The 42,058-nt window shown below is 63.2% G+C and carries 33 protein-coding genes and 1 tRNA gene (1 of these 34 only partly in view); 19 read left to right on the forward strand and 15 right to left on the reverse strand.

Annotated features, from left to right (window positions below):
• The 3 genes from PG897_RS16400 to rph all read right to left on the reverse strand — a co-directional run.
• Positions 1-18: the start of a heavy metal translocating P-type ATPase gene (locus PG897_RS16400; protein WP_201881149.1), read on the reverse strand. 2,415 nt of this gene lie to the left of the window's left edge; the window shows 18 of its 2,433 coding nt (coding positions 1-18); the start codon lies at positions 16-18; the stop codon falls past the left edge of the window.
• Between the two features lie 176 nt (positions 19-194).
• Complete coding sequence (gene pyrE, locus PG897_RS16405; RefSeq protein ID WP_010635696.1) at positions 195-848, reverse strand: orotate phosphoribosyltransferase; 654 nt, start codon at positions 846-848, stop codon at positions 195-197.
• A 75-nt stretch (positions 849-923) separates the two neighbouring features.
• Positions 924-1,640 (reverse strand): ribonuclease PH, encoded by a 717-nt coding sequence (gene rph, locus PG897_RS16410; protein ID WP_010635695.1) that lies wholly within the window; start codon positions 1,638-1,640, stop codon positions 924-926.
• Positions 1,641-1,786: 146 nt separating this feature from the next.
• On the opposite strand from rph, the gene PG897_RS16415 reads away from it, so the two are divergent.
• A complete protein-coding gene (locus PG897_RS16415; RefSeq protein WP_005306876.1) occupies positions 1,787-2,650 on the forward strand; it encodes a YicC/YloC family endoribonuclease in 864 nt (287 codons plus the stop codon).
• 50 nt (positions 2,651-2,700) lie between these two features.
• Here PG897_RS16415 and PG897_RS16420 read toward each other — a convergent pair whose 3' ends face one another.
• Together PG897_RS16420 and PG897_RS16425 are read right to left on the reverse strand one after the other, a co-directional pair.
• Positions 2,701-3,900, reverse strand: a complete 1,200-nt coding sequence (locus tag PG897_RS16420; RefSeq protein ID WP_017779468.1) for a histidine decarboxylase — start codon at positions 3,898-3,900, stop codon at positions 2,701-2,703.
• A gap of 66 nt (positions 3,901-3,966) precedes the next feature.
• The gene (locus tag PG897_RS16425; RefSeq protein ID WP_226014205.1) at positions 3,967-4,206 is read right to left on the reverse strand and encodes a phosphopantetheine-binding protein; all 240 of its coding nucleotides are present in this window, start codon (positions 4,204-4,206) and stop codon (positions 3,967-3,969) included.
• 290 nt (positions 4,207-4,496) lie between these two features.
• Here PG897_RS16425 and PG897_RS16430 point away from each other — a divergent pair, with 290 nt between their 5' ends.
• Both PG897_RS16430 and basC read left to right on the forward strand, forming a co-directional pair.
• Complete coding sequence (locus PG897_RS16430; protein ID WP_270829200.1) at positions 4,497-8,786, forward strand: amino acid adenylation domain-containing protein; 4,290 nt, start codon at positions 4,497-4,499, stop codon at positions 8,784-8,786.
• Positions 8,787-8,852: 66 nt separating this feature from the next.
• Entirely contained in the window at positions 8,853-10,157 is a 1,305-nt protein-coding gene (gene basC / locus PG897_RS16435; protein WP_322111693.1) for a putative histamine N-monooxygenase, read from the forward strand.
• 36 nt (positions 10,158-10,193) lie between these two features.
• On the opposite strand, the gene PG897_RS16440 is transcribed toward basC, so the two are convergent.
• On the reverse strand, positions 10,194-12,344 hold the full coding sequence (locus PG897_RS16440; RefSeq protein ID WP_201885285.1) for a condensation domain-containing protein: 2,151 nt from the start codon (positions 12,342-12,344) through the stop codon (positions 10,194-10,196).
• Positions 12,345-12,548: 204 nt separating this feature from the next.
• Here PG897_RS16440 and PG897_RS16445 point away from each other — a divergent pair, with 204 nt between their 5' ends.
• From PG897_RS16445 to PG897_RS16485, 9 genes are all read left to right on the forward strand, one after another.
• Positions 12,549-13,061 carry a sigma-70 family RNA polymerase sigma factor gene (locus PG897_RS16445; RefSeq protein ID WP_139398598.1) on the forward strand — a complete coding sequence of 171 codons (513 nt, stop codon included), beginning with the start codon at positions 12,549-12,551 and terminating at the stop codon, positions 13,059-13,061.
• Positions 13,062-13,175: 114 nt separating this feature from the next.
• Positions 13,176-14,981, forward strand: coding sequence for an ABC transporter ATP-binding protein (locus PG897_RS16450; RefSeq protein WP_139753405.1), 1,806 nt, complete (start codon positions 13,176-13,178; stop codon positions 14,979-14,981).
• Positions 14,975-16,714, forward strand: a complete 1,740-nt coding sequence (locus PG897_RS16455; protein ID WP_139753406.1) for an ABC transporter ATP-binding protein — start codon at positions 14,975-14,977, stop codon at positions 16,712-16,714. Before PG897_RS16450 ends, PG897_RS16455 begins: the two co-directional genes overlap by 7 nt.
• Positions 16,711-17,649: an ABC transporter permease gene (locus PG897_RS16460; protein ID WP_201885286.1), complete on the forward strand. Its 939-nt coding sequence runs from the start codon at positions 16,711-16,713 to the stop codon at positions 17,647-17,649. The genes PG897_RS16455 and PG897_RS16460 overlap by 4 nt, the downstream gene beginning before the upstream one ends.
• A gap of 11 nt (positions 17,650-17,660) precedes the next feature.
• The gene (locus tag PG897_RS16465) at positions 17,661-18,596 is read left to right on the forward strand and encodes an iron chelate uptake ABC transporter family permease subunit (RefSeq protein ID WP_139753407.1); all 936 of its coding nucleotides are present in this window, start codon (positions 17,661-17,663) and stop codon (positions 18,594-18,596) included.
• Positions 18,593-19,375 carry an iron ABC transporter ATP-binding protein gene (locus PG897_RS16470; RefSeq protein ID WP_005306907.1) on the forward strand — a complete coding sequence of 261 codons (783 nt, stop codon included), beginning with the start codon at positions 18,593-18,595 and terminating at the stop codon, positions 19,373-19,375. The genes PG897_RS16465 and PG897_RS16470 overlap by 4 nt, the downstream gene beginning before the upstream one ends.
• On the forward strand, positions 19,372-20,328 hold the full coding sequence (locus PG897_RS16475; RefSeq protein WP_043170520.1) for a siderophore ABC transporter substrate-binding protein: 957 nt from the start codon (positions 19,372-19,374) through the stop codon (positions 20,326-20,328). Before PG897_RS16470 ends, PG897_RS16475 begins: the two co-directional genes overlap by 4 nt.
• 129 nt (positions 20,329-20,457) lie before the next feature.
• Positions 20,458-22,638, forward strand: coding sequence for a TonB-dependent receptor (locus PG897_RS16480; RefSeq protein ID WP_270829201.1), 2,181 nt, complete (start codon positions 20,458-20,460; stop codon positions 22,636-22,638).
• A gap of 169 nt (positions 22,639-22,807) precedes the next feature.
• Entirely contained in the window at positions 22,808-23,875 is a 1,068-nt protein-coding gene (locus PG897_RS16485) for a glycosyltransferase family 9 protein (protein WP_043170518.1), read from the forward strand.
• Here the strand turns inward: PG897_RS16485 and PG897_RS16490 are convergent.
• From PG897_RS16490 to rfaD, 6 genes are all read right to left on the reverse strand, one after another.
• Entirely contained in the window at positions 23,811-24,923 is a 1,113-nt protein-coding gene (locus tag PG897_RS16490) for a glycosyltransferase family 9 protein (RefSeq protein ID WP_005306919.1), read from the reverse strand. The genes PG897_RS16485 and PG897_RS16490 overlap by 65 nt on opposite strands.
• A 55-nt stretch (positions 24,924-24,978) precedes the next feature.
• The gene (locus PG897_RS16495) at positions 24,979-26,007 is read right to left on the reverse strand and encodes a glycosyltransferase family 9 protein (RefSeq protein ID WP_043170517.1); all 1,029 of its coding nucleotides are present in this window, start codon (positions 26,005-26,007) and stop codon (positions 24,979-24,981) included.
• 74 nt (positions 26,008-26,081) lie between these two features.
• Entirely contained in the window at positions 26,082-26,747 is a 666-nt protein-coding gene (locus tag PG897_RS16500) for a glycosyltransferase family 25 protein (protein ID WP_005306929.1), read from the reverse strand.
• Entirely contained in the window at positions 26,744-27,958 is a 1,215-nt protein-coding gene (locus PG897_RS16505; protein ID WP_155292449.1) for an O-antigen ligase family protein, read from the reverse strand. The genes PG897_RS16500 and PG897_RS16505 overlap by 4 nt, the downstream gene beginning before the upstream one ends.
• Positions 27,959-29,722 (reverse strand): polysaccharide deacetylase family protein, encoded by a 1,764-nt coding sequence (locus tag PG897_RS16510; RefSeq protein ID WP_043170516.1) that lies wholly within the window; start codon positions 29,720-29,722, stop codon positions 27,959-27,961.
• 50 nt (positions 29,723-29,772) lie between these two features.
• Complete coding sequence (gene rfaD, locus PG897_RS16515; RefSeq protein WP_005306938.1) at positions 29,773-30,729, reverse strand: ADP-glyceromanno-heptose 6-epimerase; 957 nt, start codon at positions 30,727-30,729, stop codon at positions 29,773-29,775.
• 154 nt (positions 30,730-30,883) lie between these two features.
• Between rfaD and PG897_RS16520 the strand changes: the two genes are divergently transcribed.
• From PG897_RS16520 to PG897_RS16540, 5 genes are all read left to right on the forward strand, one after another.
• Complete coding sequence (locus PG897_RS16520) at positions 30,884-31,528, forward strand: TetR/AcrR family transcriptional regulator (protein WP_270829202.1); 645 nt, start codon at positions 30,884-30,886, stop codon at positions 31,526-31,528.
• A 115-nt stretch (positions 31,529-31,643) separates the two neighbouring features.
• On the forward strand, positions 31,644-32,834 hold the full coding sequence (locus PG897_RS16525) for a glycine C-acetyltransferase (protein WP_043170514.1): 1,191 nt from the start codon (positions 31,644-31,646) through the stop codon (positions 32,832-32,834).
• Positions 32,835-32,890: 56 nt separating this feature from the next.
• Positions 32,891-33,919: an L-threonine 3-dehydrogenase gene (tdh, locus tag PG897_RS16530; protein WP_005306946.1), complete on the forward strand. Its 1,029-nt coding sequence runs from the start codon at positions 32,891-32,893 to the stop codon at positions 33,917-33,919.
• Positions 33,920-34,119: 200 nt separating this feature from the next.
• On the forward strand, positions 34,120-34,575 hold the full coding sequence (locus PG897_RS16535) for a c-type cytochrome (RefSeq protein WP_017786998.1): 456 nt from the start codon (positions 34,120-34,122) through the stop codon (positions 34,573-34,575).
• A gap of 85 nt (positions 34,576-34,660) precedes the next feature.
• The gene (locus tag PG897_RS16540) at positions 34,661-36,934 is read left to right on the forward strand and encodes a putative bifunctional diguanylate cyclase/phosphodiesterase (RefSeq protein ID WP_026141315.1); all 2,274 of its coding nucleotides are present in this window, start codon (positions 34,661-34,663) and stop codon (positions 36,932-36,934) included.
• Between the two features lie 10 nt (positions 36,935-36,944).
• Here PG897_RS16540 and rep read toward each other — a convergent pair whose 3' ends face one another.
• Positions 36,945-38,957, reverse strand: a complete 2,013-nt coding sequence (rep, locus tag PG897_RS16545; protein WP_017779449.1) for a DNA helicase Rep — start codon at positions 38,955-38,957, stop codon at positions 36,945-36,947.
• A 165-nt stretch (positions 38,958-39,122) separates the two neighbouring features.
• Here rep and PG897_RS16550 point away from each other — a divergent pair, with 165 nt between their 5' ends.
• Both PG897_RS16550 and PG897_RS16555 read left to right on the forward strand, forming a co-directional pair.
• Positions 39,123-40,343 carry an aminotransferase class V-fold PLP-dependent enzyme gene (locus PG897_RS16550; protein WP_043170512.1) on the forward strand — a complete coding sequence of 407 codons (1,221 nt, stop codon included), beginning with the start codon at positions 39,123-39,125 and terminating at the stop codon, positions 40,341-40,343.
• 13 nt (positions 40,344-40,356) lie between these two features.
• Complete coding sequence (locus tag PG897_RS16555; protein WP_042049994.1) at positions 40,357-40,791, forward strand: SufE family protein; 435 nt, start codon at positions 40,357-40,359, stop codon at positions 40,789-40,791.
• A 21-nt stretch (positions 40,792-40,812) separates the two neighbouring features.
• On the opposite strand, the gene tcdA is transcribed toward PG897_RS16555, so the two are convergent.
• Both tcdA and PG897_RS16565 read right to left on the reverse strand, forming a co-directional pair.
• Positions 40,813-41,649: a tRNA cyclic N6-threonylcarbamoyladenosine(37) synthase TcdA gene (tcdA, locus tag PG897_RS16560; protein WP_043170509.1), complete on the reverse strand. Its 837-nt coding sequence runs from the start codon at positions 41,647-41,649 to the stop codon at positions 40,813-40,815.
• A 168-nt stretch (positions 41,650-41,817) separates the two neighbouring features.
• Positions 41,818-41,894: transfer RNA gene (locus tag PG897_RS16565), tRNA-Asp, on the reverse strand.
• Positions 41,895-42,058: the final 164 nt, after the last annotated feature.

Below are 42,058 nucleotides of genomic sequence, written 5' to 3' on the forward strand. Positions count from 1 at the left end.
TTGAATATGAGTGGTCATCTTGTTCCTCCCCGGAACCCGTCGGCCAGAACGAGCGCCGACCAGCAAACCCTAACCTTTACTGCAAGGGTAAGCTCAAGCCACCTGACTCACTTTTTGCAGATGAAAAAACGGCGCCCGTTTGCTGCCAGAGAGCAAATGGGCGCCGCATTCAACTATTACGCGGTGTGACCGGCTCAGATGCCGTACTGGGCGCGGTACGCCTTCATGGCAGCCAGTTGCGTAGCCAGCTCAGGCTGCTCGGCCTGCTTCTCTTCCAGATAAGCGATCAGGTCGCTCATCTGGATGATGGCGATGATGTGGGCGCCGTAGTCACGCTCTACCTCCTGAATGGCGGAGAGCTCGCCCTTGCCCTTCTCCTGACGGTCCAGCGCGATCAGCACGCCAGCCAGGGAGGCGCCGTTGGCCTGGATCAGATCCATGGATTCGCGGATGGCGGTGCCGGCGGTGATGACGTCGTCCACCAGCATGATGCGCCCCTTGAGCGGGCTGCCCACCAGATTGCCGCCTTCACCGTGATCCTTGGCCTCCTTGCGGTTGAAGCACCAGGGCACGTCCACGTCGTGCTGCTCCACCAGTTGCACCGCGGTGGCGGAGGCGATGGGGATCCCCTTGTAGGCCGGGCCAAACAGCACATCAAACTCGATGCCGGCATCCATCAGGGCGGCGGCATAGAAGCGGCCGAGACGGGCCAGATCGCGGCCGCTGTTGAACAGACCGGCGTTGAAGAAGTAGGGGCTTTTACGACCGGATTTCAGGGTAAATTCACCGAATTTGAGGACCTGTTTCTCCAGGGCGAACTCGATAAATTGACGCTGGTAGGCTTTCATTCTGGCTCCTTGCTTGGCTTGTCGTTGTCTTGTGTGAAGGTATAAAAAAACGCGGACAATGCCGCGTTTTTAAAATCAGGAGAGCGACTGCTTCTGCAGCGCAATGATGTCGGCGATGCCGCCCTTGGCGAGCGCCAGCATCTCCAGCAGCTCTTCGTGGGTGAAGGGTTCGGCCTCCGCGGTGCCCTGCACCTCGATGATGCGACCATCTTCGGTCATCACCACGTTCATGTCGGTCTCGGCGGCGGAGTCTTCGATGTACTCCAGATCGCAGATGGCTTCCCCTTCGAACATGCCGACGGAGACGGCGGCGATCATCTGCTTGAGCGGGCTCTGCTTGATCATGCCCTTCTCGACCATCCAGTTCAGCGCATCCACCAGCGCCACACAGGCACCAGTGATGGCGGCGGTACGGGTGCCACCGTCGGCCTGCAGCACGTCGCAGTCAACTGTGATGGAGTGCTCGCCCAGGGCGGTCAGGTCTACCGCGGCGCGCAGGGAGCGGGCGATCAGGCGAGAGATCTCCAGGGTGCGGCCGCTCTGCTTGCCGGAGGCCGCTTCGCGGTTCATCCGGGAGTGGGTGGAGCGCGGCAGCATGCCGTACTCGGCGGTCACCCAGCCCTGATTCTTCCCTTTCAGGAAGCGCGGCACGCTGGTGTCGACGCTGGCGGTGCAAAGCACGCGGGTGTTGCCGAATTCCACCAGCACGGACCCTTCAGCATGCTTGGTGAAGTGGCGGGTAATGGTGACCGGACGAAGCTGCGCGGCAGTGCGATCGCTGGGACGTGACATGGGACGGACCTCTGGGCTGGCTGAATTGGCGCAGGAGTATAAGTGATCCCAGCCCAAATATCAGCCGCTAAAACCACGCTGTCGGCTGACGGAGCAGGCCTGGCTGAGTATACTGGCCCCACACTTCATCAAGCCCGGAACAATCAATGATTCACAGCATGACCGCCTACGCCCGCAAGGAACTCAAGGGCGACTGGGGCACAGCCGTTTGGGAAATTCGTTCGGTCAACCAGCGCTATCTGGAGACCTACATTCGCCTGCCGGAACAACTGCGCAGCCTGGAGCCGGTTCTGCGTGAGCGCTTCCGCGCCAAGCTGCAGCGCGGCAAGGTGGAGTGCAACCTGCGCTTCGAGGCCGCCCAAGCTGCCGCCAGCCAGCTGCACATCAATGAAGAGCTGGCCAAGCTCATCATCGACAGCGCCAACTGGGTAATGAAAGAGGCGGGCCAGGGTCAGCTTAATCCGGTCGACGTGCTGCGCTGGCCGGGCGTGATGGCTGCCGCCGAGCAGGACATGGATGCGGTTGCCACCGAGCTGCTCGGCGGGTTTGACCAGACCATGGAAGATTTCCTCGCCTCCCGCGCCAGCGAAGGGGCCAACCTCAAGGCGCTGATCGAACAGCGTCTGGCCGGCATTCAGGTAGAAGTGAAGAAGGTGCGCGTGCACCTGCCGCAGATCATCGAGTGGCAGCGCCAGAAGCTCACCGACCGTCTGGCCGAAGCCAAGGTGGAGCTGGATCCGGCCCGTATCGAGCAGGAGATCGTACTGCTGGCCCAGAAGATCGACGTGGCGGAAGAGCTGGATCGGCTGGAGATGCACATCAGCGAGACCAACAAGATCATGAAGAAGGGTGGCGCCTGCGGCCGTCGTCTCGACTTCATGATGCAGGAGTTCAACCGCGAGTCGAACACCCTCGGCTCCAAGTCCATCAACGCCGAGGTGACCCAGTCCGCCGTCGAGCTGAAGGTGCTCATCGAGCAGATGCGCGAGCAGATCCAGAACATCGAATAATACCGGTTCGATAGCGTGAAAAAGCCATTGGAGACAATGGCTTTTTCTTTTTATGCGGAGCAGGCGAGCACAGGGAGCGCGCAGGCGGTGGGCTCGGCCGCCGGGCCGAGATCCCGCACTATGTCGCGGATCACCGCATCCAGCTGATGAAGGCTGTGATGATGAGGCAGAATGATGAGGTGGGAGTGCTCGCCCGAGGTCGCCAGGCAATGGGTCTTCCAGGTGCGTTCCGAGGGGCGCGGGAAGACCACGGTAATGGAGTGCGGATGCCGCCAGGCGGGCACCCCCTGCTGATTCAGCCGCTCTACCAGCTGCTGGGCCATGGCCAGGCAGCGCCCGGTCCGCTCACGCCATTGGGCCAGCGTCCGTCCCTTGATGGCGGCCCACATCAACAGGGGAGTGAAGCCGTTGCGCGATCCGCTGATGGTCTGATCGCTGGCCGAGATGTAGTCCACCTCCACGGCGATGCGATCCACAAAACGCCGCCTGGCCAACACGATACCGCACGGGATCGGCGACCCCATCATCTTGTGGCCCGAGACACTGATGGAATCGATGCCGTCGGCAAATGAAAAGGCCGGCACATCGTCCAGAAATGGCAGGATCATGCCGCTCAGGGCCGCATCCGCATGCAGGTAGTAATCCTGACGGGGAATGCCGATGGCCGACAGCCGCCGTTGAATGGCGCCGATGTCGTCGATCGCCCCCTTCATGGTGGTACCGATATTGGCAAATATGATGGGATGACGCTCGCCATCATCCACTATCTGCTCTGCCAACTTATCGCAGTCTATTTCCCCGGTGGGCAGTGTGGGAATTTCTTTGGCCTTGATCCGCAGCAACCTGATTATTTTGGCAACCGAATAGTGTGTCTCTTGTGAATAATAGAGGGTGCCTTCAGGAAACAACTCTCTGGCAAGATAACAACCAAACATGTTGCCTTCGGTGCCGCCATTGGTCACATAACCCCAGCTCTGCTCTGGCGGGATTGAAAATAGCGATGAGAAATAGTTCATGACCTCTCGCTCAAATTCGAAGGTATTTAGCAAATAATTTCCAGGCGCGCCCCAGTCGCCACAGTTATTGATAGAAAACTGTAAAAACTTGTGCAGCTTGGAATAATCAAAGTCGGCAGCCTCCGGATAACCGACATTGAAATATTGATGGGTAAGGCAGAACTGCCAAAACTGCTCGAGCCTGTGCTGATCTTCTGCTGACAGCGTCATGATGGTGTCCGTGGCGAGCGCCATGACCTGGCGCCACCCTTGCTGAATGATAAGAGCAATGCGTGAAATTGATTGAATATATACAGCCAGTCAGGCCGCCGGGGAGCCGCTCAGGAGCGCCCACCAGGCTGACAAGGTGGGCCTGCGCGCCAGCTCGTCAAAGCCGACATCGACCCCTTGTGCCTTCAGCTCTGCGGTAAAGCGCATGATGCTGAGGGAGTCCAGCCCATACAGCACCAGACTCTCCTCCGGATCCAGCTCCCCCTCCTCCACCAAGCTCTGTACTCGTTCATTCAACCACTCACGGGTCATGAATGTTGGTCTGCTCATGTTATTTCCTCATTGTCTGTCATGGTTATTTCTAGTCGTGATTGTTTAATCAACGCCCCCACCAAATTGCTGAAAACTGGATCGATTACTGTCAAAAAAGAGGTGCCGTCATACCGGTCTTAAATACCGTCCAGGGTCATCTCTGGCCACGACTGATGCCAATTTAATTAAGCGACTTATCGATATAACCATATGGGTTGACGGATTAAATTAACCTTGAAATGAAAATCATTCTCACCTTTAAATATATAAACAACGAAACACGACAAGTTGTCAACGCCATGAATGAGATGAAAGAACTGACCGCGATGCAGGCGGCTTGCTGGATGGGACGCAGCGCGCATGCCCATCTGGGGGGCGTCAGTGCCCACCTCTACGCCGAGTTTGACGGCCCGGCCCTCGATCTGGCGCGCCTGCACGGTGCGCTGGAGCGTCTCTATCAGGCGCACCCCATGCTGCGCCTGACCGTCACCCGGGACGGCGCTCAAACGCTGGGGGATCCTGCCCCGGCCGTGCTGGAGATAGATGATTTCCGCTCCCTGAGCGGCCAGCCACTGGCCGATGCTCTGGCCCGCAAGCGGCAGGAGTGGGCCCACCAGCAACTCGATCTGAGCCGGGGTCAGGCGGCCCGCTTGTCCGTCACCCGGCTGGCAGAGCAGCGCCAGCGGCTGCACATCGACACCGACATGATGGCCGTCGATCCCTCCAGCGTGCGGATCCTGCTCGCCGATTTGGCCCGGTGGTACGAAGAGCCGGAGTGGACGCCACCGCCATCCCCCTCGTTTTTTGCCTGGCACGAGGCGGTGCAGACGCGCCTGCGTGAGCGTCGGGAACAGGATCGGCAGTGGTGGCGACAGCAACTGCCCGCGTTGGCGCCGGCGCCCACCCTGCCGCCCGCTCCGCAGCAGACTCCCCCCGCCAGCGAGCGTCTCAGCGCCACCCTGGATGCCGCCACCTGCCAGGCCCTCACCGCCCTGGCACGGCAGCGGCGCCTGACCCTCTCCAGCCTGATGCTGGGCCTCTTCGCCCACGCCCTGGGCAAGGCCACCGGCGACAGGCGTTTTCGCCTCAACGTCCCCTTCTTCTGGCGCGAGCCCGTGCTCGGCAACGAGCAGCGGATCGTCGGCGAGTTCGCCAACCTCACCCTGGTGGACGTGGACCTTGATCAGGCCGGCACGCTGGATGCGCTGTGCCGGCAACTGGCGGCCCAATGGCACCAGCGCCTCGGCCACGGCGCCTATTCCGGCGTGGCGGTGATGCGCGACCTCTCCCGCCACCACGGCTCGGCCCAGCTGGCCCCCATCGTCTTCACCGCCGCCCTGGATCTGGAAGGGGGCTCGCTGTTTGACGAACGGGTGCACAGGGTCTTCGGCGCCATGAACTGGGTCATCTCCCAGGGCCCCCAGGTAGCGCTGGATGCCCAGCTGGTGCGCCTGCGCGGCGAACTGCTCATCAACTGGGACGTCCGCCTCGATGCCCTGCCGCGCCCCTGGATCACCGCCCTCTTCGACGATCTGGTGGCACAGTTGCGCCAGCTGGCGCGGGATCCCGCCCTGCTCGACGCCCAGCTGCACCGCCGCCGCGAGGCCCCCCTGACGCCGCTGCAGCAGGCCTACCTGCTCGGGCGCACCACCCAGTTTCCGCTCGGGGGCGTGGCCATGCAGGAGTACCGGGAGTACCGCGGCAAGATGGAGCCGGCGCTGCTGCGCGCCCGCCTGCGGGAGATGGTGCAGCGCCACGATGCGCTGCGTACCCGCATCGATGCCGACCGCCTGGTACAGGTCGTCGATGACGAGGCGCGCCTCAATCTGCACGAACAGGACCTGCGTCAGCTGACCGAAGAGGAGGTGGCACCCAGGCTCGCTCGCCACCGGGAGGCATACAGCCATGCCCTGTTCGACCTGACGCAGTCCCCCTGGGATCTGACCCTGCTGCACCTGCCGGGAGACGAGCTGGTCGCCTTCGTGCGCATCGATGCCCTGATCCTGGATGGACACGCCATCGCCACCCTGATGCGCGAGCTGTTCGAAGGGATTGTGGCCCCCGCGCTGCCCTCCCCGCCCGCTCACGAGCCCACGGCGGCGCAGCGGGAGCAAGCCGGGGACTACTGGCGACGCAAGCTGGCCAGGCTGGAGGGGCCACCGCGCCTGCCCTGGACCCAGCCGCTCAAAGGTCTGCGCAGTGCCCGCTACGCACGCCAGCGACAACGCATACCTGCCGGGCAGGCGGCCGCGCTCTACAAGCTGGGTGCCCGCCAACACCTGTTCAAGAACACCACCCTGATGGCCGTCATCCTGGAGGTGCTCTCCCGCTGGCGCGACGAGGGGGATCTCTGCGTGGCCGTGCCGGTGGCCCCGCCACCCGGCGGGCCGCTGACCAACCGATCCAGCTTTATCGCTCTCACCTGGCAGCCCGCGGAGGGCACCCTGCTGGAGCGGGCCCACATCCTGCAGCAGGACGTCATGGAGGGGCTGGATCGGCTCGCCTTCTCCGGGGTCGATATCGCCCGCCAGCTGGTGGAGACCCATGGCGGCGGGCCCGCCCTGTCCGTGGTCATCACCAACGGACTGGCCTGGCCGGTGGCCGCGCCAGAGAGCCCCATGCAGTGGCAAGGGGGGCTGACCCAGACACCCCAGGTCGCCATGGACATCCGCATCAGCCAGCAGGCCGACGGTACCCTGGTGCTCGACATCGACTACGCCAGCGAGGCTCTGGAGGCCGCGCTGGTAAGCGATCTGCTCGCGGCCATGGCGCGTGCCGTGGCCCGGCTGGCGGAGGGAAAGGCATTTCACCTCCCGGATCTGGTCACCCCCACCCATGCCCGTCACAACAGCCTGCCGGACGCCGCCTGCCACACCGACTTCCTGCAGCGCATCGCCGATCGCCTGTTCCATCCGCAGCACGAGGCTGTGGCCCTGAGCCAGGGGGAACGACGGTTCAGCTACCGGGAGCTTGGTCACGGCGTGGGGCGCGTGATGCATGCCCTGAGCGAGGCCGGCATCGAGGCCGGGCAGGTCGTCGCCATCTGCCTGCCGCGCAGTCCCGAGCACACCATGGTGACCCTGGCCTGCGCCCTCAGCGGCATCATCTGGGTGCCCGTCGATGCTGCCTCGCCAGCTGAACGCCGCCGCTATCTGCTGGACAACTGCTGCCCCGACCTGGTGGTGGCAGAGCCAGGCGCAGAGACGGGCCACCCCACGCTGACCCCGGCCACCCTGCTGGCCGGCTCCGACGCCCCCCTCGGCACGCCCTGGGCGGGGCGCAGTGCCCACACCACGCCGGCCTACTACCTCTACACCTCAGGCACCACGGGGCGCCCCAAGTGCGTGGTGCTGAGCAACCAGGCCACCGCCAACGTGATCGGCAGCACCCTGCAGCGCTGGAACATCACAGAGCAGGACAGGTTTCTCTCCGTCACCCCGCTGCACCACGACATGTCGGTCTTCGACGTGTTTGGCTGCCTGACCGCCGGCGCCACCCTGGTGCTGCCGGAGCCCGGCGCCGACAAGGACGCGGTGCACTGGGGCCGGCTCATCGCGCGCCACGGCATCACCCTCTGGTGTTCGGTGCCGGCCATGCTGGAGATGCTGCTCGCCTGCCACCCGGTCGACACGCTGCAGAGTCTGCGGCTCGTCGCCCTGGGGGGGGATTACATCAAGCCGGGCATCATAGAGCGCCTGCGCAGCGGCCTGCCCGCCGCCCGTCTCTTCTCCCTCGGCGGGCCGACTGAAACCACCATCTGGAGCATCTGGCACGAGATAAGCGCCGACGATAGGCAGCGAATCCCCTATGGCACACCACTGCCGGGCAATGCCTACTGGCTGCTGGACGAGCGCGGTGAACACTGCCCGCTCGGGGTGGCGGGCCGCATCCATACCAGCGGCGTCAACCTGGCCCTCGGCTACCTAGAACAGGGGCAGCTCGTCCAGACCGACTTCGTCACCCTCACCGATGACAGGGGCCAGCCGGTGCGTGCGTTTCGCACCGGCGACCGGGGCCGCTACCGCCGCGACGGCACCCTGCTGTTCGACAGCCGGGTCAACGGTTACATCAAGGTGCGCGGGGTGCGTGTCTCGCTGCCCGACGTCGAGAGTGCCCTCATCACCCATCCGGCCCTCGCCCAGGTGCTGGTGGTGGAGTACGGCAACGAGCAACAAGGAGAGCTGGGGATCGGGCTGCTCTACGTCTGCGCCACCGGCCACCGGCTGGACCCGGCCGCCCTGCGCGAGTTTGCCCGGGCGCAGTTGCCGGCCTCCCATGTGCCGACCCGCGCCCTGGCCGTCGCGCAGCTGCCCCTCACCGCCAACGGCAAGCCGGACAAGCCCGCCGCACGCCACCTGCTGGCGCAACCCGCCCCCCGTCACGGGGTACTCGACATCTATCTGGAGGTGCTGGGCGCGGCACCGGGCAGTGCCGACAGCCGGCAACCCTTTACCGCACTGGGGTTGCGGCCCCAGCACCTGAAGACCATTTCGGCCCGGCTGCGCGAACGCTTCGCCGTGGAGCTGTCACCGGGCCAGCTGCTGGCCTGCCGCACGGCAGCCGACGTCGAGGGGCTGCTGGCCAGCGTGCACACCTGACCCTGCGCCCCGGCATGGCCGGGGCGCATCACCTTTCCTTTGGGAGTGTTTATGGAGACCACACACGTGGATATCGCCGGGGTCGGCATCGGCCCCTTCAACCTGGGGCTGGCGGCCCTGCTGGACCGGCATCCCGAGCTGAGCGGGGTGTTTCTGGACCGCAAACCGGCCTTCAGCTGGCACCAGGGGCTCCTGCTGCCGGGCACCACGCTGCAGGTGCCCTTCCTGGCCGACCTGGTCACCCTGGCCGACCCGACCCATCCGCTGAGCTACCTCAACTACCTGCACCGGCACGACCGGCTCTACCCCTTCTACTACTACGACCACTTCCAGATCCCGCGCCGCGAGTATGACCACTACTGCCGCTGGGCCGCCGAGCAGCTCCCCGGCTGCCGCTTTGGCGAAGAGGTGGTGGCGGTGCATTACGATGCGGGCAAGGAGCGTTTCTGCCTCGAGAGCCGCGACGCCGACGGCCAGCCCCACCACTACCAGAGCCGTGATCTAGCCATCGGCATCGGCACCCGCCCGGCCCTGCCAGCCTGGGCGCAGGGGATCGATCATCCCAATCTGCTGCACTCCGCCGACTTCCTGCACGCCAGGGAGCGCCTGGCCGCCTGCCGCCGGGTGACCGTGGTCGGCTCGGGGCAGAGTGCGGCTGAGTGCGTGCTGGCCCTGTTCCAGACGCTCACGCCGGAGCGGGTGGCCGCCGGGGCGGCCATCCAGTGGATCACCCGGGCCCCCGGCTTCCACCCCATGGAGTACTCCAAGCTGGGGCAGGAGTGCTTCACCCCCGGCTACATGGACTATTTCCAGCGCATCCCGCGGGAGAAACGGCGCGCCATCGTGGCCGGGCAGGGGATGCTCTACAAGGGGATCAGCTTCGCGACCATAGGCGCCCTGTTCGACCTGCTCTACGAGCGATCCATCGGCGGCCAGACACCCGGGCTGACCCTCTTCTCCAGCTGCAATCTGGAGGCGGCCGAAGTCCTGAGCGACGGCGCCCTGCGTCTGACCTGCCACCACACCCAGCTCGATCAGCGTTGTACCCTCGAGGCCGATGCCGTGGTGGCCGCCACCGGCTATGCCCACGCCTGGCCCGCCTGGTTCGAACAATTGAAGGGCGAGGTGCTGGCCGTTGATGAACAGGGGGACTGCATAGTGCAGGAGGACTTCACTGCCCGCCGCGCCGATCGGGGCACTGGCCGGGTCTTCATCCACAACGCCGACATCTTCCAGCAGGGGGTAGGCTCGCCGGATCTGGGGCTCGGGCCCAACCGCAATGCCTGCATCCTCAATCAGCTGCTGGGGCGCGCCCACTACCACCTGCCAGCCCGCACCACCTTCCAGCACTACGGTCTGCCGACCGACTGAGTCAAACAGTGAGCCCCCTTGCGGGGGCTCACGCCATCACACCTGTGGGGCCAGGGCCGCGAGCGGGCTGGCAGTCCCCTCCCGCACCAGCTGTTCGAGCAACCGGTCAAGCAGGGCACAGAGAGTCTGTATCTGGGCCGGGCTGTAGCGTCCGTCCCGGTAGGTAATGACCAGCCGCAGCCGCCGCTCATCGTCCAGCACATCCTCCATGATCTCGAACTGCAGGCCGAACATGGTTTCGGTCTTGTCCGCATCGATCTGGCGGTAGCGCAGCCCCTCGCCCGCCGGGGTCGGCAGACGGCCGTTGAGGGCGTTGCTGGCGTGGATCTGGATGTAGACGTCGAACAGCAAGCCGTCGGCCGGCGTCATGCCCAATCCCTGCTGGATCTGTTCGAGCGGCACGTCCGCGTAGCACAGTGAGTCGTTGATGGTGCGGGTCACCTGACGCAGCAGATCGCCAAACCGGGTGGTCGCGGCAAACGACACCCGATGCGCCACCATGGTGGTGAAATAGCCCACCGAGTCGAAGAAGGCGGGATCGGTGCGCCCCGAGGTCGAGGTACCGATCAGGATCTCCTCGGCCTGACCCAGCTGGTGCAAGGAGAGGGCGATGGCCGTGTACATCAGGGTAAAGAGGGAGGCATCGTGGGCGCGGGCCAGCTCATAGAGCCGGGCCAGCGTGCCCCCGGCCGGCTGCCACTCGTGCCAGCGGGCGGCCCAGGTTTCCCCCGGCAGGGGCATCACCGGCAAGGGAGGACGGCGGGAAGCCGGCACGGCGCCGTGCAGCAGACGGGTCCAGTAGGCCAGGTGCGTCTCGTTGATCCCATCCGCCGCCTGCCGGCGGGCAAAATCGTGAAACGCCGGCGCCGGTGCATCCCAGCGGGGGGCAATTCCGGCGGCGCGAGCCAGGTAAGCCTGGGCCAGCTCCCCCATCATCAGGTTGATGGACCACTCGTCCACCACCATGTGGTGTACCAGCAAGGAGAGCTGCTGGCGCCCCGTGGCCGGATCGCGCAGGAAACGGATCCGCAGTGGCAGCTCCCGGGTCAGGTCGAAGCGATGGGCCGCGGCGTCGGCCAGGGTCATCCCCTGCGACTCGGCACTGCCCCAGAACCAGCGATAGCCAGCCAGCTGATCGGCCGGGAGAATACGTTGCCGCACCTCGCCATCCTGCGTCATGAACAGGGTCCGCAAACTGGCGTGGCGCTCGATAATATCGGCAAAGGCCTGGGCAAACAGGGACTCGTCCACCTCGTCAATAAAGTCGAGGGCAAAGGGAAGATTAAAAATGGTGCCAAAGTCGTGGGCTTCATAAGCCCGCCACAGAGAGGCCTGCGCCAGGGCGAGCGGAGCCGGTGCCCTGTTATTTGCCGGGACTGCTTCCGGCAATGAAGCCTGCTCTGATATCACGGCCTTGCGTGCCAGGGCAGCCGCCGTCGGCGATTCGAAAAAGTCGTTGAAGCGGCACTCGATACCGTGCTCGCTCAGTAATTTCCCAATAATTCTGGTCGCCAGCAGGGAGTGGCCACCATTATCAAAAAAGTCATCATCCGGCCCCATATCGGGCGATGACAAGGCACGGCGAAATTCCTCAAGAATAATCCGTGAAATATTCTTGCCGACATAATGAACAGGGACACAAGAGGCTGGTTCGGCAAGGTGTGCCGGGGATGATAGCAGCAGCGGTACTTGCCCGGCCTGACCGCTAGCCAACCGATCGTAGTGCTGCTTCAACGCCGCCATCAGGGTCTGTGGCGAACCCTGTTCCGCAAGCACAGGATGCAGCACCAGCGCCAGTATCACACTACTTTCTGCGTTGATAATCAATGCCTTGAAAGGCGGCTGGCGGGTACTGTCCCAGGGGGCCTGCTGCACTCGCCGTACCAGCTCATCCACCTCGTCAGCCGCCAGACGATGAAATTCCAGACAGGGATACCAGCCATTTATCTGATATTTAAATAGATCTCCATCGGCACTGAAAAAATAACGGGTATTGAGTTCCGGCTGCTCCTTTATTAATAACTCAACACTCAATATCAACAGCGAAATATCAATATCGTCAGGGAGCGGCCAACACATCGCCTGTTTAATTATCTGCTCGGGCTGCTGTTGTTGTAACAACCAGCAGCTCTCTTCATGGGCACTGACAGGCAGCTCAAGCAGCCCCTCATTATGGAATTGCAGCAAAAGCCATCTCCTTCTCTGTGGAAATATAACCCTGTGAATTACGTCTGTTTTATTTGAAATAACCACGGACGCATGCCCCTCCCCCCTAATTGGCGGGAAAGGCATTGCGATATATCGATGAACACGATACCGTGCAAATGATTACCATAATGATTTTCATTCTCAAATAAAAATAACACGAGGTTCAGGAGAGAAATCGTGGAAATGGGCACAGGCTCCTTCCAGGCGCAGTTGCATCGTCTGTATCAGGAACATCACGGATGGCTCTGCTCGCTGCTGAGACGCAGGTTGGGCAACAGCTGCGACGCCGCGGATCTGGCGCACGACATCTACCTTCAGCTGCTGCGCAAGGGACACATCCCCACGGCAGCCGAGTGCCGTCGCCATCTGATGCAGATCGCCAAGGGCAAGGTGATCGATCTCTACCGCCGGCGTGCGCTGGAGGCACGCTACCTCGAACAGCAGAGCTACCAGCCCGACGCTCAGGCCCCCTCGGAAGAGCTGCGCGCCATGCAGCGTGAGGCGCTGGGAGCCGTCGCATCAGCCCTGCAACGCCAGTCCCCCAAGATCCGCCAGGCCCTGCTGCTCTCCCGCCTCGGCGGCCTCGGTTATCAGGACATCGCCAGCCAGCTGCAGGTGTCTGTTTCATCGGTCGAGAAGTATATCGCCCAGGGCGTGCAAAGCTGCCATCGCAGCCAGCCCGGCGGCGGCATCTGACCCGGATGGGGGAAATAAAAAGATTCATTTGAGGTTTTTTGTCCCCCGTACGGAAAACCACAGAGATCCGATCGCTCGTCGCGACCACCATCACTTCACCGTGGAGAAATAGCCATGAAGGCAGACGATGTGCAGTGCCCCGAGGCCAATGCTGGCGGGCCCATCAGCCGCGTGCTGGCCCCCATTCGCGGCCACCTGATCGCCGCCGCCCTGCTGGCGGCCATCGGCGCCATGCTGACCCTGGTCCCGCTGGCCGGGATCGCCCACCTGGCGGGCCTGATGCTGGCCGAGGCCGCCGTGCCAGGCGACGCAATCACCGCAGTGCTCGGGATCAGCCTGGCCTGCCTGTTTGGCGGCATGATCCTGCTCAGCGCCGGCGATCTGGTGGCCCACCTGGCCGACAACCGCATCACCGGCCAGTTGCGCCTGGCCCTGACCCGGCGCCTGGCCCGGGTGCCCCTCGGCTGGTTCACCGCCCGCGCCTCGGGGGAGGTCAAACAGGCGATGCAGGACGACATCGGCACCCTGCACAGCCTGACGGCCCACTTCTACACCACCCTGGGCCGCTGTAGCGGCGCTGTGCTCATCTCCCTGCTCTACCTCTTCGCCATGGACTGGCGGATGGCCCTCATCGCCCTCTCCCCCTTCCCGCTCTTCTTCCTGTTCTCCGCCCGCGCCCACCGCGCCAGCGCCGCCAACATGCAGCAGTTCGGCGCCGGCATGGCCCGCATCAACAACGCCGTGGTGGAGTTCGTGAGCGGCATCCCCGTGGTCAAGGCCTTCGGCGTGCAGGGCCGGCTGCACACCAGCTACCGCAACGCCATCGATGACTTTGCCCGCGCCTTCACCGACTTCACCCGTCCGCTGGTCGCGGCCATGGCCAACGCCAACGCCATCATGGCCCCCGCCTCGGTCTTGGGGGTGGTGCTGGCCGGCGCCGTGGTGATGGTGCGAGCGGGTGCCATGACACCGGCCGAGGTGCTGCCCTTTGTGCTGGTCGCACCGGGGCTGTGCGCCCCCCTGATGCTGCTGAGCTACCTCAAGCACGATCTCGGCAGCGCCACCGCGGCCGCCGAACGGCTCCACGCTCTGCTCGCCACCCCGGTATTGACGGAGCCCGCCGCCGGCACCGGTTTGCAGCCGGTTGACAACACCCTGCGCCTCGAGCAGGTGAGCTACCGCTACGACGACCAGACCCCGGTGCTCAGCGAGCTGACCGTCACCCTGACCCCGGGCACGGTCACCGCCATCGTCGGCGCCTCCGGGGCCGGCAAATCGACTCTGGCCAGGCTGCTGCTGCGCTTCTTCGACCCGAGCGAGGGGCGCATCACCCTGGGCGGGGTGGACCTGCGCGATCTCGAGAGCCGCGAGCTCTATCGCCACATCGGCTTCGTGCTGCAAGAGGTGCGCCTGGTGCACGCCAGCCTGCACGACAACATCGCCCTCGGCCGCCCCGGCGCCAGCCGCCAGGAGGTCGAGGCCGCCGCGCGCCGCGCCAACATCCACGACCGCATCCTGGCCCTGCCGCGGGGCTACGACGCCGTGGTCGGTGAGGACGCCAACCTCTCCGGCGGCGAGCTGCAACGGGTCAGCATCGCCCGCGCCCTGCTGCTCGACCCGCCGGTGCTGGTGCTCGACGAGGCCACCGCCGCCGCCGACGCCGACAACGAGGTGAAGCTGCAACAGGCGCTCTCCACCTTCGCCCACGGCCGCACCCTGGTCGTCATCGCCCATCGGCTCGACACCGTGATGCTCGCCGACCGGATCCTGGTGCTCGACAACGGCGTCCTGTGCGAACAGGGGCGCCACCACGAACTGCTGGCCCGCCGCGGCCGCTATGCCCGCCTGTGGGAACAGGGGGGATACGACACCCCCACCCAGACCCACACCCCTCATCAGGAGGCCGTCCCCACATGCTGAACACCTTCCTGCGCCTGCTCGGCGACGATGCCGTCCTGCTGCGCCGCTACGGCCTGCTGGCCCTGCTCTACGGCCTGCTCTGCGGCCTGACCCTGGTCTGCCTCATCCCGGTGCTCACACACCTGCTGCGCGCCGAGACCGACGCCGCCACCGGCTGGCTGCTGGTGCAGCTGATAGGCGTGCTGCTCTGCTGGAACCTGCGCCGCCGGGTGGAAAAGGCTGGCATCGCCTTGGGGATAGCGGTGCTGCGCACCGGCCGCCACGCCCTGGGCGAGCACGTGGGCAGCCTGCCGATCGGCTGGTTCACCCCGGCCAACACCGCCCGCCTCAACCACCTGGCCTCGCAAGGTATGATGGAGCTGGCCCAGCTGCCAGCCCACGTCTTCACCCCCCTGCTCGGCGGGGTGATCACCCCGCTGGTGGTGCTGGTGGCCCTGTTTGCCCTCGATGTGCAGCTCGGCCTCATCGCCCTGGTCGCCCTGCCGCTGCTGGTGGCGGTCTTCCTGCTCACCACCCGCCTCAACCAGCACGCCGACCAGACCTTCCACCAGCATGCCGCCGATACCAGCCAGCGCATGGTGGAGTTTGCCCAGGCCCAGTCGGTGCTGCGCGCCTTCAACGGCGAGCAGGGGGGGACCCGCTTCCTCGAGCAGGCCATCGCCCAGCAGCAAGCCTCCGGCAGGCAGCTGATCCGGCTCACTGCCCTGGCCTCCGGGCTCAACGTCTGGGCAGTGCAGGCCTGCTTTGCCACCCTGTTGCTGGTGGCCGCCCAGCACCTGGGCGGTGCCGACAGGGAGAGCCTGATCGCCGCCCTGGTGACCCTGGTGCTCATCAACCGCTTCATCGATCCCCTGCTCGACGTGGCCGGCTACAGCGACGTGCTGCGCGGCGCCCGTGCCCAGCTGGCGGCCCTGCAGACCATGTTCGACTACCCGGCCCAGCCGCAGCCGGCCACTCCTGCCACCCCGCTGGATGGCTCAGTGGAACTGCGCGGGGTGCACTTTGGCTATGACCCGGCCCACCCGCAGGTGCTCAAGGGGGTGGATCTGGCGGTGGCGCCCGGCAGCATGACGGCGCTGGTCGGCGCCTCGGGCTCGGGCAAGAGCACTGTACTGCGGCTCATCGCCCGCTTCTTCGACGTAGGCGAAGGGGCCGTGCTGGTGGGAGGGGTGGACGTGCGCGCCATGAGCGGTGAGACCCTGGCCAGTCACATCAGCCAGATCTTCCAGGATGCCTATCTGTTCCAGGGCACCATTGCCGACAACATCCGCATCGGCAAGCCCGAGGCCAGCGACGCCGAGCTGCTGCATGCCGCCCATCAGGCCGGGGTGAGCGAGATCGTCGAGCGCCTGCCGCTCGGGCTCGACACCCAGGTCGGCGAGGGTGGCGCGCGCCTCTCGGGGGGCGAGCGCCAGCGGATCGCCATCGCCCGCGCCCTGCTCAAGGACGCCCCCATCCTGCTGGTGGACGAGGCCACCGCCGCGCTGGATGCGGAGAACCAGGCCGCCATCACAGAGACGCTGGCCCGGCTGCGGGGCAAACGCACCCTGATCGTCATCGCCCACCAGCTCTCGACCGTGGCCATGGCCGATCAGATAGTGGTGCTCGACGATGGCATGGTGTGCGAGCAGGGCCCCCATGCCGTGCTCAGTCGCCAGCCGGGGCGCTACGCCCACTTCCTGGCACAGCGCGCCAGCGCCAAGGGGTGGCGCCTGACCGGAGAGGACGCGTGAGGGCGCTCCAGCTGCCGGCAACCCTGCTGGTGCTGGCCGCGTGCTCCCTGCTGATCGGGGCGCGCCCCCTCCCGCTGGCGGAGCTCTTCGCCGGGGATGGCCTGCTCACCCTCACCGCCAGTCGCCTGCCGCGGCTGGCGGCGGTGCTGTTGACCGGCGCCGGGCTGGCGGTGGCCGGCGTCATCCTGCAGCAGATAGTGCAGAACCGCTTTGTCGAGCCCGCCACCTCCGGTGGGCTCGACGCCGCCAAGCTCGGTATCCTGATCGCCCTGACCCAGCTACCCGCCGCCGGCACCACCGGCCGCATGCTGGTGGCGCTCGCTTTCTGCTTTGCCGCCAGCCTGCTGTTCATCGTCATCGTGCGCCGCATCCGCTTCAAGAATACCGTGCTGATACCGGTGATCGGCCTCATGTATGGCAGCGTGCTGAGCGCCCTCGCCGAGTTCTACGCCTACCAGCACAACATACTGCAGAGCATCCAGGGCTGGATGCTGGGGGATTTTTCCAAGGTGGTCGAGGGCAACTACGAGATCATCTACCTCATCCTGCCCATCACCCTGCTGACCTATCTCTACGCCCACCGCTTCACCGTGCTCGGCATGGGGGAGGAGGCCGCCGCCAGCCTGGGGCTCGGGTACTCGGCCACCGCCACCCTCGGCCTGCTGCTGGTGGCGGTCACCGTGGCCGCCACCGTCATCACGGTCGGCGCCATCCCCTTCGTCGGGCTGGTGATCCCCAATCTGGTGGTGCTGCGCCACGGCCAGCACCTGAGAAAGACCCTGCCGCTGGTGGCCCTCTACGGTGCCCTGCTGCTGCTGGCGTGCGACCTGCTGAGCCGGCTGCTGATCCACCCCTTCGAGGTGCCCATCGGGCTCACCGCCGGCAGCCTCGGCGGCGTGCTGTTCCTGCTGCTGATCCTCTGGCAGCGCCGATGAGAGAGACTCTTATGCGTTACGGGATCTGGGGGCTGCTGGCCCTGCTCGCCACGACCTTTGTGCTGTTCGGGTCGGATCTCGACACCGGCTACATCATCCCCCAGCGGCTGCTGCGCCTGGCCGCCATCACAGTCGCCGGCGTCTGCATCGCGGTCTCGGCCATCAGCTTCCAGACCCTGGCGGGCAACCGCATCCTGACCCCCGCCATCATGGGGTACGAGGCGGTCTATCTGTTGCTGCAAGCCCTGCTGGTGCTGCTGCTCGGCAGCCAGAGCCTGCTGCTGCTCGGGCGCGAGGAGAACGGCGTGCTGTCGCTGCTGCTGATGCTGGGGTACTCCGCCATCATCCACCGCTGGCTGTTCCGGCCCGGGCAGACCGACCTGTTCCAGCTGCTGCTGACGGGGCTGGTGCTGACCATGGTGTTTAGCACCCTGACCCAGTTTGTCCAGCTCAAGACCAGTCCGGGGGAGTTCGCCATCCTGCAGGGGTTCGGCTATGCCTCGTTCAACCGGGCCCAGCCGCTGGAGCTGCTGATGGGGGGCGGCCTGGTCGCCCTGGTCTGTCTCGTCATCGCCCGCCGCCAGGCCGAGCTCGACGTGCTGGCGCTCGGGCGCGAGCAGGCCAGCTCGCTCGGGGTAGATTACCGGCGGGCGGTACGCCAGCACCTGGCACTCATCGCCGTGCTGGTGGCCGTCTCCACCAGCCTGGTCGGCCCCACCGCCTTCATGGGGGTGTTCGTGGCCAACATCAGCTATGCCCTGGCGCGCACCTTCCGCCATCGGGTCACCCTGCCGCTCGGCTGCGCCATCGCCATTGCGCTCTTCATCCTGGCCCAGTTCCTGGTGGAGCAGATCTTCAACTACCGCACCACGGTCAGCATCCTCATCAACCTGGTGTGCGGCACCTACTTCCTCGCCCTGATGGTCAAAACCAGAGGATCGCCATGATCTCCCTCGAACAGGTTCACCAGCGCTACGGCGATCGCGCCGTCCTGCGCGACATCACAGTCGACTTCCCGGCCGGTCGGGTCACCTCGCTGATCGGCCCCAACGGCGCCGGCAAGAGCACCCTGCTGATGGCCATGGCCCGCCTGCTGCCCATCAGCCAGGGACGGATACGCTTGGGGGGCACCGACCTGCACCGCTTCACCGCCCGTGACTACGCCAAGCGGGTCGCCACCCTGCGCCAGTCGCCGGACGTGGGGCTGCGACTGACGGTCGACGAACTGGTCGCCTTCGGCCGCTTCCCCTACAGCCAGGGCAACCTGACCCGGGAAGACCGCATCGCGGTCGACGAGGCCATCGACTTTCTCTCCCTCGCCCCCTTGCGCCGGGCCTACCTCGACGAGCTGAGCGGCGGGCAGCGGCAGCTGGCCTACCTCGCCATGACCGTCGCCCAGCAGACTGACTGCCTGCTGCTCGACGAGCCCCTCAACAACCTCGACATGAAGCACGCGGTACAGCTGATGCAGGCGATCCGCCGCCTCAGCGACGAGCAGGGGCGCACCCTGATCCTGGTGGTGCACGACATCAACTTCGCCGCCAACTATTCCGACCACATCGTCGCCATGAAGGGGGGCGCGCTTGCGGGCAGCGGCCCGGTCGCCGAGATGGTCACCCCGGCCAACCTGGAGGCGCTCTACGACCTGCGTTTCGACATACTGCCGAGCCAGCGCGGCCTGCTGTGCAACTACTTCAACCCAACCCCGTCCGGAGAATTGTTATGAGGATCAATACGCTCACCGCCGTGCTGCTGGCCGCCATCGCAGGGCTCACCGGCTGCGACGCCCCCAGGGAGCAGGCCGCCACCGGGGCCGACGGCACCGTGGTCACCGTGACCCACCAGCTCGGCACCACCCGGGTCGTCACCCCGCCCAAGCGGGTGGTGGCCTTTGACATGAGCGAACTCGATACCCTGGATCAGCTGCAGGCTCCAGTGGCCGGTATCGCCAAGGATTACGTGGCGCACTTCCTACAGCGTTACCGGGACGACCCGGCCGTGATGGACGTGGGCACCACCATCCAGCCCAACCTGGAGCGGCTGCACAAGCTCAAGCCGGATCTCATCCTCATCTCCCCCCTGCAGGCCCAAAGCTACGAGGCGCTGAGCCAGATAGCCCCGACCCTGCACTACGACATCGACATGACCAACCGCGACGGCCACATCCTGGAGGCCGCCAAGGCCCACCTGCTCACCCTCGGCACCCTGCTTGGCCAGGAGGCGCTGGCCAAAGAGAAGGTGCAGCAGATGGACGCCAAGATCGCCGAGGTGCAGGCGCTGACGCGGGATCGTCCGGAAAGAGCGCTGATCGTGCTGCACAACAACGGCGCCTTCACCGCCTTTGGCACCCAATCCCGCTACGGCTTCCTGTTCGACACCCTGGGGGTCAAGCCGGCCGGATTGGAGCGGGACACCGGCATGCACGGCCAACCCATCTCCAACGAGTTCATCCAGCAGGCTGACCCGGACATCCTGTTCGTCATCGACCGCACCGCCGTGATGGAGCGACGCACAGCCATCGACGCCAGCACCCTGGACAACCCGCTGCTGCGCCAGACCAAGGCGTGGCGCAACGGCAAGGTACGCTTCGTCGACCCCGAAACCTGGTACCTCTGCACTGCCAGCTTCACCTGCCTGAACCGCATCGCCGACGAGGTGATGGCCGCCTATCGCAGCTGATCCCCCGTGCCTGGCCAACGCCGGGCACCAACACGCAAATGAGAGTTATTTTTATTTGAGGGTTTGAGAGTGTCATCCGGAAAGCATAAGGAGACAAAAACGCACTCCTCACCCTGAAAGGAATCCTGCATGCAGACATTGCACTCATCCTCCCTTGCCGTGCCGCGCCACGGACTCTCCCGCCTGACGCTGGCCATCCTGGCCGGCCTGCAACTGGGTAGCGCCTGGGCCGCCCCGGCTCCCCGTGAAGAAGCCGCCCCCCGTCCCGACGAAGTCGTGGTGGTGGAGGGTCGCAAGGCCTACGCCGGCGGCCAGGTCGCCGCCGACAACCGGGTCGGCCTGCTCGGCAACAAGCCCTTCCTGGAGACGCCGTTCAACACGGTGAGCTACACCGAGGAGTACATCGAGGATCGCCAAGCCCAGGACATAGGCGCCGTGGCCGGTGCCACCAACCCCTCGGTCTATGTGCCGAGCAAGCGCAGCCTGTTCGAGACCTTCTACATCCGCGGCTTCAACACCAACGCCAACGACATCACCTTCAACGGCCTCATCGGCATGGCACCAAACATGCGCAGCTCCACCGAGATGGCCTCGCGGGTCGACGTCCTCAAGGGGCCCTCGGTACTGCTCAACGGCATGCCGCCGGATGGCAGCGTGGGCGGCAACATCAACATAGTGCCCAAGCGCGCCGGCAAGACCCCCCTGGCCAAGGTCACCGCCAGCTATGAATCGGACGGCCTCGGCGGCGTGCACCTGGACCTGGGTCGCCGTTTCGGCGACGAGCAGCAGTGGGGGGTACGCTTCAACGGCGTCTATCGGGACGGGGACACCGCGGTCAACGACCAGCAGCACAAGATGGAGCTCACCTCGGTCGGGCTGGACTGGCGCGGCGAACGGGCCCGCGCCTCGGCCGATCTCTACCGGCAGCACGAGCGGGTGGACGGGGTGAACTACTTCGGCATCTTCTCGGTCGCCAGCCAGGTGACCCAGCTGCCCGAGCCCAAGCGTGGTGACTACTCCCTGGCGCCAGCCTGGGCCTACACCATCAACGACACCAAGGCCGCCGTGCTGCGTGCCGAGTATGATCTGACCGACAACCTCACCGCCTTCATCGCCTGGGGCCAGCGTGACGGCGGCTACAGCGCCCTCATCACCCGCAACACCCTGCTCAACGACGCCGGCGACATCAATACCATGGCGGCCCGCTCCGAGCGGGACGGCACCCAACGCTCCGGCGAGGCGGGCCTGCGCGGCACCTTCGGCACCGGCCCGGTCGATCACGCCTGGTCGCTGGCCGCCACCCGCTACACCTCGGAGCAGACCTTCCGGGACAAGATTTTCTTCAACCACGCCATGACCAACTACGACCGGCTGGACTTCGGGCCCGCGCCGGATCTCGCCGGGTACGGTGCCGTCACCTCGCGCAGCGAGGCGACCCTGGCGAGCGTGGCGCTGGTCGATACCCTCTCCTTCCTCGATGGCGACCTGCAGTGGACCCTGGGGGCCCGCCGCCAGACGGTCGAGAGCAGCAACTTCAACGGCAGCGGCGACCAGACCGCCCGCTACGAGGAGAGCAGGGTCTCGCCCGCCACCACCCTGCTGGTCAAGCTGCGCGACGATTTCGCCGTCTACACCAACTACATCGAGGGGTTGAGCCAGGGGGGCGCGGCGCCGAACACCGCCAGCAATGCCGGCGAGATCATGAAGCCCTATCAGACCAAGCAGTATGAGGTCGGTGCCAAGCTGGATCTGGGCCACTTCGCCCATACCCTGAGCCTGTTCCAGATCGCCAAGCCGAGCGCCTACACAGACCCCAGCTCCAACGTCTACGGGGTCTACGGGGAACAGCGAAACCGCGGCATCGAGTGGGATCTGTTCGGTGAACTCACCCCCGAGTTGCGCCTGCTGGGCGGGGCCTCCTACACCCAGGCTGAGCTGACCAAGGCGCTCAACGAGAGCAACGTCGGCCACCAGGCCACCGGGGTGCCCAAGTGGATGGCCAAACTCGGCGCCGAGTACGATCTGGCCGCCGTGCCGGGGCTGACCCTGACCGGCAACACCCAGTTCATCGGCGAGCGGTTCGTCACCGATGACAACCGCCTCTCGCTGCCCTCCTACACCACCTTCGACCTGGGGGCCCGCTACACCATGCGGATCGCCGATCACGCCCTGATCGTGCGGGCCGCGGTGCAGAACCTCACCGGCCGCGACTACTGGATCGGCTCCTGGTCCGGCGGCGACGGCAGCGGCCTCTCCGGCGGCCTGGGGGCGCCACGCACCTTCCAGCTCTCCACCTCGCTCACCTTCTAAGCAGCAGAAAAGCCATTGTCAAAATGGCTTTTCTTTTATGTGCCTCGGATGCCGGCCCGGTCGGCTTGCGCCAGATCGGATTTTCACGCCGCACCGACAGCATCTGACTCACTTGTGCGGTATGCTGTCACGCTCACGATCAACCATGACCTCTGTTGAGGCCTGCCTTATGAAATACCTAGTAGTTCAAACCAAGCAGATAGGGGATGTACTGATCTCCACCGCGCTGTGCAACAACCTCAAGCAGAATGACCCAAGCGGCGAGGTTCACTATCTGGTCATGGATTATTGCGCGGGTATGGCGCAGGGCAATCCCAATATCGATCGGCTCATCATCATCGAGAAGGCCAGGCGCAACCAGTGGCGCTACATGAAGGATCTGCTGCTGGCCATTCGCCGCGAACGCTACGATGTGGTGGTCAACAGCCAGGGCCAGATGATCGGCCTGCTCAGCTGCCTCTTCTCCGGTGCCCGCCTGCGCATCGGGTTTGACTCATTCCCCTGGCGGCTCGGCCACAACCGCATCGTCCGTTTTCGCAAGGACACCGAGTTTCAGGGCAACAGCACCCTGGTCGACGACCGCTTCTCGCTGCTCAAGCCGCTCAAGCTGGCCCGCGAGGATCGCAACTACTACCTCTGGCTGAGTGAAGAAGAGAAACAACAAGGAAGGGATGCCCTGCTGGCCGCCGGCGTCGACCTGAACCGCCCGCTGATCGCCATGGGCGTCAACTCGCTAGGACACTACAAGCGCTGGCCCATCGACTGTTTCGCCAAGGTCGCCCAGTGGCTGATCGAGCAGCACCATGCCCAGATCCTGATCTACTGCGGGCCGGGGGAGGAGGAGTACAACCGCGGCCTGAAACCGCTGCTGCCCGCCGCCCTGCAAGCCAGCGTCTTCGATCACATCAAGACCCGCTCGGTACGAGAATTGGTGGGGCTGTTCGCCCACTGCCGGCTGTTTGTCGGCAATGACACCGGCCCCCGCCACATGGCGCAGGCCATCGACCTGCCCCTGCTGACCATAGTGGCCCCGGGCGGCGACAAGATCATCGCCAACCCGGTCAACCACCCTCGTTATCAGGCCATCGATGTGTTCGATGCCAAGGGGCCCGGCTTCCAGCTGCCGCAGAACGCGGAGAAGGACTTCATCGACGAAGCCCTGCTGCGTGCCATCACTCCCGAGCTGGTGATTGAACGGCTGACAGCGCTGCCTGATTGGCAAGCAGCCACGCCCTGAAAGTACGCTCGAATTCGGCCAGATCGAGGGAGTTGATATCCTGCTCCCTGGTATTGGTCGAGAACAGCACTGTGGCTGACGGGGAGTTGGGGTGCCACTCGAGGAAGTTCTCGTTGCCGCCACCTATGTCCGGGTTGTAGAGGCCAAGAATGGGCTTGTGCAGCCCGGCGGCGATGTGCACCGTCGCCGTGTCCACCGAGATCAACCCCTGACACTGGCGCAGCTGGGCAAACAGCCCGGCCAGCGAGGGCGCATCCGGTGACAGCAGCAGACGCTCCGGTTGACTCAGGCCGGCCCGGATCCCGGCCACCTCCTCTTCCATGCCCGGCGGATAGAGCAGACAGATGGCGCAAGAACCGGCCGCCAGCATCTGCTCAATCATCTGGCTGATAAGCTCGGGCCGCAAACGGCGAGAGCTGCCACTGCCGTACGGGTTGAAACAGAGGACCGGCTCTGCCGGCCACCAGCTGGCCAGCGCATCGGGCGGGCTCATGCTCGGGACTATGTATTGCTGGTCCGGATTGGTCACGCCGAGCCGTTGCAACAGCAGGGCAAACTTGTCGGAGAAGTGCATGCCGCTGGAGGCCTTGCCCAGCTTGAGGTTGACCGCCTGCAGGGCATCGTCCATGCCGGCGACCCAATCCGCCCTCACCTGGCTGATGAAGAAGATATCCTTCATTTTCAGCATCTTGCCAAAATGCACCAGGCACTCCACCTCCCCCAGCGAATGGGCCAGCCGCTTGAGCTGGCCATAGCCCGGCCGCTTGGGCACCTCTATCACCTTGTCCATGCCGAAATGATCGCGAAACAGGGGCGCCATGGCCGCGGTCGTGACGATCCACACCTCCCGTTCCGGGCTGGCGCGCTTGATCTCACGGGCCACCCAGGACGAGACGATGGCATCACCCAGTTTGGCATCCCAGCGCAGCAACACTATCTTCCCCTTGCGCTCGTGCAGCGGAGCCGGCCGCTTGCGATCGAACAGCAGCTGCCCCAGCTTGCGGCGAAGAATGTCACGCTGGAGTTGCAGATCGTTGATTAATGACATGAATCCACCAGAAGGGCCGTTGAATTGGGAGAACGATGATACCAGCCTGACGCGGCTAGAGCGCCATCAGGGCATCGACCTGACGACTGATCTCGGCCGGCGACAGGGCCGCCAGCTGGTCCGTGGTCGAGCGCAGGATGATGTTGCGACCCGCCAGCGGGATGAAGGCATCGCGCCAGCGCTCGTTGTTCATCAACACCAGGGTGGGCACCCCGAAGGAAGAGGAGATATGGATGATGGAGGTATCGGTGGAGATGACCCCTCGCGCATCCTTGATAATCTTGGCGGCATCGAGAATGGTGTCGGGAAACAGCGCTCTCATGTCTTGCCGTGAACAGACCACGGGCTGCCTGGAGAAGACCAGGTAGGAGATCCCCTCATAGGCAGGCAACTGCGCCAGAATCCCGTCGATCTGCGCCTCCGTCATCGAGTTGCCGACCTGGCTGCCCGTCAGGTTGACCAGCAGATAACGGCCATACACACGGGTATCCAGCTGCTCGTTGCAGGGGGACGGTATGCAGACCGGCACCCCGGTCTGCTCACCGGTCACGCTGAGCATGCGATAGACGAAGTGATCCCGGCTGGGACGTGACGACACTATGGTGGCCTTCTTGTCGAACAGCGGCAGCAACTTCTGCTGCCCTTCGCTCTTGAAGCGCAGGGGCAACGACTGCAAGCGCCCGTTGGCCAGCAACAGCAACTTGGCCATGGCGATATCGTCAGGCTCGTCAAACAGATTGATCACCAGATCATATCGCCGCTGCCTGAGTTCACGCAGCTTGCACCACATGCTCGCCGGCAACAGGGTGTCGTTGAGGGTGATCACGTGGCATTCGTCGATCCCGGCGACCGATGCCGCCAGCAGCTGGTTGCGCCGGCTGCACACCAGCTCGAGCCGCGCGGCGGGGTACATCTCCCTGAGCCGAGCGATGGCGGGCAGGGTAAGAATGAAGTCGCCGATGGCGTCATAACCGACCACCAGCACTCTCTCCACCTGCGCTCCGGCAGGGCATGGGGCGGCGTCAGGCTCTCTGCCAATCAGCCATCTGGCAATGGAATGAGTAAGCAACTTTTTGAGGTTCATGGGTTATCCAGCATGTGTGGCCGCTGCTTTGGCAAGGCCCGCAGGGTGCCGACCCGCCGTCGGCACGCTCCGCCCTATTTCAGATAGTGGCCGTAGGCCCTGTCATCTATGGTGGTGGTGAACAGATCCACATCCAGACAGCTGGGTTCCACCCCGGATGCGGTCAGGCCATTGAGCTGCAACCGGCCGGTCAGATAGTCGGAAGGCATCCGCAGCGGATAGGCGCACTGCAACAGCTTCTTGGCCCCGGTCAGGCTCAGCACATACCCTGCGGTAGAGAGCACACCTCGTTTGGAGGTGCGGCTGGGGGTCAGGTATCTGGCGAGTCGATAACCACCCGGCAGGGATGACAGGAACGGCCAGCGTTTGGCTTTACCATGGTGCAGGAAGACGATTTCCGATTTGCAGGAGTGCACTATGGCCTCGATGATGGCCTTGCTGTGCATGTGCAGGTAGATGTCATCCTCCAGCACCACGCAGCGCTCAATGCCCTCGGCGACGATGCGCTCATAAAGCCGGATATGGCTCATGGCACAACCTATCTCGCCAAAACTCAGCGCATGGCCGCACACCTCCTTGGCCAGTTCAAAATCCACCTTGGCCAGTTCGGCACTGCTCAACGCCTTCCCGTCGGTTGCGTCTACAAATTCGAAATCTATGCCCAAATGCGCCATCTGCTGGACAACCATCGCCCGTCGCTCAACGCTGCGAGCCAAACTGATGACAAAAACTGGAATCATGACGTACGGGTATCCTTTTTCAACTCATGGGCAAACCAGATGAAAACCAGGCTGAGCGTGTACAGATAGAGCACCCCTTGATGCTCAAACGGCACATCACTCAATGAATTAACTGAAAACGCCAGCGGCACCAGCACTCCGGCGGAAATCTTGCTGATGTTGGTCGCGGCAAGGTAGAGAGGCCAACCCAGAAAAACCAGCAGCGCGACAAAGCCGATGCCGCCCCGGATCACCAGGTTCTGCATGTACTGGTTATGGGAATGAGCCAGCGCCGGATGAAAGATCAGCTCGGAAATCTGATGGTTGTTGACCTGCGTCTGCTTCAGCGCATCAAAACCATCGGTACCCACCCCGACAACCGGCGAATCCAGAAAGCCCAGCCAGGCGCTCTGCCAGGCAATCACCCGCAGGCCCCAGGAGGAATCAAAAGAGCCGTTTTCTGCCGATTTAAGATCCGACACGGCTTCGGCAACCCGCACCTGTACCAGCTGGTTGGTCTGATAGATGGCGCCTGTCGTGGCCATGCAGAGCACGGCGACGGCAATGTATTTCCACGGTTTGAAGTAGGCCTTGTAGCAGATGACGTAGGCGAGAATGATCCCGAAGGCGAGCCAGACCCCCCGACTCTGGGAGAGATACAGTGCAAACAGGGCAGCGAGCAGGCCAACCAGAGCCCCCCCTCTCAGCCAGGCGGCCAGTTGCCCCTGCTGAAAGACAAACCAGTTGAGAATCGCCAGGGCAAGTGCCGCCTGCGAGAAGAGAATGGCATTGGTGAACCCTTCCACCCTGACGATACCGTGATGGTACTGCCAGAAGCTGAGGATCCCGAGCCCGACGCCACCCAGCACGATGGCCAGGTACCCCAGCATCAGCAGCACGGGTTTGCGCGGCATCATCAGCGCGAAGACAGCGACATAAAACAGCCCCCGCATCACCCCGTACTGATCGCCATGGATCAACCGGTTCACGAAGATCATGACGGCGTACACCAGCAGGCCCCAGAGAATCCGGCGATCCCTGAGACCAACATCCCGCTGCTTGCCGACAAAGCAGTTCAACAGACCGAAGATCCCGGTCACCGCCAGCAGGTTGGACTGCATGCTCTGGCCGGCTGGCACCAGAAACAGGCCGCAAAAGGCAAAGATGATGGTCAGTCCGAACAGGGCTGTCGTCACCTTATCGAGCAAAACGAGGCTTCTGCTGAGCATCAATCACGATTTCCTGAAGACATAGTTACCCCGGATCTTGCGCCACAAGCCAAACACATCGGTACGCGGGAAGATGGCGATGCGGCGGATCCGGAAGGGGTCCTGGTGCATGGCTCTGGGCCCGCTGTTGGTGGCCACGGCAAAACGGTAGCCCGCCGCCATCGCCTGCGCCTTGGCGCTCTCATCCATATCCCCATAAGGGTAGGCGAACGACAGCAAAGGGTGGCCAAGCAGAGTCTCGAGTTGCCGCTTGTTCTCTTGTATTTCATGGGCTTGCTGCTCGGGTGCAAGCTTGCTCAACCTGGGGTGGGTCAGGGTATGGCCGCCGATCTCCACATGGCCGGAGGCCACCAGCGCCTTGAGCTGCTCGCCATTCATCAGGTCCACCCGGGTGTCCGGGTTGCTCGTCTGCTCCACGTCCCAGCGGTTATACCCTTCCCCCGTGACCACGTATACCACGGCTTTGTAACCATATTTTTCCAGCAGCGGCAGCATGCGGGTCAGGTTGTCCTGATAGCCGTCGTCAGCCGTGATCATCAGGTATCTCTTGCCGTATTGCAGACGATGGATGAACCCCTTGTCCGCCAGGTCACGAAAGGTAAGGGTCTCATAACCCAGCCACTTCATCAGTCGCAGGTGTTTTTCGAACATGGCGATCGGCATCCAGGTACCGTGCACCCCCTTCTCGCTCTCGTGCTCGATGAAGCGGTGGTACATGATGACCGGCATCTCGCGGCGCAGAGTCTCGACCACCGCATCCTGATAGATGACTTCGAGACTGGATACTACCCCCGCCAAGCCATACTCGACCTGAATGCGCAGACGGATCACGTCGGAGACGCTGCCGCTGGCCAGGGCCGGGGCAATCTGCGTCTTCAGCGCGGCAAAATCGATAGCCAGATCCCTTGGGCCTATGTCGCCGAAGTTGCTGGCCAGCGCCTCATCCAGATTCTGTCCGGTCACCAGGCCGATGGCCTTGGCCTCGCCGATGGCAAACGCCGGACGACCGCACAGCAGGGCCTCCATCGCTACCCGACCGGCACCGATCACCAGATCGCATTGCGCCATCAGGGCAGGGACATCCTCCACGTAACCGACGAAATCGACCCGGTCACGAAAACGCACAAAGCGCTCGGGCACCTGGCTGCCGCTCACCACCTTCACCTGGCAGGCATCCAGATCCAGCACTTCATCCAGCAACCGGTAGCAGAGCTCCCCCTTGGGGCCGCTCAGCCGACCTATGATGGCGATCACCGGCTTGGCGTTGTCCGGAGCAGGCACAGGCTGGAACTTGTCGGTCTCGATGCCGTTGCGCAGCACCTGTACGATGGCCGGATCCACCCCCAGATTGTCGATGATCTGGCTGGCTATATCTTCGCACACCGCCACCGCCCGAAAACCGAGGGCATGAAAGGCCTTGCGCGAGGCATGCACCGGCTGGCGCCCGTGTACCGTGGTGATCATGGGGGTGCCGGTCAGCTTGCAGGCCACATAGCTGCTCCAGCCGGAGGCGCGCGAGTGGGCGTGCACCAACTGGATATGATACTTCTTGATGAGGTAGACGAGGTAAAACACGTGCCAGAAGCGGCGCAGTATGCTGCGCTTGTTGAATCGCAGCTTGAATACCTGGCCCAGCGTGGGCTTGGTCAGGGTGTCCGATACGTAGAACACCTGGTGGCCACGCCGGGTCAATTCGTTACCGACCGTGGTGGCATAGACCTCAGCTCCCGTCACTTCGAGCTGGGAGAGTGCCATCAATATATTCATGGGAGGGTATCCGAACGACGGGTGGCCAGCAGCCACCCGTCAGAGGGGGATCAAGCCCGGTTCAACCAGGCCATGTAGTCGGCCACGCCTTCGGCCACTGTCTTGAACTCGGCGTCATAGCCGACACCGCGCAGCTTGGTCATGTCCGCCTGGGTGAAGCTCTGATAGCGGCCCTTGAGGTGATCCGGGAAGGGAATATACTCGACGGCGCCCTTCTGGTGATGCTTGATCACCGCCTCGGCCACGTTCTGGAACGGCTCGGCACGACCAGTACCGCAGTTGAAGATGCCGGAGTGCTGCGGATTCTGCCAGAACCAGAGGTTCACCTTGCAGACGTCATCCACATAGATGAAGTCGCGCATCTGACCGCCGTTGGGGAAACCGTCGCAGCCTTCGAACAGCTTGGGATTCTCGCCCTTCTTCACCTGAGTGTTGAGGTGGAAGGCAACCGAGGCCATGGAGCCCTTGTGCTGCTCGCGCGGGCCATAGACGTTGAAGTACTTGAGGCCGACTACCTGAGAGTTGATCTCCGGCATCCAGCGGCGCACATACTGGTCGAACAGCTGCTTGGAGTAACCGTAGACGTTGAGCGGCTGCTCGAACTTGGGATCTTCGATGAAGTTGTCGTTGCGCCCGCCGTAGGTCGCGGCGGAAGAGGCGTAGATGAACGGAATTTCCCGTTCGATGCAGTAGTGGAACAGATCCTTGGAGTACTCGTAGTTGACCTCCATGATGAACTTGCCGTTCCACTCGGTGGTAGCGGAGCAGGCACCTTCGTGGAAGATCACCTCGATGCCGTCCCACTCTTCAAACTCGTCACCGGAGACGATCCGCGCCTGGAACTCATCCTTATCCATGTAATCGGCAATGGTCAGATCGACCAGATTGACGAACTTGGTGCCGTCGGTCAGATCATCGATGACCACGATGTCGGTCCGTCCTTGAGCGTTCAGCTGCTTGACCAGATTGCTGCCGATAAAGCCAGCACCGCCAGTTACTACGATCATGGAGTTTGCCTCGCGTACGTTGATGGTCACATGTGACTGCCTGTTAAAGCTGTGTATAGTGAGCCAATTTAAAATTGCCGAAAAGTTTATCACGGGCCGCAGGGGGATTCGACCTTGACGAGATCGCCCCCGGGACCCGGCAGAGGGAGCAGCGATGAAAACCAGAGACAGGATCATTCACAGCGCCACCGAGCTGTTCAACGATCAGGGTGAGCGCAACATCACCACCAATCACATTGCCGCCCACCTCGGCATCAGCCCGGGCAACCTCTATTACCACTTCCGCAATAAAGAAGACATCATCCACTCCATCTTCGACCAGTACGCCCGTCACCTGAGCGAAAGCTTCACACCGGCCCGCAGCGATGAGATCAAGCTGGAAAACCTGATGGGCTATCTGGATGCCATCTTCTATCTGATGTGGCAGTTCCGCTTTTTCTACGCCAACCTGCCGGACATTCTCAGTCGCGACGAGCCGCTGCAGCAGAAGTACCTCAAGGCCCAGGAGCAGCTACGCGCCACCGTGGTGGCCCTGCTCAGAAGCCTGCGCGAGGGCGGCATCATAGACGTCAGCGACGAGGATCTGCCGGATCTGGGCCAGACCATCAAGATGGTGGTGACCTGCTGGATCCCGTTCCAGATCGCCCAGGCTCCCAGCACCCGCATCACCAAGCCACTGCTCTATCAGGGCGTCTTGCGGGTGCTGTTTCTGCTGCGCCCCTATGTGCAGCCACAGGTGGCCGAACAGATCCGCCAGCTGGAGCAGCATTACAGTCAACTGGCCCAACCAGCTGGGTGAGATCTGTTTCACATTTGTTGAACATCAGCACAATAATTTGAATTCACCGCAACAGATTGCAGTAAAATGTCGTCCTCTGTTGATACGCAGCTGAAATAGCCAATGAGGATCGAGGATGTCTAACGGATTCTATCGTCACCTGACCGAGCAGCTTGAGCAGGTACAGGCTGAAGGATTGTACAAGCAGGAACGCGTCATCACCTCGGCCCAGCAGGCCCGGATTGCGGTGGGCGGCGAGCAGGTGCTGAACTTCTGTGCCAACAACTATCTGGGGCTGGCCAACCACCCCGATCTGATCGAAGCGGCCCACCAGGGGCTGGACAGCCACGGCTTCGGCATGGCCTCGGTCCGTTTCATCTGCGGTACCCAGGATCAGCACAAGGCGCTGGAGCAGAAGCTGTCAACCTTCCTCGGCACCGAAGACACCATCCTCTACTCTTCCTGCTTCGATGCCAACGGTGGTCTGTTCGAGACGCTGTTCGGCGCCGAAGACGCCATCATCTCCGATGCCCTCAACCACGCCTCCATCATCGATGGGGTCCGGTTGTGCAAAGCCAAGCGCTATCGCTACGCCAACAATGACATGGCCGAGCTGGAAGCCCAGCTCAAGCAGGCCAATGCCGATGGTGCCCGCTTCAAGCTGATCGCCACCGACGGCGTCTTCTCCATGGATGGCGTCATCGCCGACCTCAAATCCATCTGCGATCTGGCTGACAAGTACGATGCGCTGGTGATGGTGGATGACTCCCATGCCGTCGGCTTCATCGGCGAGAACGGCCGCGGCACCCACGAATACTGTGGCGTGATGGAGCGGGTCGACATCATCACCGGCACCCTGGGCAAGGCGCTCGGCGGCGCCTCCGGCGGTTACACCTCCGGCAAGAAAGAGGTGATCGACTGGCTGCGTCAGCGCTCCCGCCCCTATCTCTTCTCCAACTCGCTGGCCCCCTCCATCGTCGCCGCCACCATCAAGGTGATCGACATGCTGGCCGACGGCCACGATCTGCGTGCCCGCCTGAAGGAGAACAGCCAGTACTTCCGCGAGCGGATGAGCGCCGCCGGTTTTACTCTGGCCGGCGCCGATCACGCCATCATCCCGGTGATGCTGGGGGACGCCAAGCTGGCAGCCGAGATGGCGAGCCGCATGCTGGCCGCCGGCATCTATGTGGTGGGCTTCTCCTTCCCGGTGGTGCCCAAGGGCCAGGCCCGCATCCGCACCCAGATGTCCGCCGCCCATACCCGCGAACAGCTGGATCAGGCCATCGATGCCTTCATTCGCATCGGCCGCGAACTCGGCATCATCTGATTTGAATCAAGGGGCCCGGCGCCCCTTTTTTCTGCGTTCATCGTGAAGGAACAACCATGAAAGCACTCTCCAAACTGCACAAAGAAGTCGGCATCTGGATGACGGACGTACCGGCCCCCGAACTCGGCCACAACGACCTGCTCATCAAGATCCGCAAGACCGCCATCTGTGGCACCGATATCCACATCTACAACTGGGACGAATGGTCACAGAAGACCATCCCGGTCCCCATGGTGGTCGGCCACGAATACGTCGGTGAAGTGGTCGCCGTGGGCCAGGAAGTGCGCGGCTTCGCGGTCGGTGACCGGGTCTCCGGCGAAGGCCACATCACCTGCGGCCACTGCCGCAACTGCCGTGCCGGCCGCACCCACCTGTGCCGCAACACCATAGGCGTCGGCGTCAACCGCCCCGGCGCTTTTGCCGAGTACCTGGTGATCCCGGCCTTCAACGCCTTCAAGCTGCCGGACAACATCCCGGATGAGCTGGCCGCCATCTTCGATCCGTTCGGCAACGCGGTGCACACCGCCCTCTCCTTCGACCTGGTGGGTGAAGACGTGCTGATCACCGGCGCCGGCCCCATCGGCATCATGGCTGCCGCCGTCTGCCGCCATGTGGGTGCCCGTCACGTGGTGATCACCGACGTCAACGAGTACCGGCTCGAGCTGGCCCGCAAGATGGGCGCCACCCGCGCCGTCAACGTGGCCAAGGAGCAGCTCTCCGACGTGATGAGCGAGCTTGGCATGACCGAGGGGTTCGACGTGGGGCTGGAGATGTCCGGCGTCCCCTCCGCCTTCCAGGACATGATCGACAAGATGAACCACGGCGGCAAAATCGCCATGCTCGGCATTCCCCCCGCCACCATGGCCATCGACTGGGGCAAGGTGATCTTCAAGGGACTGTTCATCAAGGGGATTTACGGCCGCGAGATGTTCGAAACCTGGTACAAGATGGCGAGCCTCATCCAGTCCGGGCTCGATCTCTCCCCCATCATCACCCACCGCTTCCACATCGACGACTTCCAGCAGGGCTTCGATGCCATGCGCTCCGGCCAGTCCGGCAAGGTGATCCTCAGCTGGGACAAATAAGCCTTTCAGCACGTCAATCAGATGAAACCCGGTGAAAACCGGGTTTCTTTTTTGCAGGCCGGCCTCGCCAGTTTGTGATCCGACGAAGAAACTTTGCACGCAGAGTGCTTAACACTTCACACACAAACGTTTAAATGGCTGTAACTATTCGGTTATAATCCAGTCGTTTTCTAGGGATAATAAAAGCCTGCTGGGAGTACATGAGCGTGTTGAAAAAACTGAGCTATTTGCTGGCGGTCGGGATGACGGCCGCCAGTTTGTCCGGTGCCGTGCTGGCTGCCGATGATATGTCGCCGGAGGCCATTGCCGAGCGCATCAAGCCTGTCGGTCAGGTCTACACCGCCAAGGATCTGGAAGGGATTGCGACCGCAGGCGCAGCCCCTGCGGCGGCCGCGTCATCCGGCCCGCGCGACGGAGAAGCCGTGTTCAAGGGCGCCTGCTTCGCCTGTCACGATGCCGGCATCGCCGGCGCGCCCAAGCGCGGCGACAAGGCTGCCTGGGAGCCTCGTATCGCACAAGGCATTGAAACGCTTAAGAAACATGCCATTGCCGGCTTCGCAGGCAAGACCGGCGTCATGCCCCCCAGAGGGACTTGCGCCACCTGTAGCGATGAAGAGATCGAAAACGCCATTCACTACATGATCGACAAGCTCTAAGTGATTGAAAGGGCCGCATATGCGGCCCTTTCAATCTGATGACTTCCGACTACTCTTTGAAGGGTAGATAAATCGGGAGTCACTCATGTCAGCGCAACCCACAGCACCACATTACTCGACTCCCTTGCTGGCGTTGGTTTCCGCTATTATGGATTTCCCCGCCCCCTCCGTCGCCACAGCCAAAGATTACGACACCCTGATCCAGCAGCTGAACCAGCTCTGCCCGTTGCAACATTTCGGCATGCTCGGCCTGTCGGAAGCCGGACTGCACTGGGTGTGTGAATACCAGGTCCCCGACAGTTTCAAACTGCAGCTGGGGCTGGAAGAGTCACGCATCACGGATCAACTGACCCAGCTGGACGAAGCCGAGGGTTGGTGCACCCTGCCGGTCGAACACGGTCAGATCCAGTGGTTGCTGGCCTGCTGCCAGCCCAAGGAGCTGCCGACACTGCGCCTGTTGCTGGAGTGCCTGGCCAAACGGCTGAACGAGACCCAGGCTGGCTCCCAGCTGTCAGAGCTGGCCTCGCCGCTCATTCGCAAGGATCCGGACTGGCAGAGAAAGATCGAGAGCATCAACCGCATCATCCGGCTGGCCAACACCCTGCCCAGCCAGGCGCTCTTCTCCCAGCTCGAGGCTGTGTTGCGCCAGATGCTCGCCATTCAGGACATGCTGCTGGTACGTATCGACAGCCACCGGCTCGAGAAGATCTACCCGGAACTGCCCCACCACAGCGACGAATTCATCACCGGGCTCTGCCACAGCACCAACAACATTGAGCAGCACAAGGAGCAGCTTTACTGGTACAGCCAGCCGCTGCGTCTCCAGCAGCAGTACTTCGCCCACTTCCTCATCAGCCTGCAGCAGCCGCTGGAAACCGACGACCGGCTGTTTCTCGACTTCCTGCGCAGCCAGCTGACTCTGCTGCTGGAGCTGAGACGGATCCGCCAGCAGCTCCACGACATCAACTCGGAAGACTCCATCAACCAGCGGCTGCAGCAGTTGCGCCAGACCAACCTCAGACTGCAGAAGCAGTTGAAGCAGCACCAGGAGCTGGAACGCCGACTGCAGTTCGATGCCCTGCACGACCCGCTGACCCAGCTACCCAACCGGGCACTGTTGATGAACCACCTCAACCACGCCATGACCCACTTTCACCGCTACAAGTCGCCCGGGTTTTCGCTGATCTTCATCGATGTGGACCACTTCAAGCAGGTCAACGACACTCTCGGCCACAGCGCCGGCGACCAGCTGCTCAAGGAGATGAGCCGCCGCCTGCAAACCTGCATACGACAAAACGACATGGTGGCAAGGCTGGGGGGGGACGAGTTCGTCATCTATCTGGACAGCAGCAAGACCGAGGAAGATATCAGCCCGGTGCTCAACCGCATCATCAGCCGCCTCTCCTATCCCTTCCGGCTGATGGGCAACGAACTCGGCATCACGGTGAGTCTCGGGGTCGCCAGCGTATCGGAACAGACATCCGACATCAGCCAGCTGTTGCATCAGGCCGACCTGGCCATGTACCAGGCCAAGCGCAACGGCCGCAGCCGCATCGTCAGCTATTCGGAGGAGTGCTCGGCCCAGACCTGGGCCTCACCGGAAGAGATGCTGGCCAGAGCGCTGCGGGCAGGCCGCATCGTGCCCTATTTCCAGCCGGTGATCCGGCTCAAGGACAGCCGCCTGACCGGGCTGGAGGTCATGGCTCGCTGGATCACCGAAGAGGGGGTACTCAAGGACGCATTCGACTTCATCCCGCTGGCGGAGCAGTGTGGCCTCATCCAGGAGCTGGATTACCAGATCCTGCGCCACACCTGCCAGCAGTTGAAGGAGTGGCTGCCGCTCTCCGGCCAGAGCAAGTTCAAGGTGGCCATCAACCTGTCCGGCAAGCATCTGGTCAGCCATGAACAGATCATGCAACTGGTCGAGATCATCGAATCCGAGGGGATCTCCCCCGGCTATCTGATTTTCGAATTCAACGAGCGCGAGTTGTCACGGCAGGATTCCGATGCCCTCACCTCCCTGCACGAGCTGAGGGCCAAGGGCATCCAGATCAGCCTGGATGACTTCGGTACCGGCTTCTCTTCCCTCAATGCCCTGTTCCACTTCCCGGTGGACTACATCAAGGTGGATGACAGCTTCACCCATCGCATGCTGCAATCTCCCAAGGATCTGGCGCTCATTCGCGCCATGCGCGACATCTGCCAGGATCTGGACTTCACACTTGTGGTGGAAGGGATAGAGAACCAGCAGCAACTGCAGAAGCTGATCGACCTGGGCTGCCTGATGGGCCAGGGGCGCTACATTTCACCGCCCATGCCGGGCGCCGACATCACGCCCCTGCTGACCCAGAGCAAATAAGCGGAGCGACTCAATCCTTCTTGAACATGGCGCGCAGATTGGCCACCGCCATCTGCCCCTTCTGCTGGCGCTCCTCTGCGGTCACCTTCTTCTGGTTCTCCCACTCCAGATCATCCTGCGGCAGTTCCAGCAGGAAGCGGCTCGGCTCCGGTCGTACCGACTCGCCAAACTGGCGCCGCTCCTTGCAGAGGGTGAAGGTGAGCTCGGTCTGGGCCCGGGTGATCCCCACGTAGGCGAGGCGCCGCTCCTCTTCCACGTTGTCCTCGTCGATGCTGGTCTGGTGAGGCAGCAGACCCTCCTCCATACCCACCATGTAGACATAGGGAAACTCCAGCCCCTTGGAGGCGTGCAGGGTCATCAGCTGCACCTGATCCGCCTCATCCTCCCCCTCGTTGCGCTCCATCATGTCGCGCAGAGTGAGACGGGTCACGACTTGAGCGAGCGTCATCGACTCTTCCAGCTCGTCCCCCTCCAGCATCTCGCTGATCCAGCGATAGAGGGTGGAGACGTTCTGCATCCGCATCTCGGCCGCCTTCGGGCTGGGGGAGGTCTCGTAGAGCCACTCCTCGTAGTGGATCTCCTTGATCATGTCACGCACCGCCTCCACCGGGTTGCCGCGCAGGGCCTGATCACCGAGCCGCACCAGCCAGTTGGTGAAAGCCTGCAGCGCGGTGAGGCCACGACCGGATAGGTGCTGTTCCAGCCCCAGCTCGAAGCTGGCGGAAAACAGGCTCTTGCCGCGCTGATTGGCGTACTGACCCAGCTTCTCGAGCGTGGTGGGACCGATCTCGCGCCGCGGCAGGTTGACCACTCGCAGGAAGGCGGTGTCCTCGTCCGGATTCACCAGCAACTTGAGGTAGGCCATGATGTCCTTGATCTCGGTACGAGAGAAGAAGGAGGTGCCGCCCGAGATGCGATAGGGGATGCGGTTGGTCATCAGCGCCTTCTCGAAGATGCGCGACTGATGGTTGCCCCGGTAGAGGATGGCGTAATCCTTGAAGCGGGTGCGATTCATGAACTTGTGACCCATCAGCTCGGCGGCGATGCGCTCCGCCTCGTGCTCCTCGTTCTTGGCAAACAGCACCTTGAGCTTCACCCCCTCGTCCAGCTCGGAGAAGAGGGCCTTGTCGTAGACGTGGGGGTTGTTGGCGATCAGGATGTTGGCGCACTTGAGGATGCGCCGCTTGGAGCGGTAGTTCTGCTCCAGCTTGATGAGCCGCAGATTGGGGAAGTCCTCGTTCAGCAGCACCAGGTTCTGCGGCTTGGCACCGCGCCAGGAGTAGATGGACTGGTCGTCGTCTCCCACTACGGTGAAGCGGGCCCGCTCGCCGACGATCTGCTTCACCAGCTCGTACTGGCTGGTGTTGGTGTCCTGGTATTCATCGACCAGCAGATAGCGGATCTTGCTCTGCCAGCGCTCGCGCACCTCCTGGTTGCTCTTGAGCAGCAAGGTCGGCATCACGATGAGGTCGTCAAAATCCAGCGCGTTGTAGGCCACCATCTGGCGGTGGTAGCGCTCGTAGAGCTGGGCCATCAGCACCTCTTCCGGCCCGCGGGCGATGCGCATGGCCCGAGCCGGCAGGATGAGGTCGTTCTTCCAGTTGGAGATCTGGCTGATAAGAGCCGAGAGCTTGTCCTTGTCGTTGTCGAGCTCCTCCTCGGTCAGCTCCTTGAGCAGCGCCAGCTGATCGGTGTCGTCGAACAGTGAGAAGTTGGCCTTGAGGTTCAGGCTCTTGTGCTCGCGGCGAATGATCTCGAGCCCCAGGGTATGGAAGGTGGAGACCATCAGCCCCCGCGCCTCCTTGCGACCCAGGGTCTGGCCGACCCGCTCCTTCATCTCCCGCGCCGCCTTGTTGGTAAAGGTGACCGCCGCTATGTTGCGCGCGTTGTAGCCGCACTGCTGCACCAGATAGGCAATCTTGTTGGTGATGACGCGGGTCTTGCCCGATCCGGCACCCGCCAGCACCAGGCAAGGGCCGGAGACATACTTGACCGCTTCGTTCTGATTGGGGTTGAGCTTCATGGGCCGGATCTCTTGGCTTATGATGAGGGGCGGCATTGTAACAGAAATCACCCGGCCAGCCCCATCGAGCAATAGCTCGCCAGATGCCTTGTGTTCGGCGGCGGTTTTCAGGATCATGACCGACTTTTCGAGATGATGACCACTTTTCCAGACAGTGAGGGGAGCATGAACCAGCAACAGCACGACCGGCTGCGCAGCCAGTTTCCGGCCTTGGCGCAGGAGGTCAACGGCCACCCGCTGGTCTATCTGGACAATGCCGCCACCACCCAGAAGCCGCAAACCGTGCTGGATGCGATCAATCACTACTATCGGGCCGACAACGCCAATGTGCACCGTGCCGCCCACGCCCTGAGCGGCCGGGCCACCCGCGCCTTCGAAGATGCCCGCGAGACTGTCGCTCGCTTTATCAATGCCCCTCGCAGCCACGAGGTGATATGGACCCGTGGCACCACGGAGGCGATCAACCTGATGGCCCAGAGCTGGGGGATAAGCGAGCTGAGGGCGGGGGATGAAGTCGTGCTCAGCACCCTGGAACACCACGCCAACATCGTCCCGTGGCAATTGGTCGCCCAGCGCACCGGCGCCGTCATCCGGGTCGTCCCCCTCGATGAGCGGGGCGATCTCGACATGGCCGCCTATCTGGCCATGCTGGGACCACGTACCCGACTGGTGAGCGTGGCTCACGTCTCCAATGCCCTCGGTACCGTCAACCCGGTCGAACAGATAGTGGCGGCCGCCAAGGCGGTCGGCGCCCTGACCCTGATCGACGGCGCCCAGGCAGTGGCTCATCTCGAGGTAGATGTGCAGACAATCGGCTGCGACTTCTACGTCTTCTCCGGCCACAAGCTCTACGGCCCGACTGGTATCGGCGTGCTGTGGGGGCGCACCGAACTGCTGGAGCGGATGCCGCCCTGGCAGGCCGGCGGCGAGATGATCGACAGGGTCAGCTTCAGCGGTACTACCTTCAATAGCCTGCCCTTCAAGTTCGAGGCGGGTACGCCCCATATCGCCGGCGCCATCGGCCTAGCCGCCGCCATCGACTTTGTGATGGAGCAAGACCGGGGGTTGCTGGCCAGCCATGAAGCGGTGCTGACCGACTATCTGGTCGCCGGCCTGCGGCAGGTGCCGGGGCTGCATCTTGTCGGCGAACCTCGCCAACGCGCCGGCGCGGTCTCCTTCCTGCTAGCGGATATCCACCCCCAGGATGCGGCTACCCTGCTCGACATGCAGGGGATCGCCCTGCGGGTCGGCCACCACTGCGCCATGCCGTTGATGGAGAGCCTTGGCATAGGCGGCACAATGCGAGCCTCGCTGGCCTGTTACAACAACCGTGACGATGTGGACGCCCTGCTGGCCGCCCTGCACAAACTCAGTGACTTCTTCTAAGGCAGACAACCCGATGAACAGCCTCGCAACCTATACCCGGATCGGCCTTGAGCCCGATGCCGATACCATCCGCCAGCAGTTTGCGGCGGCGAACGGCTGGGAGAACCAGTACCGCCTTATCATACAGCTCGGCAAGCTGCTACCCACCTTGCCCGCAGAGTGGCAGCAGGAAGAGAACCGCTTGAAAGGGTGCGAGAGCCAGGCCTGGCTGAAGGGTGAAAAGAGTGAGGATGGCAACTGGCACTTTGCCTGCGACTCCGATGCCCGCATCGTGCGTGGCCTCATCGTCATCGTGCTGGCGGCGCTCAATCATCAGAGTGCCAACGCTATCCAGGCTTTTGATATGGATGCCTATTTCAGTGAATTGGGGCTCGAGAAACACCTGAGCCCGTCGCGGGGCAACGGGCTCAGGGCCATAGTATTGGCTATCCGGCAACAGGCAGTCTAACCCGCCTTGTTCAGTGGTCGATCAGGCTTCGCCAATCGACCCTGTTTCTTCATTCCCGGCCTCTTTCTCGGCACGGGCTCCTCGTTCGGCAATCTTCCTCAATACCCGGGAGGCGGCGACCAAGCCAAAGGTGGCCGTCACCGGCGTCACGGCGCCAAAGCCAGAGGCGCAATCCATCTTCATATTGCCATCGCTGGCCGCCTTGGCCTGACAGGTGCCGCCATTACCATCCGGGTAGCTCAACTGCTCGGTTGAAAAGACACACTCCACCCCAAACTTGCGCGCCGGATTCTTGCTGAAACTGTGTAGCCGGCGCAGGTCAGAGCGCACCTTGGCGGCCAGCGGATCCTGAATGGTCTTGGCCAGATCGGCCACGGTGATCTGCGTCGGGTCCATCTGCCCACCGGCGCCGCCCGCCACAATCACCGGGATCTTGTTGCGCTTGCAGAAGGCAATCAGCGCCACCTTGGCCTTGACCGAGTCGATGGCATCCACCACATAGTCAAACTCCCGCTTGATATGCTCGGCCAGGTTGTCAGCGGTAACGAAGTCATCCACCTCGATCACCTCGCAATCCGGATTGATGGCACGGATGCGCTCGGCCATCACCTCCGTCTTGAGGCGACCGACCGTGCCCTGCATGGCGTGGATCTGGCGGTTGGTGTTGGTGATACAGATGTCGTCCATGTCGATCAGGGTGATCTGGTTGATGCCGGCACGGGCCAGCGCCTCTGCCGCCCAGGAGCCGACGCCGCCGATCCCGACCACACAGACACGCGCCTGGCTGAAGGAACCAAGTGCACTCTGACCATAAAGACGGGCAATGCCCCCGAATCGCTGTAGATACTCTGCTTTCATACCACCACCTTGATTGAGGGCGGCCATTATAGCGACAACCATGGGCGGCGGCGAATTTCAGATAAACATGAAACGGGATGGAGCAACGAAATCGGGCTAACCGAGATGAGATAGAGAGATCGTAGAGACGAAAAAAAGCCCAGTCTTTCGACTGGGCTTCTTAAGTAGTGGCGGAGCGGACGGGACTCGAACCCGCGACCCCCGGCGTGACAGGCCGGTATTCTAACCGACTGAACTACCGCTCCGCATTCGGTTAGCTTTCGCTAAATCTTTTGCCGCTTCTTTATGAGGTGTCATCCTCGCAGCCGGCCATGTCTTTCACATCACCGTTTAATTGGGTGCCTGGCAGTGTCCTACTCTCGCATGGCGAATGCCACACTACCATCGGCGCTACAGCGTTTCACTTCTG

The organism is Aeromonas sp. QDB20, from assembly GCF_027707805.1.
In the GTDB taxonomy this organism is placed as follows: Bacteria; Pseudomonadota; Gammaproteobacteria; order Enterobacterales; family Aeromonadaceae; genus Aeromonas; species Aeromonas dhakensis.

Coding starts and splice junctions, on each gene's coding strand:
- PG897_RS16430 (WP_270829200.1), top strand. CDS start 4,497: ATGAAAGAACTGACCGCGATGCAGGCGGCTTGCTGGATGGGACGCAGC.
- rph (WP_010635695.1), bottom strand. CDS start 1,640: ATGTCACGTCCCAGCGATCGCACTGCCGCGCAGCTTCGTCCGGTCACC.
- PG897_RS16465 (WP_139753407.1), top strand. CDS start 17,661: ATGCGTTACGGGATCTGGGGGCTGCTGGCCCTGCTCGCCACGACCTTT.
- PG897_RS16510 (WP_043170516.1), bottom strand. CDS start 29,722: ATGAATATATTGATGGCACTCTCCCAGCTCGAAGTGACGGGAGCTGAG.
- PG897_RS16490 (WP_005306919.1), bottom strand. CDS start 24,923: ATGTCATTAATCAACGATCTGCAACTCCAGCGTGACATTCTTCGCCGC.
- PG897_RS16495 (WP_043170517.1), bottom strand. CDS start 26,007: ATGAACCTCAAAAAGTTGCTTACTCATTCCATTGCCAGATGGCTGATT.
- PG897_RS16470 (WP_005306907.1), top strand. CDS start 18,593: ATGATCTCCCTCGAACAGGTTCACCAGCGCTACGGCGATCGCGCCGTC.
- tcdA (WP_043170509.1), bottom strand. CDS start 41,649: ATGAAAGCAGAGTATCTACAGCGATTCGGGGGCATTGCCCGTCTTTAT.
- PG897_RS16415 (WP_005306876.1), top strand. CDS start 1,787: ATGATTCACAGCATGACCGCCTACGCCCGCAAGGAACTCAAGGGCGAC.
- PG897_RS16500 (WP_005306929.1), bottom strand. CDS start 26,747: ATGATTCCAGTTTTTGTCATCAGTTTGGCTCGCAGCGTTGAGCGACGG.
- rep (WP_017779449.1), bottom strand. CDS start 38,957: ATGAAGCTCAACCCCAATCAGAACGAAGCGGTCAAGTATGTCTCCGGC.
- PG897_RS16455 (WP_139753406.1), top strand. CDS start 14,975: ATGCTGAACACCTTCCTGCGCCTGCTCGGCGACGATGCCGTCCTGCTG.
- PG897_RS16525 (WP_043170514.1), top strand. CDS start 31,644: ATGTCTAACGGATTCTATCGTCACCTGACCGAGCAGCTTGAGCAGGTA.
- PG897_RS16480 (WP_270829201.1), top strand. CDS start 20,458: ATGCAGACATTGCACTCATCCTCCCTTGCCGTGCCGCGCCACGGACTC.
- PG897_RS16420 (WP_017779468.1), bottom strand. CDS start 3,900: ATGGCGCTCGCCACGGACACCATCATGACGCTGTCAGCAGAAGATCAG.
- PG897_RS16485 (WP_043170518.1), top strand. CDS start 22,808: ATGAAATACCTAGTAGTTCAAACCAAGCAGATAGGGGATGTACTGATC.
- pyrE (WP_010635696.1), bottom strand. CDS start 848: ATGAAAGCCTACCAGCGTCAATTTATCGAGTTCGCCCTGGAGAAACAG.
- PG897_RS16540 (WP_026141315.1), top strand. CDS start 34,661: ATGTCAGCGCAACCCACAGCACCACATTACTCGACTCCCTTGCTGGCG.
- PG897_RS16555 (WP_042049994.1), top strand. CDS start 40,357: ATGAACAGCCTCGCAACCTATACCCGGATCGGCCTTGAGCCCGATGCC.
- PG897_RS16475 (WP_043170520.1), top strand. CDS start 19,372: ATGAGGATCAATACGCTCACCGCCGTGCTGCTGGCCGCCATCGCAGGG.
- rfaD (WP_005306938.1), bottom strand. CDS start 30,729: ATGATCGTAGTAACTGGCGGTGCTGGCTTTATCGGCAGCAATCTGGTC.
- PG897_RS16450 (WP_139753405.1), top strand. CDS start 13,176: ATGAAGGCAGACGATGTGCAGTGCCCCGAGGCCAATGCTGGCGGGCCC.
- PG897_RS16520 (WP_270829202.1), top strand. CDS start 30,884: ATGAAAACCAGAGACAGGATCATTCACAGCGCCACCGAGCTGTTCAAC.
- PG897_RS16425 (WP_226014205.1), bottom strand. CDS start 4,206: ATGAGCAGACCAACATTCATGACCCGTGAGTGGTTGAATGAACGAGTA.
- PG897_RS16445 (WP_139398598.1), top strand. CDS start 12,549: ATGGGCACAGGCTCCTTCCAGGCGCAGTTGCATCGTCTGTATCAGGAA.
- PG897_RS16535 (WP_017786998.1), top strand. CDS start 34,120: ATGAGCGTGTTGAAAAAACTGAGCTATTTGCTGGCGGTCGGGATGACG.
- PG897_RS16550 (WP_043170512.1), top strand. CDS start 39,123: ATGAACCAGCAACAGCACGACCGGCTGCGCAGCCAGTTTCCGGCCTTG.
- tdh (WP_005306946.1), top strand. CDS start 32,891: ATGAAAGCACTCTCCAAACTGCACAAAGAAGTCGGCATCTGGATGACG.